Genomic DNA, 50,904 nt, shown 5'->3' with positions numbered 1-50,904 from the left:
TTATGGGAAGGTTTTTTTTAGATTCAAAGATGCAAAGGAACAAAGGTTCTTAACGCTCACAACTTTAAACTTGAAACTATTTTTGTTTTGGTTTCAAAACTAATTTTGTAGACGTTTTTATTATTTCGTCTTTATTCAGCTTCATTTTCCTGAACTTTCCTTCGTTGTACATTTCTGCTTGATCGCTGTAATGTTTACTAAATGGATTTCCTGATTGTCCTGTTGGCAAAATACTCCAGCTGTTTTCAATATCCGAAAAATCAACAATTCGTCTCGTTGATGGACCGCCTTTTACATAATATTTCCCTTCATTGTTTAAACCAAAAAATAAGTTATTAATTACTTCATTTGATCCCGGAGATCCAAAAGGACCAACATTAAATAAACCTCGAAGTGCAGCAATTTTACCAAGCGGATGTTCGTGTTCAACCGTATGTACTTTCTCCCATTGCCAATCGGCAACAGTATTTCCTAATTGCTTTTGAAGCGCGGCAACAGTCTCATGAAATGATTTTGCAACAATATCCTTTCTGGTTTCTTTTACATTTTTAGTTTTGACATTATCCCACCAAACTGAATTTTCATTTTTAATTTGATTGGCAATAACTTGTTTCCCTATCGAGATTCCTAAAAACAAATTAAAGTTATCCTCTCCCATTTCATCCTCAAAAGTATTCTTCAAGTATAAATACACCCATTTATTATAAATCGTTGGCGCAGTATCTTCAAGATTTGTTGTTCCTTTCCAAGACTTTAAAACATTGACAGCTTCTTTTTCTTCATTCGAAATCGTATTAAGATCGATATTCGAAATTAGATTTTTAACCGTTTCAACCGCAACATCAGAAGTATTGTCATAAATCATTTTACTGATTGCTTCTTTGTCCCAATCCGATTTTGCATCCATTAATCCAGAAATTCTTTTGGCACGGTCTTCTGGCAGATAATATCCTGGATACAAATAACCATCAATTGCTTCAGGCTGATTATTGGCCGAATAAACATATCCCCATTTTGGATTTTCGGCAGATGGATTCTTTGAAAAATCCAAATACTCAACAATATCCTCTTTTCCTGTTGAACCATCTAAAATTAAATGCGTATTTACACCTTTATTATGCTTATACAATTTTCCCGTTGCCCACCAAGCAACATTTCCTTTAGCATCACCATACATGACATTTAATCCCGGTGCTGCCACTAATTGAGTCGCTTTTCTAAACTCCTCTTTATTCTTTGCATGCGAAAGTCCATAAACAGCATCAAGAATCTGAATTGGCTGCTGCGTATACGTCCACAACATTGCAATTGGATTCTTCTTATCCAAATGATCCAGTAAATCATTCATAACTGGTCCATGTCGGCTTGATTTTATTGTTAAAACAACATCCGAAGTATCTTTTACTTTAATCGTCTTTTTTCTAACTTCATAAGCTGCAAAACCTGTTGGCGTTTGATATTGATTTAAATCTCCTGTTTTGTTCTTTTCTTGATAAAAATCGATATCATCATTTTCAAACATAGTCAAACCATAAGCATAATCACGATTGTGTGCCAATAACGGAAAAGGAGTTCCTGCCAAATAACAGCCGTAAAGTTCATGTTTTGGCGTCACAATATGTGCTTCATACCAAGTTGCAGGCTGTGAAAACCCAATATGCGGATCATTCGCAAAAATTACTTTTCCACTTTTCGTTTTATGCGGACCAGCAACCCAGCTGTTACTTCCTACAAATGGCGGAATTGGCGATTTGTCTAATAAAGCTGTTATAGATTTTGAAATCTCTGTATATTCTTCAATATTCTCTTTTGAACTCTTGATCTGCGTTGTATTGAATTCCCCTTCAATTCCTAAATCCTTCAAATAAGCGGCACCATATCTATTGCGAATATCTGTCAATAATGGATCTGTTTTTTGAGCCATTGCAAAACTAAAAGACATATATCCAAAAATATTATACACATCATTTATAGTGAATTTTTGCTTTTTAACACCAACAAGAGTAAATTCAATTGGTGTAGTTCCTTCCTCCAAGTATTGATTAATTCCGTCTAAGTAAGCCTGCGTTAGTTTATAACTCGCACTATTCTTGTCTAATTTTGAAATGGCTTTCGCCGAAGCTTCTTCAATACCAATTCCAGCGAAAAACTTATCATTTTTGAGTGTAACAGTTCCGAAGATTTCTGATAACCTGCCCGGAGCAATTCTGCGAAGCAATTCCATCTGCCACAATCTTTCCTGTGCATGAACATATCCAAGAGCAGTCATTGCATCTTCTTCAGAATCGGCATAAATATGAGGAACGCCGTATTCGTCAAAATAAACAGTCGTTTCCTTTTGAAGGTTTTTCAATTGCAATTCACCTTCATATTTGGGTTTTAAATGAAAAATATAGGCACATAAACCTATTCCAATTACAACAACAAGTACTAATAAAACCAACAGAAATTTTTTAAATCTTCTCATATTTCGTAAAAAGTATAAATAAATAAGGTTTATAAAATGATGTAACCAAAAAGCAGAATAATGTAAAATTCATTCCCTTTAAAAGTCTAAATTTATGTATTTAAAATCAATACTATAAATGTCTGTCTATAAAAAAATAACTATTGGAGTAATTTCTCTTTTTGTACTTGTAATTCTGACCAACATTAGTCTTAATTACTGGATCAAAAAACAGCTTCCAATTATTATTCACGAAAAGAACAAAACAGCTTACAACATCAATTACGAAAAAATTGAAGTTTCACTTTTTTCCCGTAATATCTATGCCCAAACATTATTAGTAAGTCCGAAAAACGAACCAAAAGATAGTAAAAATGGGCTTTTTTCTAAAATTGAATCAGTTACAATTAAACATTTTAATATTTGGGATCTGGCTTTTAGAGATATTATTCAGGCCGAAAGTATAATTATCAATAAACCGCGTGTTATTTTATACAAAAAAGGCGAAAAACTTTTAAACGACAACAAAAGTATCAAAACCCAAATCATTGAACCTTTTCGAAAAATAATTGCTGTTTCAAACATTTATCTTAATGACGGAACGGTGGATGTTGTTTCTTTAGATACTGAAAAACCAATTTTAAGCATCAAAAAAATCATCCTAAAATTAGAAGGAATTCTGTTGACAGATGCTACTTTAAAACAAAAAATCCCGCTGCAATATAAAACGTATGCGCTGGTTATTGATAGTTTGTTTTACAGACCAAATGCTTTTTATCATATCAATATTGGTAAAATAAGCACCGAGAAGAACTTTTTAAAAATCAACAACTTCTCTCACCTTCCTCAATTCAATCGACGAGAATTTATTAAACGATTAGATCAAGAAAAGGACATTTATACCTTAAAATTCGATTCGGCACAAGTACAAAAAATGAATTGGGGTTTTAAAAACGATCGCTTTTTCTTCAGAGCAAATTCAGTTGTGATCAATCATTTTGACGCCAATATCTATCGCGGAAAAATGCCAAAAGATGATCTGAGTAAAAAATATCTTTACAATCATTTATTGCGAAATATTAAATTCCCACTCCAAATTGACACTTTACAAGTTCTGAAATCGAAATTGGTTTACGAAGAAGAAATTGATTTCGCCAAAGGCCCTGGAGTTTTAAATTTCGACAAATTCAATTTGCAGGCAGTCAATTTAAAAAGTGGTTTTGGATGGAAAAAAACCGATGATGTCAAAATTAAAGTGAAATGCCTTTTCATGAAAAACTCTCCGCTGGATGTTGATTGGAGTTTTAATGTTTTAGATAAAAAAGATAGTTTTCATATTCAAGGCGTTATTTCAAACTTTGATGTTTCTGCCATGGGACAATTCAGCAAACCCTATATGAACGCTTCCTTTACAGGAAATTTTAATAAATATCGCTTTGATTTCTACGGAAATGACAACATCTCAAAAGGAAATGCATCTCTAGATTATGATGACTTAAAAGTGAAATTATATAAAAAGGAAAAGCCTGAAAAAGAAGCCAAACTCAAATCAGCTATTGCCAATTTACTGGTAAAAAATGACTCAAAAGACAAAACAAAAACCGCTGATATTGAAATTGAAAGAATTCAGGAAAAGTCATTTTACAATTTTTTATGGCGAAGTATTGCAGAGTCTTTGAAGAAGATTTTGATTTAGTTTTGTTTAAACTCAAGGTATTTACCACAATTTTGTCATTCCGAGGAACGAGGAATCTTTGTAAGAAGCTCTACAAAGTATTTCATATTAGTAAATCAATAATCTTAAGAAAAATATGATTCAAAAAATCTAAGTCTGGATTAATTGTTTTAATCAATTCTATTTTCTTATCTCTAGTCCAGCCTTTTATCTCCTTTTCTCGAATAATTGCCTCTTGAATCCACGTAAATTTTTCGTAGTACAATAAAAATTCAACTTTATATTTTGAAGTAAAAGTTTTATTTTCTCCAGTGACATTTTCTTTATGCTGACATAAACGAACCCTTAAATTGTTTGTTACCCCGGTGTAAAATAAGGTTTTAAACTTATTTGTTATAATGTAGATGTAATAAGTGTGATAGCCTTGTAATGATTCCATTTAATCAAATTAATTATTTGTTCCAATCCTAGAAACAAAAACAAAAAGATTATTCTTACTTTTTATGTATAAAAATAAATAAACAATTGTGAATTTGCATGCGGAGTTACTTACGAAGATTCCTCGTTCCTCGGAATGACAAAATTGAGAGCGACCTAATGGCGGAAAAACTTTCTCAACAATCTACAAACCTGATAATTATCAGGTTTTTAAAAATTATTTTTTTTTTCATTTGCTTTTATTTTAATCTGAAAACAAATGACAAAAACACCTTTGCATACTTTCCATATTCCGGTAATGGGACTTGCCTATACGATAGACAGCCCAATAAGAGTGGCTCAATACGGGATTTCGTCTGTGGTTTCAATCGCTGATGACGATCTAATTGAAAAGATGCGTAATTTCTACAGCACTAAATTCAACATTCCATACGAAGAAATAAGTCAGAAATTTCACGATTATCGCGCTGAAAGAATTACTTCTTACTTAAATTTAGTCGACAAAATTGTAAAAGAAAAATTCGAAACTTTTAAAACCGAATTAACAGAAAGCAAAACGGCTCTTGAACATTTCATGTCGATGCTGCCTAATACTTCTGATATTAAAAAAGGTTTCCAGAATTTATTGGATGATGGTATTTCTTTTAAAGAAAACATTCAAAGTTATATTGAATCACATCTTTTTCCAGGAGAAATTGACGTTAACATTATGACAAAACTGGACAAAGATAATTTTATAAAAAATGAACAGCTTCCAATTGAATTTAATGATGCTCACGCGGCTTTAAGAGGTTTTGCAAATAGTAATTTAGAATCGTCTGTTGTACTTTCTGCTGGAATGAATCCGAGATTGTACAGCTACTTTGAAAACTTCAAAGATTTTTTTCCAAATGAAAAGAACGAACTAAAAAAGAAAATTATTCTAAAAGTAAGTGATTTTCGATCGGCTATGATTCAAGGTAATTTCCTTGCTAAAAAAGGACTTTGGGTTTCTGAATATCGAATTGAATCCGGATTAAACTGCGGCGGTCACGCTTTTGCAACTGACGGACTCTTATTAGGGACGATTTTAGAAGAATTCAAGCAGAAAAAAGAGCAATTGGTACAATCTGCTCACGATTTAATGATTAAGGCTCTACAGCTAAAAAATCAAGCTTTTCCAGAAAATCCTTTAGACCTAAAAATTACGGTTCAAGGCGGTGTTGGAACTGCTGAGGAGCATGAATTTTTATTAGACCAATACAAAGTTGATTCTGTGGGCTGGGGAACTCCATTTTTATTAGTTCCAGAAGCTACTTCTGTTGATCAGGAAACCCGAAATTTATTAATGAAAGCCAAAGAAAATGATTTGTATTTAAGTCATATTTCGCCTTTGGGAGTTCCTTTTAATACTTTGCGCGGCACTTCAAACGAAGTCTTAAAACAAAAACGTATTCACGAAAATAAGGCAGGAAGTTCGTGCCCGAAGAAATTTTTAGCATTAAGCAAAGAATATGATCCTCACGGAATTTGTACGGCTTCAAAAAAATATCAGGATATAAAACTAGCAGAACTAGAAAGCGTAAAAAATACTTTATCTGCTGATGCATTTGAAAAAAGTAAAATGAAAATCACTGAAAAATCATGTTTATGTGTTGGTTTAGCAAATGCTTCATATCTTGAAAATGATATAAAAATAAAAGGTCAAGCGCAAGGCGTTGTAATTTGTCCAGGACCAAATATGGCTTATTTTGATCAGGAAGTTTCACTGAAAGAAATGGTACAGCATATTTATCAAGGCAAAACAATTATAAGAACTAATGACCGCCCCAATTTATTTGTGAAAGAATTAAAAATGTATGTTGATTATTTTAGAAATGAGATCGAAACAATCTCTGGCGAAGTAAGCACAAATCAGCTTAAAAAATGGAATTCTTTTAAAACAAATATTTTAGATGGAATTGAATATTATCAAAATCTATTTTCATCTACTTTCTATTTTAAAGATGAGGAAGAAAAAATCAAAAAGCAATTCGATTTTTATAAATCAGAATTAAACGCAATTTCAATACCAACTTTACAATTAGCTTAAAACAAAACCCCGATCAAGATATCTTAATCGGGGTTATTTATTTAAACAGAAAAAGCAGTTACTCCTTTTTCTTTTTACTATCAATAATTGCACCTGTTCCGGCTCCAACTCCTGCTCCGGCTAATCCGCCTATAATTGCACCTTGTCCTTTTTTCTTACTGACAATTGCTCCAGTTGCGGCTCCTACTCCTGCACCAATTACCGCGCCTTTAGCTGCAGAACTCCAACCTTTCTTTTTAGCTGGTGCTGGTGCTGCTGTTGTCGCTGCAGCAGTTCCATTTGCTTGCTGATGCACAACAACAACTTTTTCTTTTTCAGATTCAATTTTTTGTTCTTCTTTAATCTTAGCCATTTCAGTCTTCATTGAATCGATAACTCGCTGCTTGTTAATCTCAACTTTCATTGAATCAATACTGGCTTGTTTGGCTTTATTTATATCTTCTTTATTTTGATTCTGACAAGAAGTTAAAAGTATTACCGCTAATAAAATAAATAAGCCTTTCATGATTGTAGTTTTTAATAATTATACACTACAAAATAAAGGATATCTGCTATAATGCTTATTACAGAATTTTTTGGAAAGTTTATATGATTTGAAGATTATGGATTCATTGACAATTTTATCTCATTTCGAAGAACAACGAATATTACTTTCCTAAAATTCCTTTTTTCAAAATTTGCCCAAAGTCATACATGTCCTCATAAGAGCAATACAAAGGAACTGGCGCCAGACGAATTACGTTTGGTTCACGCCAATCTGTAATAACTCCATTTTTCATTAAATAATCGAACAAGCTTCTTCCTTCTCCATGTAGAAAAACAGACAATTGTGAAGCTCTTTCTTCAGGATTCGCTGGCGTAATGATTTCAAAAGTACTATCAACTTCCTTATCAATTTCGTGCAGAATAAATTCTAAATAAGACGTAATATGATCCCGTTTTGCAATTAAAGCATCCATTCCAACCTCAGCAAACATCTCTACAGAAGCTAAATAGGGTGCTAATGACAACACTGGAAGGTTACTAATCTGCCATCCTCCTGCTCCTTGAACAGGATCAAAGTTTGGTTCCATTTTAAAACGACGTTCTTTATTGTGTCCCCACCAACCTGCAAATCGTGGTAAATCTAGATCGCTGTGATGTCTTTCATGAACAAAAACTCCTGAAGCATTTCCAGGTCCTGAATTCATATATTTATAACTGCACCAAGCGGCAAAATCTACATTCCAATCGTGAAGTTCTAATTTGATGTTTCCAGCTGCATGTGCCAAATCCCAGCCTACTTTCGCTCCTGCTTTTTGCCCAGCTGCAGTTATGGTTTTAATATCGAAAACTTGTCCCGTATAATAATTTACACCTCCAATTAAAACTAAAGCCAATTCGTCGCCAACTTCTTCGATTTTTGCTAAAACATCTTCAAGACGAATATTGTGCTCGCCTTCGCGTCGTTTAACTTCTACAATGGCATCTTCTGGTTTATATCCATGAAAATGAACCTGACTCTGGAACATATATTGATCTGATGGAAATGCTTTTTCTTCGCAGATAATTTTATAACGCTTTCCTTTTGGCTGATAAAAAGAAACCATCAATAAATGAAGATTTACGGTTAAAGTATTCATAACGGTAACTTCTGACGGAAGTGCTCCCACAATTTTACTCAATGGTTCAGCGAATCTTTCCTGATAATCCCACCAAGGTTTCTCTGCATAAAAATGACCTTCAACAGCTAATTCTGCCCAGTCATTCATTACCTCGTCTATATAAGCTTTTGTACGTTTTGGTTGCAATCCTAAAGAGTTTCCAGTGAAATAAATTACTCGTTTATCATTTACTTTTGGGAAAATAAATTGATCTTGATAGTGATTCAATGAATCTTGAGCATCTAATTGTTTCGCGAATTCGCGTGTATTTTGAAAAGTCATTGTGTTTTTGTTTTGGATGCTAAAATAACAAAAATTGTTTATTTTGTTTCAAGTTTAAGGTTTCAAGTTGATATGCTTCGTGGTATTTAACTGCAAAGTTCGCAAGGTTTTTTGTTCCGTTTGTGTTTACCAAATGCATAAGAACACAAAGCTTTGCGAACTTTTCGGTTAAATCGCATAACGAACATCAAACTTGAAACCTGAAACTTGAAACCATTAAAAACAGAAAACCCGACAGATTCTAAAAAAACTGTCGGGTTCTTATTTTGAAAATAAATTCTAATTAAAGAATTAACATCGCATCTCCGTAAGAATAGAATTTGTATCCTTCTTTGATCGCTTCGTCGTATGCTTTTTTCATTAAGTCATGACCACAGAAAGCAGAAATCATCATTAATAATGTTGATTTTGGTGTGTGGAAATTAGTAATCATACAGTTTGCAATACTAAAATCGTGAGGAGGGAAAATAAATTTATTTGTCCATCCTTCATAAGGATTTAAAGTATTTGCAGAAGAAACAGAACTTTCAATTGCACGCATAGAAGTTGTTCCTACAGCACAAATACGTTTTTTCTTTGCTTTTGCTTCATTTACAATGTCGCAAGCCTCTTGTCTGATGATTAATTCTTCAGAGTCCATTTTGTGTTTAGATAAATCTTCAACCTCAACTGGATTAAAAGTTCCTAAACCTACGTGAAGTGTAACTTCAGCAAAGTTTACTCCTTTAATTTCTAATTTTTTCAAAAGGTGTTTTGAGAAGTGTAAACCAGCAGTTGGTGCCGCTACAGCTCCTTCTTCTTTTGCATAAATTGTTTGGTATCTTTCAGCATCTTCGGCAGTAACCTCTCTGCTGATATATTTAGGAATTGGAGTTTCTCCAAGTTCTGTCAATTTGTTTCTAAACTCTTCGTAAGAACCGTCATATAAAAAACGTAATGTTCTACCACGAGAAGTTGTATTATCAATTACTTCGGCAACTAATGAATCGTCATCGCCAAAATAAAGTTTATTACCAATACGGATTTTTCTAGCTGGATCAACTAAAACATCCCATAAACGCTGCTCAGAATTTAATTCTCTTAATAAGAAAACCTCAATTCTTGCACCAGTTTTTTCTTTGTTTCCGTACAAACGTGCAGGGAAAACTTTTGTATTGTTAAGAATTAAAACGTCTCCGTCATCAAAATAATTGATAACATCTTTAAACATTTTGTGCTCTATTGTTTGTTTTTGACGGTCAATTACCATTAAACGAGATTCATCTCTATTTTCTGCCGGAAATTCAGCCAAAAGTTCTTTCGGTAAATTGAAATTGAAGTGTGATAATTTCATATTTGAAGTTAGATTTTAAAATATCAATCTTAGACTTTTTTATCTAAAATTTTAAATCGCTTGCAAATATACGATTGTGAGATAGGCGTTGTCAAGTGTTTTGATGTTTATTTTCAAAAGTCCCTGATTTAGTGGAGTTTTCAGAACCATTAAAAATGTTTTTTTTACCATATAAGTTAGATAAGTTCATTTAATTTGGATTTCTTAAACAAAAAAACCTCTGGTTGAAACCAGAGGTTATATTATTAATCTTTATTAAGTCCTTTATTTAAATGAACTTATATAGTACAATTTGATTACAATTCTGAAACTTGAAAGTTTAAAGCCTTTAAATCATTCCAAAAATCTGGATATGATTTTGAAACTACTTCGGCATCATCAATAATAATTGGCACTTTTATAGCAAGCGGTGCAAATGCCATTGCCATACGGTGATCGTTGTAAGTTGCAATATGAACATCTTGATTAATTTCTCCAGATCGCAATAAAGTCAAACTATCATTAGTTACAGAAATATTGGCTCCTAATTTTGTAAGCTCAATTCTTAAAGCTTCAAGTCTATCTGTTTCCTTAATTTTCAGTGTATGAAGACCTGTTAAATGGCATCCAATTCCTAAACCTAAACAAGTTACTACAATTGTTTGCGCAATATCTGGTGTATTATTCAATTCAAAATTTACATCTTCATATGCAAAACCAACTTGTTTTTCCAATGTCATTTGATTATTTTGGAAAGTAGTTTTTACACCCATTTTTTCATAAAGAGAAACTAATTCAGAATCTCCTTGCAAGCTGTTTTCTTTATAACTGCTTAAAGTTATTTTTGCAGCATCAGCCAAAGCCACAAGGCTAAAGAAATACGACGCAGAACTCCAATCAGATTCTACAACCATTTCTTTTGATTCAACAGATTCTTTAGGATAAACTTTTATTACATTTCCTTCAAAACTAGTTTGAATATCTAAATCTTTTAGCAAAGCCAAAGTCATTTTGATATACGGAATCGAAGTTATTTCTCCTTCTAAAGTTAACTCTAAACCATTTTCTAATTTTGCCGCTACTAACAAAAGTGCAGATATATACTGACTGCTTACATTTGCCGCTAAAGTAACTTTTGAAGCGGTTACTTTTTTTCCTTTGATTCGAATTGGCGGATAACCAACTTCTTTTTCATATGAAATTTCAACGCCTAATTGTGCCAAAGCTTCAACTAAAATTTTAATCGGGCGCTCCTGCATTCTGCTTGAGCCTGTCATTACCACTTCTCTGCCTTCATTTACTGCAAAATATGCTGTTAAAAATCGCATTGCCGTTCCAGCATGGTGAATGTCAACAATTTCGTCATTTCCTGCCAGCGCTTTCTGCATTACTTCGCTGTCATCAGAGTTTGAAGTATTGGCTAATGTGATATTTGGAAATAATGCTTTTAGTAATAATAAGCGATTTGTTTCGCTTTTAGAACCCGTAATATTTAGTTGCGAATTATCAATCGTAAATTGTGAATTCGTGCTTAATTTTAAATTCATGATTTTAGTTATGAGTTGCGAATTGTGAGTGACATAATTCGAGTGCGCAATTTACCACTCCTCGCTCGTAAATCAAAATCTGCGCTAAAATTTCACAATTATTTCAATTTATCGTTGTTTTTGTGACGATCTTTATCTCTAACTGATTTTAAGTCCATTTTTTTATCAAAAGCAGCTTGTAAATCAATTCCTGTTTGGTTCGCCAGACATAGAACAACAAAAACAACATCGGCCAATTCTTCCCCTAAATCTTTATTTTTATCACTTTCTTTCTCAGATTGTTCTCCATAACGACGAGCAATAATTCTAGCCACTTCGCCTACTTCTTCTGTAAGCTGAGCCATATTTGTTAATTCGTTAAAATATCGAACACCGTGTTCTTTTATCCAAGTATCAACATCTAGTTGTGCATTTTTCAAATCCATCTTTAAGCTTTTTTTAGAACAATTTTTTCATTTTGACTAGCAATCATTTTTTGAAACATAGTTTTCAATGCATTGTAATCTTCAGCTGCAAAAATACTATTGTTAATGTCTTTTGAAAAGCTAAATTGGATTTTGTTTCCCTCGTTTAAAATATTTAATGATAAACTTATAGACTTATCTTCGAGAGAAAGTCTAGTTGATTTTGGCAGCATTTCTACAATATAACCTTGCGGAATTTCTAAAATTGCAAAAACTTTCTCTTGTGTAGGATATCCAAAATAAACCCCCATTTGTCTATCGTCCTGTACAAAAGGATTTTTTGACTGCGTATAAAACAACATGGGACTTATATATAATTTTCCTCCTATCATTTCTACAAAATTATCAGTTTCAAAACTGAAGGCTTCTATAAGCGGATCAGAAATATTGGAGATTTTATTAGTTACTAAATAATCTGAAATCTTCAGATTGCCAAGCTGTTGCTCCAATTTTTCAAGATAATTCTCCTGATTTTGTTTTCCGTTTTCAATTCTAAATTTATAAGCTTTATAATCTGTTCTTTGAATTCTAATTTTTCCATCAATTTTTCCATTTTCATTAAGCCTAAAGCTTATATTGACACTTTCTTTTGAAGGTTTTGCAGGAACTAAATCAATTTCTTTTGACGTTCCGTCGCTCTTAATTAATCTTCCTTTCCAGTTTAAAACATTTAAAGGAAGTATATCTGGTACTGTGAATTTTCTAGATGCATCTAATAAAATTTGCTTTCCATCAATTTCAACTGCTGCAATTACATAATTAAATCCAGTCCTTGTAGGATAAATTGGGATTCCATTTTCAATTGTGCTCACCAAAACAGGATTTGCTTCTATTCCTGCCCATTTCAACATATTTAAGAGTATAAAATTGATTTCTGCAATATTTCCGGTTTGATCTTTATATGCTTTTTCAATTCCTTTATCTGTATATAAGCTATTAATTTCATTCCAGTTCATTTTATTCTGAACGAACTGAAAAATAGCATTCATTCTGTCATTTTGAGAAGAAACATTTGTAACTACTTTTTTTACGTCTTCAATCAAAAAACTATTATTACTGAGTTCTTTTCCAAAACGATCTTCTTTAAAAATAGTAGTAGCTACACCTTCCCATGTTATTGTATAATCCTTTACAGGCTCATCCGGCATTCGGACACGTTCTAATTCATGTTTGACACAGCCTCGGTAGTTCTCTATATTATTGACATAGGGTTCTTCTTTTAGCGCAGGTATGTTTTTTCCAGAATAAACCGCATTAATCTGCTTGTAAGTCATCACACGACTTTGGTCGTATTTATCTGTAAAATTCTGACTTCCCATTACAATTTTAGAATCGCTTTCTAAGACATGATTACCAACTAAAAGACTTTTATAGATATAAAATTCTGGAAACTCTGTTTTATATTCAAAATAATTTAAAGGAATACTATATTGAAAATCAAAATCAGGAAATTGAACAATGTTTTCAGACTTTAAAACGTATTTATATTCTATTACAGATCCAACTTTTACATTTGGGAATGTAATTGATTTTTCATTCCAATATTCGTTAATTGTCTTCTTGAACAACGCTTGATTACCAAGCTTTGTTTTTTCAATTTTTCCATCTTCAAGATTGTATGTGACTGCATTTGAAAATGTTAATAATTCTTCATTTAAATTCTGATAGCCAACATAATAACGCACTTTCTGATTTGCCCATTTGAGGCCTTCTTTTTTGTATATTTTGATTTTAAATTCATAAGTATGAATTGCAGAAAAACCTGTTTTCCCATTATAGTTAAAAACTGTTTTCCCTTTTTTAAATAAAATCGCTGCTGGAGCAGAAGAATCTGCAGGGTGCATTTTTTCCTGTAATTCGTCAATAGTGACTTTTCCAAGCTCATATCTTTGCGCCTGGATATCAAAACTATTCCACAAGAATGCTGTACAAATCAGAAGAAATCGCAACATACTAAATACGTTTTAAAACTATTTTTTCTGTTTCTTTTGCAACCATCGCTTTATAATAATCTTTCAACATATCATAGTTTTCAGCAGACACAATTGCTTCATTGATTTGATGTGCAATTGTTAACTGAAGAAAATTTCCGTTTGCTGCTATATTGTATTTAAAAGTCCCTAAATCACCTTCCATACTTACAACACTTTGAGCTGGTATTGTTTCAACTGTAAATCCTTCTGGAATTTTAATGGTAATATTATATTTTTCTAAAAACGGAAAACTAAAATCTACCGGATATTCACGAGCTTCTTGTTTGAACGGATTTTTATCATTGGTAAAAAACAACATTGGGCTAACGTATATTTTATCTCCAATTAATTCACATAAATTTGATCCTGTAAATGAGTAAGACTCAATAGCCGGCAACAAAATTTCTTTCTCATTTGTTCTTTTATATTCGCTTATTTCAATTTTGCCATTTTGATTTTCCAATTTCTCAAGATAATCTTCTTGTTTTACACTATAAGAATTCTCTCTTTTAACCATTGCATTATAATCTGTAGATTGTCTTCTTGCTTTTCCTGAAATTTTACCATCGGCTTCAATGGTATAACTTAGAGAAACAGCATCACTTGATGTTTTACTCGGCATTAAGTCAATCTCCTCAGAAGTTCCGTCTTTTCTAATTAATCTTCCAGACCAGTTTAGAGCTCTTAAAGGCAAAACATTTGGTGTAGAATATTTATCTGTGGCATCTATTAAAATATTTCCATTTGGTGTTTCTACAGCTGCAATTACATAATTGAATGCTGATCTATTAGGAAACAATGCAATTCCGTTAGATCTTGTACTTACTAAAACTGGATGCGCTTTTAATCCAGAATGACGCAGCATTGCAGTAAGCATTAAATTAATATCGGCTATATTTCCTGTTTTTTCTTTGTATGCTTTTTTAACTCCATTTTCACAGCCATAACCTGTATAACCATTCCATTTTACATTCGATTTCACATGATTAAAAATTGCCCAAATTCGTTCTTCAGGTGTATTTAATCCAGCTAACAGCTTTGTTAAATCCTCTTCAAAATAGCCTGTTTTATTTAGCTCAGGACCAAAATCATCATATTCATAAATTGTTTTCACAACTGAACTCCAATTTGTAGAATATTCTTTCATTGGTGAATTTGGAAATTTTGTGGCCGATAACTCATACTGAATACTTGATGTATAATTATCAATATTATTAACATAATCTTCTTCTTTCATCGCAGGAAAATCAACTGCCACATAAGTAGTTTCAGTTTCCAAATAATCTACTTTATCTCTCGAAAACTCAGTCACAGTAGCTGTACCAGAATTTCCTCCAGATCTTTCTTTAGTAGTAAATGTTACCGATTTTGAATTCTTAAGAGTCGTTACTTTAGGAAAAACATATCCTTTTTGTCTTGAATTAAAAACATAATATTCAGGAATATGTACTGAAAACTCAGAATAATTTACTGGGATACTGGTTTGAAAATCCCATTCTCTTATCAATCGATCACTTGGACATTTGATTGTATATCTAAATTCGATTACTGAGCCTTCTTTTACATTTGGCATTGTAATTTTCTTTTGTCCTTTGTATTTAGTAATCACTTCATCAAAAGTACCATCGCTTTTAAGTTTTGTTTTTTCAATTTTACCATCAACTAAATTATAAGTAACGGCATCTGTAAAAAATACGCGTTCTTTTAGGTTAGTAGTATTCCAATACCAGACTGCTTGATTTGCCCAGCTGTAACCTTCTTTTTTATAAATTTTAATTCTCGTTTCTACATCCGTTAAGGTAACAAAACCATTGCTGGGATCATATTCAATTCTGGCTTCTCCTTTTGTGTACAAAACAGCAGCTACTGCCGATGAATCTTTGGGATGTACCTTTTGTTGTAATTCTGCAATTGATACTTTCCCTAATTTAAAATCCTGTGCGCTTATTTTTGAAACAAACAACAACAGAATTGATAAACATAAAGGTTTACTAAATTTCATTTTGGTTAGTTTTTGGTTAGTTTTTGGTTAATATAATTTTAGCATTATCATTACGTGACACTTGCTCCATAAAAAGTCTATACTCATCATATTCTTTACTAGAGTATTTTCCGCGATTTAGAAACATAGACCTTTTATAGGTTAGCTTATTATTTTCTTTTTTAATTATCTCTGTTTTATATTCTCCGAATTTTCCTTTAAGCTCATAATTTTGAGGAAGGAATTCGATACTGAAACCGGCAGGAAGATTTATTTCAATTTCATCTGTATCTAAGTAACCGCGTTGAATTTGAAATGGATTTTTACGGTTTCTTATTCGCTTTACATTTTCAGAATTTTGATTGAAGGCATCAACAGCAAAAATCATTTTATTTCCTGTTACAGCACCATAATTAGTTGCGGTTAACTGTACATCTTCAGAGAAACGAATATTTTCTTTATCGTTTTCAAATGCTATTTTACCTAATTTGATGTTGTTTATGTTGTCCCAGTACTTTTTATAATGCGCTTCTTTTTCTGTAGGCTGCAGTTTTTCAATTTGTTGTTTAATTCCGTATTGAGAACCTTCAGAAACAATATTTACTTTACCTGAAAAAATGCCATTTTCATCTAAAGAATAGTTTCCTTTACTGAATTGAGTATTATCTTTTGATTCATAAATTTTTGTTCTGATTATTTCGCCTCCGTCAGGTTTAATTACGATAACTTTTCTATTGTCTGTAAAATTTGCCTGATATCCAAAAGGATCCTGTTGACTCGTACATTCTAAAAAAACATGTTTATCGTTATTTGGTATACATAAAACTACATGATTTCCTTCTATCGAAAAGAAATCCTCATCTATATCTCTTAAATCACGATCACCATATAATTCAGTATAATATGATGGAACTCCTACAACATCTAAAAGTGCCCTTGTATAATTTGATAATGCTTTACAATCTCCATAACCTAAACGATCAACATCTGTTGCCAGCATAGGTTTGAATCCTCCAATACCTAATTGAATACTCACATATCTGGATTTCTCCTGCACATATTGATAAATAATTTTTGCTTTTTTTATAGGATCTGATTCATTTCCCGCAAGTGACTTTATCTTGGTTTTGGTTTCCTCAGGCAATACTATTGTTTCTGCTAATATTTTTTCTGAAAACCACTTTCCATACTCCTTCCAGTCTTTTGCATTTCCATCAATTCCTTCTAGATTAAAGTATTCAAGACTCATAACCACTTTTGGATACAATTCATTAAATGCAGGACTATAATCCTCAGGTCTTTGAGCTGTAATGTTTTTTGCGGTATATGAAAGTTGGCTTTCTGTATCATCTGTTTTTTTTATATCAAAAACCGACAATAGACTTTCCTTCTTTCTAAAGCCAAGATTATTAGGATATTTTACATTTAAAATAGATTTTTCTACACTTACAAAATATTGATCTAAAGGATACCAACGCGGAAGAAAAGCCGTATTTGAAGTTTCAGTTTCACTGGTATAGACTATTGTAAAAGGATATGAGGTTGGAGTATAATCTAAATAAATATATCTAGCATCTGAAGCAAGTGTAACTCCATCTACTGCACTGACATCTTTAAAATCTTTACGTTTGATTTTTTTAACCTCACTGCCAAAGGCATCATAGACAGTTGCTTCAATATTTTTGACAGAGCTTCTTTTATTATAATTTTCAGAAGCACTTACAGCTCTTATGCCTTTTTCATTTAATACTGTAACAGCTCTCAGTGTTTTAATATTCATACTTCGCTGTGAAACAATAGTAATATCCGTTTGATCTAAACGAACAACGGCATTGGCATTCTCTTTTAAACTGTCTGCAATGGTTAAAACAGAATATTCACCCTTTTGAGCAAAAGAAATGGTGGCAAATGAGAAAAAAAATAACGCAATAAAAGCGGTTTTCATTAGTAAGTAATTTCGTCAAATATATATTATTTTTAGAAATTCTTAACATTTGTCTAATGATTTTTTAATCTCTGTTTTTACTGTCTATTAAAATAGTTACAGGACCGTCATTTATAAGACTTACCTTCATATCTGCACCAAAAATTCCAGTTTGCACTTTTTTATTAAACTCTTTTTCTAAAGATTTTACAAAGTTCTCATACATCGGAATCGCAAATTCAGGTTTTGCAGCTTTTATATAAGATGGTCGGTTTCCTTTTTTTGTAGAGGCGTGAAGTGTAAATTGGCTAACAACAATTATGTCGCCGTCGATATCCTGAACTGAGCAGTTCATAACATCATTTTCATCACCAAAAATTCTCATTTTAATGATTTTTCCCGAAAGCCAGTCAATATCTTCCTGAGTATCGGCATCTTCAATTCCAACTAAAACCAATAATCCTTTTTTAATGTCGGCTGTTTTTTCTCCGTCAACAGTAACGGAAGCTTCTGAAACTCTTTGAAGAACAATTTTCATGAATTAAAATATTATTTTGGTAGTAGAATGACCTTTTTAAAGTGTAAAATGCTGGTTATGAAATGTAAATGGCTATTTTCTTGTTTCATCACTTGCTGCACGATCATCACCATAAATATCAGTTCGGTAATGTTCTTCATCTCCTTCCAATATTTTAAGATAACTATTGTAACGCGACCAAGCAATTTCGTCTTTTTCTAAAGCTGCTTTTATAGCACAATGCGGTTCTTCTTTATGTAAACAGTTGTTGAACTTACATTGATCTTTAAGCTTAAAAAATTCTGGAAAATAACCGCTGATTTCTGTTGGTTCCATATCGACAATCCCAAAACCTTTAATTCCAGGTGTATCGATAATTCTAGCATCAAATGACAAATCATACATTTCAGCAAAAGTTGTAGTGTGCTGTCCTTGCTTGCTTTGTTCTGAAATTACTGTAGTTTTTAAATGAAGACTTGGTTCCATCGCATTCACCAGAGTTGATTTCCCAACTCCAGAATGTCCAGAAAACATGCTGACTTTACCTATCATCATTTCTTTCAGTTTATCAACGCCTTTATTTTCTGTTGAAGAAATTCTGAGGCATTTATATCCTATTTCGGTGTAAATATGCTGTAAATAAAGCTGATCGTCTAATGTCTGTTCATTGAGCGTATCAATTTTATTAAAAATTAGAACAGCTTCAATTCCGTATGCTTCGGCAGTAACCAAAAAACGATCAATAAAGCTTGTCGTTGTTGGCGGATTATCAATTGTAACCAACAAAAAAACTTGATCTATATTAGAAGCAATAATATGAATCTGCTTAGACAAGTTAACCGATTTACGAACGATATAATTTTTTCTTTCGTGAATTTTATGAATTGTTCCTGTTAAGGTATCTGAAGTTTCTTCTAATTCATAATCGACAATATCGCCTACAGCAATAGGATTAGTACTTTTAATCCCTTTCATTCTAAACTTCCCTTTCATGCGGCATTCGATAAAATCGCCTTTTTCAGATTTTACGGTATACCAACTTCCTGTAGATTTATAAACGGTTCCTGTCATTCTATAATTTTAGATATCAGATTTTAGTCCCGAAAGCTATCGAGAAAAAGGCAAAATTACGTTTTTAGAATGGAACAACGTAATTTCGCCTTTTAAATTTGAAAGACATCCTTTTAATTTGCAGACTTTACCAGATAATTTCGGCTAAAGCTTGATTCTCTTTTATTTTCCCTAACTGAATTGTTTTTAAAGTTCTGGAAGTTTTTCCTGCTCTCGTAATATAAATTTCGACCATTAATGTTGCCGGACCATTTTCTGTTAATTCAGTTTCTCCAAAATAATTGGTTTTAATTTGATATTTCCCTTTTACCGCATTTCTGATTATATATTGTTCCGGGCCATAACCCTCGGTAAAATCTTTAGAAAATCTTCCTCCAATTTGTGTAGAAGTATGGCTGTAGTAACATTCTTCATTTGTTGGTTCAATTACATGCAAATCCAAATCAACATCCATTTGGTTCCAATTCATAATGACTCTGATATCAACTGGCATTTTAGCAAGGTACTTTTTATCAAGCTTACCCGTTTTTATGCTAGAATGTGCTGTTATCATACGGTTAACATCCATTAAAATAATATCTTCTACACCTTCATACTGACCGCTCATTTCTCCATAATAATTCACTTCAAGTGCTTTAATTAATTCATCAAATGCTTCTTGATATTTTCCAGCATCTTCTAGTGTTAAAGCATAATCTCTAAAACTCTGCGGTTCATGTTCTCTCCATTTTACGACTTGTTTTGCGGTAAAAACTGCATCATTATAATCTTTCCACTGACGCAAAGTATAAGTCAAAGTTTTATAAAGCTGATGATTCTCTAAGCCTAAATCGGCAATATTGCTAATGATCAGCAATGCTTTTTTAAAATCGCCCTGATTGTAAAAAAAGTGAGCTACATCAAAATAAAAACTTGGGTTTCTTTCCTGCGATTTTCTCAATTCAAAATACAAATCGTATTGTTTTTCTTTTGGCACTTTTGCTAAAGCTTTCAAATACAATCGATCTGGATTCCAACTTTTTGTTTGTACAATTCCACTATTTGAAGATTTCTTTTTCGTTGTTATGATAATAACTCCATTTGCCCCTCTGCTGCCATAAGAAGCAATTCTAGACGCATCTTTCAAAACATCTACTGTATCAATATCATCTGACTTTAAATCGGTCAATTCACCCTCATAAAACTGACCATCAACTATAATTAAAGGCTTTTTTGAATCTCCAGCTAAATAACCTCTACTGAAATTTAAATCTTGTGAAAGGTCTTTGTTTTTTGAAGCATTTTCTGGGAGATAACCTGCCACAACTGTTTCTTGTAATTTAGCGGCATTCGTCTCTCTTTGTATTTCTTCACTGCCAACTTTTTTATCTTTTAATTCGGTAATTTTTGGCACATCCTCAGTAACCTCTTGTGCTTTTGCAACCACAGGCGCAACAAATTTTACCTGATCAGTCTTTGGCGGAGTAGATGTATTATACACAGCATTATCTTCCACAATAACAGTTGAAACTGATCCTGCTCCAACAGGTTCGTCTATTGTTACAGCAGCATCAGGATCTCCTTTTATAGTTTCAGTTCCAACTATAGCCTCAGTTCCAATTCTTATATCCCCATTTCTGCCTTCAGCACTTGGCGGCGGCGGCGGCCCTGGAACTTGTCTATTGTGTTTATACTTAGATGCTATTTTTTGTCCATTATACTTAAGATTCTTTTTCCACCAAACATTTAATCCATTAAAATAACTTTCTATATTGTCCCAATTACTTTTTTGCTGAGCCACATTAGTATCATGTTCCTGTTTTTTAATTCTGTCAAATTCAGAACGTAATTCTGCTGGCGGAATAATATCGTACATAATATAATCTCTCACATTTTCCAGAACAATCAGTGAAGTATTTTTGGTTACAATGCCGAATTTCTTTCCAAGAAACTCGATTTCATCTGCGTTTTTAGCATATTGCAATTCAAAATTCGCAATTTTTTTTTGCGCCCAAAGTTTTTCAATATTTACATCAGCAGAACTTTGAACAGCTGCATCAAGCGTAATTTTCTTTTCTAAAACAGCTTCATTATTATAGCCGAATAATAAAGTAATTTCATTTTTCGGATTCAAAGAAATTCCTGAAAAACTAAAATTCCCTGAAACCGGAGTTCCTTCCATTGGAAATAAATCAGTTGTAGTTAAATTTTCTTTTATTCCTAAAAATTTCAAACTCGCATTCGTTAATTTATCCAGAGCAGTTTCAGCACTTATCTGATTTAAATTGATAAAGTTCCCTCCCGTTTTCATTGCCGAATAATTCAGAAAAGAAAAATCAGCAGATACAGAAGAAGTAATAGTATAAACCTGCTTTTTAGTTTTTGGCAGAAGGTTTTCACTTAAAGAAGATAATCCATCAGAGAAAAATAAAAACTCATCCTGATTTTCAAAACTAATTTGTGAATAACGCGTTCCACCATCGTATTTTGTATTTTCTAAAACGGTTTTTAATTCAGTCCAATTTCCGTTAGAAATCACAAATTCTTTTTGCTTTTCGAAAGTGTAATTTAAAAAGTACAAAGTCACTTTTGTATTTTTATTTTTTTGGAAATAAGCATCAAGCAAATCCAATTCTTTCTTTAAATCTCGGTTTTTACAGCTCAATGAATTATCCCAAATCAAACCAATTGAAGCCGGATTTTTTTTAGCAATTTTATTTCCCTCTATAAAAGTATTTCCATAAAAATAATATTGACCGCCAGCATCCTGCATCATAACACTTGGGATATTTTGCTGAATTGGAATTTTAATAACTATTTTTTCTGCAGGCTCATAATTTTCTTTTTTTACGGATGCCTGGAAAGATTGGTTCCATTTTGAAAACGAGATTTCTTTCTCTGAGCTCTCAGTAACAATTGGCGCAGTCGAAGTTCCCAAAACAGTAACATTAATTTCAAACTGATCTAATTTCTTTGGAAATCGACTTACCAATTGATACGCCAGATTATCTTTATCAAAAGCCGAAAGTTCTTCTTCATAACCAATAACAACTGTTCGTTCTCCATTTGGCATCAACGGATAAATTCTTGTTTTAAAATTATTTCCATCTACTTTTTCTAATAATCCCGGATCAACACGACGATGTTCGATAGCTTCAAAAACTTGTTTCCCTTTATTTTTATTTACCGGAACTGCTTCACGTAGTTTGCCATTGATGTCTATCGCATATCTTGAAACCGAAACGTTTTCAGGCAGTGGAAAAATAAGTTCTGCTTCCATTTGACGAGTTCCCGAGTTAAAAAAATGCATTTCAGCAGTCGTATAAGCAATGTTTCCTACCACTTTTACATTCACAAAAAGTTTACTCATTCTCACTTTTTCAGCTTCTTCTCCTTTAACGGTAAGTTCAGGACTTTGTGCGAAAGTTTTCGTTCCAATAAAAAACAGAAAGAAAAGCAAAACATTCAAATTCATTTGAAAACTGCCAGGCGCAGACGAAAACAATTTTAATTTCATGACACAAAAATTAAGGTTTATATTGTTATAGAGAACAAAAGACATTAAAAGGTTGGGAAGATAATTATTTTATTTTTATCTGTTTGGTCTGCAAAATCTGCGAGCGAATATTTTTTCTCGCAGATTTTCCTGATTAGCAGTTTTATTTCCTTTTTAGTCTTCCCTTAAAAAGCCTCTTTTTGAATTTCGATTAAAATAATCGTTTTATTTTTAGGCAAAAAGTTGAATAAAAAATGTAAGCAAAAAAAATCTTCTTCGTTTTTTATTAAAAGAAACTATGTCAAAACTTTTGAAGGTTTTAAAACAAAAATATCGGAAAAAACAAGAGCTTTAACCGAATTCAATATATCAATAAATTTATCTTTACATACCTTTCGAATCATATCAAAAATCAAATTATTTAATTATATTCAACAAGTAAATGATGGATTTAAAAATCTGCATCATTTTTCTATTACATCTCAAAAAAAGAATAAAATGATATTGAAAACAAAATATGCTGTAGCAGCTTTATTGACAACCTTTCTTGTTTCTAACGGATTGAAAGCACAGACAAAAGCAATTAATATAGAAAGCAGTTATATTACAGATCCACCCGTGACGACAACCAGCCACGCATCAACTTTAGTGGAATACAAGCCAAATGAGATTTTAGCTGCTTGGTTTGGAGGAAAATATGAAGGATCAAAAGATGTCGGAATTTATATTTCAGCTTATAAAGATAAAAAATGGTCGGCACCAAAAGAATTGATTCAGCCTTTAATAAAAGGTACTGATACACTCCCTTGCTGGAATCCGGTTCTTTTTAAAGCTAAAAGCCAGAACTTGTATTTGTTTTACAAAACAGGAAAAAATCCAAGAGAATGGTTTGGTGCTATGATTGTTTCCAAAGATAACGGAACAACTTGGGGAGAACCAAAATACCTTCCAGATGGAATTTACGGACCAATTCGTAATAAACCAATTGAAACTATTCCAGGAATAATTTTATGTGGGAGCAGTACAGAAAGTGTTAATACTGACGAATGGAGAATCCATGTTGAAGAATATACAGAAGCGACTGATTCTTGGAAGAAAATAGCGGTAGAAAACCGTCAGAACTTTAATGTCATTCAGCCAGCATTTTTAATTCATAGTGCTACAGATATTCAGATGTTATCCCGAAGCAAACACAATAAAATAGTTTCAAGCTGGTCTGGAGATAACGGGAAAAGCTGGATAAGAACCAATACAATCAATGTGATCAATTCTAATTCAGGAATAGATGCTTTAACCATAAATAAAAACCTTTTTTTATTGGTAAACAATCCATTACCGAAAGGAAAAGACTGGTTTAACGGAAGAAATATTTTGGATGTAGAATATTCAAAAGATGGTCTGAACTGGAAAAAATTATTTGATCTGGAAAAACAGGAAAAAGGTGAATTCAGCTATCCGGCAATCATCCAGACTACTGATAAAAAAGTACATGTTTTATATACTTATGATAGAAAGTACATCAAACATACCGCATTCGATTTGAATTAATCAGTATAATATGTGAGATCTTAAATCGTATTCATCACTTATACTGAACTATACTGTTTTCGATAATTTAACTGCTCTTTTCCTTATTTTTAAAACCAAGTTCTCGACAAGTAAACAATTGTTTCTTTTTAAGGAGTAATTAATTATTTTATCTGCTTTATTTTCTATTTAAAATTAGGACAAAAAAAAATCCCCAAAGTCCGAAAACAATGGAGATTTAATATAAAAAAACAATCTATTTTTAAAATCGTGCTATAAGAAATTTCAAATTAACTTATAGCACTTATATGGTTTAGAAAAAATTATGCGTTGAAAATTTTCTCTTGGTGACCAATACTTTCTTGGTGAATTGCTTTGAACATTCTTAAAACAAACTCTTCAGTAAGACCTTTTTTCTCACCTTCAAGAATCATTTTTCCTAAGATTTCGTTCCAACGATTGTTTTGAAGAATCGCAACGTTCGCATCTTTTTTAACCTGACCAATTTCGTCAGCCACTTTCATACGTTTTCCTAACAATTCTAATAAGTTAGCATCAAGAACGTCGATGTTAGCTCTTAGTTTAGTCATTTTTTGGCTGTACTCATCTGTAGTATCATCTGTTTTTCTGATAGTCAAATCTTTAATGATTTGTTTCAAAACATCTGGAGTAACTTGCTGCGCAGCATCAGACCAAGCGTTGTCTGGATCGATGTGTGTTTCGATAATCATACCATCGTAGTTCAAATCTAAAGCCTCTTGAGTTACTTCAAAAATCATTTTACGATCTCCAGTAATGTGAGATGGATCGATGATTAATGGTAAATCAGGGAATTTATTTTGCAATTCGATAGCAATCTGCCATTCTGGAATGTTTCTGTATTTTGTTTTTTCGTAAGTAGAGAAACCTCTGTGAATAACACCTAATTTCTCGATTCCAGCCATGTGTAAACGCTCAACACCACCTAACCATAAAGCTAAATCTGGGTTTACTGGATTTTTAACCAAAACGATTTTATCAGTTCCTTTCAAAGTATCAGCAATTTCCTGAACCGCAAAAGGGTTTGCAGTTGTACGAGCACCAACCCATAAAACATCAATATCATGTTCTAAAGCTAGTTTACAGTGCGCTGCAGTTGCAACTTCAGTACCCATCAATAAACCAGTTTCAGCTTTAGCTTTTTGTAACCATTTTAAACCAATTTCTCCAACACCTTCAAATCCTCCTGGACGCGTTCTTGGTTTCCAAATTCCTGCTCTGAATACGCTAACTTTTGAATCTTTCAATTCGTGAGCAATTTTCAATACTTGATCTTCCGTTTCTGCACTACATGGTCCAGCTATCACAAGTGGGTGATTTAAATTGAAATCTTCTAACCACTTTCTCATTTCTTTCTTATTTTCCATCTTAATTCTAATTTACTTTTTAGTTGTTGTTAATCCGTTTAGTATTTCTTTTATTTTATTTGTGCTTTCCATTTCTTCAAAAATGGCTTTGTAATCTTCTTCTTTTAGCAAATCCCTAAACCGACTGAGATTTGAAATATATTCTTCTAATGTTTCCAGAACGTGCTCTTTATTTTGCTTAAAAATTGGTGTCCACATCGCTGGCGAACTTTTTGCTAAACGAACCGTACTTTCAAATCCACTACCCGCCATATCAAAAATATCCTGTTCGTCTTTTTCTTTATTCATTACCGTTTTTCCCAACATAAACGAACTAATGTGCGACAAATGTGAAACGTAAGCAATGTGTTTGTCGTGCGAAGTTGGATCCATATATCGAATCCTCATTCCAATTTCGCTGAAAAGCTTTAACGCCTTTTCCTGCAATTTAAAAGTGGTTTTTTCCACTTCGCAAATAATGTTTGTTTTCCCTTTAAACAAACCTTTTATCGCCGCCGAAGGCCCTGAAAACTCCGTTCCCGCTATCGGATGCGTGGCAATAAAATTTCTTCTTTTCGGATGACTTGCTACTGCTTCACAAATTGGCTTTTTCGTCGAACCAACCTCAAAAACAATCGTTTTATCTCCAACTTGATCCAGAACTTTTGGCAAAACCGTCAGCGCCACATCCACTGGAACCGAAACGATCACAAAATCAGCTTCAGCCAAATCTTCAAAACTTCCCGCTTCGTCGATAACTCCTAAATTAATGGCTTCCTGCAAATGTTTTTCGTTGCTGTCAATCCCAAAAATCGTCGAATCAGGATGTTGGTCTTTGATGTCCAGCACCATCGAACCGCCTATTAACCCTATTCCTATTACGTATACTTTCATATTTCTTTTTATTAGAAGCTGCTTCCTGCTATCCGTTTCAATCTTTTCCACCTCCCGAAGCCTCGGGACCGTCGCAAAAGGATTTCCACTTCTATCAGGGCTAGGGCTTCTCGTTTTTTCAAGACCTTTTATTTTTTCTGTCACCCTGAGCGAAGTCGAAGGGCGCTCCAATTGTAACGCGGGCTTCGACTTCGCTCAGCCTGACAATCTGGATAAAAATCTTAATACTTAATTCTAAAGTCTTAATACTTAAAACCTATCAATCGCTTCTTGTACTTTTTCTTCTTTCACACACAATGAGAATCTGATATACCCTTCGCCGTTACTTCCAAAAATGGTTCCCGGTGTAATGAAAATATGTTTCTCATATAATATTTCGTCAATGAACTTCTCTGCTGATTCAATTCCTTCCGGAAGTTTTGCCCAAACAAAAAGTCCAACTCCTTCTTTATAAACTTTACAATTTAACTTTTCAGCTAATTTCTCTGTCAATTCTCTACGGCGTCTGTAAATTTTATTTTGATCTTCGAACCAAGATTTATCACAATTTAAAGCTGCAACGGCACCTTTCTGAATTCCGTAGAACATTCCGCTGTCCATGTTGCTTTTTACTTTTAGAACTGCATCGATAATTTCAGGATTTCCTAAAACCATTCCAACTCTCCAGCCAGCCATGTTGAAAGTTTTACTAAGTGAATTCAATTCTAAAGCCACTTCTTTTGCACCTTCAACTTGCAATAAACTCATCGGATTATCATTCAAAACAAAACTATACGGATTGTCGTTAATCAATAATATGTTGTGTTTTTTAGCAAAAGCAACCAATTTTTCAAATAACGCGAAACTTCCTCTCGCTCCTGTTGGCATGTGAGGATATCCCAGCCACATGATTTTTACTTTCTCCAGATCTAATTTTTCTAAAGCTTCAAAATCTGGTTCCCAAGCATTTGCTTCTTTCAGATCATAATAAACTGGAACCGCTCCAACTAAATTAGTTACCGAAGTATACGTTGGATAACCTGGATTCGGAATTAAAACATGATCGCCTTCATTTAAAAATGCTAACGAAATGTGCATAATTCCTTCTTTTGAACCCATCAAAGGTAAAATCTCATTATTCGGATTTAATTCAACACCAAATTGATTCTGATAAAAATCGGCCATCCCTTTTCTCAATTCTGGTAATCCCTGATAGCTTTGATAACCATGCCCGTTTTCGTCTTGAATTGCCGTAGCGACTGCTTCAATTACTGCTTTTGACGGACTCAAATCAGGGCTTCCAATTCCCATATTGATGATCGATTTTCCTTCAGACATCAATTGACGAACTTCTCTCAATTTTGATGAGAAGTAGTATTCTTCAACTGTGTCTAATCTTTTTGCTGTTGTAATCATTTCTGTTTTTTATTAAAAAATGCTTTAGGCTTTAGGCCGTAAGCTATATGCTTTTCTCTTTGGACTTTCGACTTTATGACTCAGCCAGAGGCTTTGTATTCTTATATTCTCCCAAAACTTTAAAATATTCTGCCATTATATTTAATAACGCTTTGGCTTTTGCAAAATCTTCGTATTTCTCAAACGTCACATCTACGAAAAATGAATATTTCCAAGGTGTTTCAATTTTTGGAAGCGACTGGATTTTTGTCAAATTCAGTTTGCAGTCACTCATTACATTCAAAACCGCTGCTAAACTTCCTCTTTTATGATCTAATTCAAATTTTACAGAAGCTCTGTTGATTTCGTTTTCTGGCAAAAATGAATTCTGCTTTTTGATGATTACGAAACGCGTCATATTATTTTTAATCGTTTGAATCGATGACGCAATAATATCTAAATCATACATTTCAGAAGCTGTTACACTTGCAATTGCTGCAATTCCAGTTAATTGTTTTTCCTGAATTCTTCTTGCTGTTTCGGCTGTATCTTTATCCTCAACCAATTTGATATTTGGATATTGTTTCAAGAAATCCATGCATTGCAAAAGTGCCATTGGGTGCGAATGAACTTCTTTTATGTCCTCAATTTTCTGACCTTTTAAAGCCATTAAATTTTGCTGAATGTTTAAATAATGCTCTCCAATAATGTGCAAATTATTCTTATCAATCAAAGCATAATTCGGAATAATTGGTCCTGCAATCGAATTTTCAATTGCCATAACTGCCTGATTCGATTTTCCTGAAAGCAGGCTGTCAATCAATTCTTCAAAAGACAAACACTCATCAATTTCCACATTTTCAGAGAAATACTCCTTTACAACCTGATGATGAAAAGAACCTTTGATACCTTGTATTGCAATTTTCGTTGTCATATATTCAAAAAAAAATCCTGATTTTCATCAGGATTGTATATTAGTTTTATTTGTCTTAAAATTTTCTCAAATAACCATAGCACAATCCTCACTTCTACTAAAGAAGAAATAAAAAGAGTTGCTAAAATAAAAACGGTTACTTGCCATTTTGTTTGTGTTTTTAAATAAATTCTCTGCGAATGTATAAATTATTTTTACTGCACCAAAAAAAAGATTGCATTTTATGAAACAAAAAGGGATTTCTTAACAAATTTATGATGTTTTGTATGATAATATAAAAATATCGACTTAAAATGAGATATATACAATGGGGTTTTGGAAGATTCTAAGATTCTGAGATCCTATTCCGAGGCTTCGGGACTAAGTTTTTTTAGAACTTAAACTATCGATATAATAATATTTTACACCATTTTTGTCATTTCGATCCCGAAGCCTCGGGATCGAAATGACAAGATTGCGATTAACCAAACAACCCAGAAACAGGCTTATTCCTAATCCCAATTTTAGAATAATCGAAATTCATTTTTTGTTGTAATAATGAAGCATACACACTTCTAAAATCAATCTCGTATTTTAAATCCCCATTATCCAAATTAGATAAATCGGGATTATTCCCTAAAACTGTTCCTTTATTATTACCTCCAATTATAAACATTGGCGCAGCAGTTCCGTGATCTGTTCCGTTTCCGTTATCTTTTACTCGTCGTCCAAATTCTGAGAAAACTACGATTGTAACATTTTGTAATAACTGCGCTTGTTTCAAATCCTGATAAAAACTATACAAAGCGTCATTTAAATCGGTTAATTTTTTCTCATGAATAGCGAGTTGATTATCGTGTGTGTCAAATCCGCCAAGCGAAGTATAATATACTTTTGAATTCAAATTCCCTTTTATTAATCGTCCAATCCATTCCAGATTTTTGGATAATTCTGTTTTTGGATAACTAATTTCAGATTTTGATTTTGCCAAAGCTTTCTGAATTTCATCTGATCCTTCGGTAACAGAATTGGCAATTTTTCGAACAAAATCCAATTGCGGATTATCAGACAAGGTTACATTTTCTTCTTTATCTGATTTTACTTTAAATCGGTTTGGATCTTTTACCGTTATCGAATTAGGCTCCATTCCTTTCAAAGCCAGATTATCAATCGAATCCAAATTTATTCCCGCAGTTGCTTGATGTCCGTTACACTGCAAATCGAGATAACGGCCTAACCAGCCTTCATTAATATATTTATTCGAGTCCGCTGCGGTTTGCCAAATCTCCTGACTGCGAAAATGAGAACGAATAGGCTCAGGATATCCAACATTTTGAATAACCGTTAAATCTCCGTTTTGCTGCATTTGAGCAAAATCTTTTAAAGATGGATGAAATGCCATTCCTTTATTTTTACCAATAACAGCATCTTTACTTAAAGCTATTTTTGTTCTCAAATCATAATACAACGGATTATCGTAAGGAATAAAAGTATTCAATCCGTCATTCCCGCCATTTAATTGCACAAACACAATGCACTGCTCACCGATTACCAAATTATTCTGCGAACCAAAAGCATGTAAAAAATCAGGAAGCACCAGCATTCCGCCAGTAAAAGTTCCTGTAAGCGTTAGAAAATTTCTTCTGTTCATAACTGCAGTTTTCTAAATTAATTGATATTCGGGTAGTTTTGTAATGTAATCAAAGAGTCTTATTACAGCGAAACTGGCGTGCGTTTCTTTTGGATCAAAATCATATTTCAGCAAACTCTCCATATCTTTTTGCGTGGCATCGTTTACATTAAACAACAATCTGTTCGACAACTCAGCAATAATCGTTTTGTTATTTCCATTAGAATCAAAATCTATTTTTATGTTGAGCTTTTCAAATTCTGATTTTGGTTTCTCTGCATCAGAACTCATTGTATTTAATACTTTTCTAGTAATACTTCTTCCACTGCAAAGTAAATCGGATGTATTGTTGCGTTGCAAATAAATTTGAGAAGTCAGCCAGGAATTTCCGCCGTCCCATCCTTTTACATTTACTTGATTGTATAAATCCATTCCTTGCTGCTTGAGAAAAAATAGAATCATAGCATCGTCCAGATCATCGATATGTAATTCATCCAAAAGCTGCAGAATATAAACCAGTGGATCCTTAATCTTTGTTCCTGAATTTTCCTTTTTATATTCTTCGGTAAAAATTTTAGTTAACAAAGGCTGAATTTCAAACTTTACTTTTCTAAAGTAATCGCCATAATAAGTCACCAAATCTTCTGACGGATTATCATAAATAAACCATTCTAGTATTTTTCGAGTAATGAGATACGGTATATTTTTCTGCTCAAAAATAATATCAACCAGATCATCTGCTTTCCAGTTTCCGGTTTTTCCAAAGTAAGTTTTATCAGTATCATCTTCAGCAAAACGCCTGTAGACTGAACCATCATCTCCATAATTTAATCCTGCTAAAGCTCTTGCTCCATTTTTAATGTCGCTTTCGGTATAATTTCCAATTCCGATCGTGAATAATTCAAGTAATTCACGACTTAGATTTTCATTATATTTTCCTTTTTTATTATCGACATTATCTAGGTATTTTACCATTGCATTCGATTTTATGATTTGCTTGGTCATTTCTTTGAAATTCCCGAAAGCATGTTCGCGTAAAATCATATTGTGTTGGTAAATCCAGTAATTGACTTTTACTTTTTGAGAAGTGGAAACAAAATGATTGTGCCAAAAACAAACCATATTTTCGCGCAGTGGAAATTCGTCGTTGCGCATTTTACCAATCCACCATTTTTTTAGTTCAACGGCAGAGTAGATTTCTTTTTTAAGAGCTTTCTTTTTTTCTTCAGAATCAGCGGTTTTTATAGATTCCCGAAGTTCTTTGAGCTCTAGTAGTGTTTTGGGATCATCGTTTAAAAAAGCAGGAAGTTGTGTCTCGAATTTTGAATCATAGGAATGTTTTAGAAATTTTTCTAATCCTAATTTTTCTATTGCATCGGATTCTTTTCCAGAAAAACCCAACCGTAACGACCAAAGATTGCTTTTTTTCATAACACAAGAATTTGTTTAGAAATAAGACTCAACTTTCTCTTAAAGGTTTAAAGAGAAGGTTCTGAGTTTCTTAGTTACTAAGGGACTAAGTTTTAAAATCTTTGGTAATAATTAGAACGGGGAATTTTTAGGGATATTGTGATGGCTAAGATTATCGATTTTTATCGTGTAGAATGGATTAAAATCATTAATATCTCAATTCTTTATTTTTCTCCAATAATATTTTGACTGATCTACATTATCAAACAAAAAAGTAATTTTCTTATCACTTAGAATTATATATCTACTTTCTCTCTTATTCTGATCTTCGATAAGCTTTAATGTATCCTTGATAATAGTCCAATTTCCATATTCTTTTGAAGTTCTTAATGGAACATTTTTTCTCGCCATTTTTCTTGATGAAAATTTTTGATTTATTAAGCAATATCTCGAATCTTCTTGTAACATCATAACATTAATATCATAAGAATAACCAACTGCCGGATAAGAATCATAAGCAATTCTATAAATAATATCCTTTTTTTGAGCATAAAGAGAGCCAACCATCAAAAGCAAACATAACACAGTCTTCTTCATTCGAAACTATATCTTTATTGCATCAAAATCTTTTTTTGTCATGATCTTTTTATCAAGCATGAGTTTTAACCAATCTTCAATTGGTTTCTTAGAAACTTTGTCTAGCTTGCTAATATCAATTTTTGAGGAATCAGAATAATCTACATTGTCTTTCTCGTACAATGCTTGAAGATAATCATAATATCCTCTTTCATAATTGTGTTGCAAAGCCATGATTTTGGCATAAACCATTACACTATCTGTGCGCACTTCTATAGCACTTTCTTTAAAATCATAAAAAAGCTCTAAGTAAGCATCTTCATCGCCCTTCTTTTTAACTCTATTAACCAAGGCATCATAATTGGTCCTTATAGCATTCATCGTAACAACCTCATCCTGATCAACATCCCTAGAATCGCTTTCCTGCTTTGCAATCTTGACTTCTTTTATATCTTTAGTTTCTTTCTTTTTGCATGAAAGAAAAAAGAGTACTACCAATAAATAAATGATTTTTCTTTTCATAAATTTATATTGAATGATAATTAGCCCCGATTGAAGTGGAAATCCTTTTTATTTTTTTTCTTTAAAAAATAAAAAGATTGTAACGAAAAGCGGGAAATAGCTCCTAAAAAAAGCAGCTATCATTACAATAACTGCTTTCTATAAATTAAAGATATAAATCTTTCTTCTTTATTCTATATCTCTTTCCTCTAAAAAAAAAATTAAGACCCACACATTTCACAATCTTCAGGATCTCCAGCTTGTGCTTTTAGCAACATTGCTTTATAATCCTCAACACTGATAGCTTCAGTTTCTACAACTGCCGCAGTTGGAGTTTCTTCTTTTTTATCGTTGTTTAGAGTAAACTTAATTGCATCTACTGCCGATTTTGTTCTTAGGTAATACATTCCTGTTTTTAAACCTGACTGCCAAGCATAGAAGTGCATTGACGTAAGTTTAGAATAGTTTGCATCTTGCATGAACAAGTTCAATGATTGCGATTGGTCAATGAAATATCCTCTTTGACGTGACATATCGATAATATCTTTCATCGAAATTTCCCAAACTGTTTTATAAAGATCTTTTAAGTCTTGCGGAATAATATCAATGTTTTGAACAGATCCGTTATGACGCATAATTTCTTGTTTCAAGTCTTCGTTCCATAAACCTAGTTTCACTAAGTCTTCTAGTAAATGTTTGTTTACTACGATGAACTCTCCCGACAATACACGACGTGTGTAAATGTTTGATGTATACGGTTCGAAAGCTTCGTTGTTTCCAAGAATTTGAGAAGTCGAAGCTGTTGGCATTGGCGCAACCAATAATGAATTACGAACTCCATGCTCTACTACTTCTTTTCTTAATGAAGCCCAGTCCCAACGACCAGATAATTCTTCATCTTTCATTCCCCACATATTGTGTTGGAATTCTCCTTGTGACATTGGTGAACCTTCAAAAGTTGAATATGGTCCTTCTTCTTTTGCCATTTCCATAGAAGCGGTTACGGCTGCGAAGTATAATGTTTCGAAAATTTCTTGATTTAGAACTTTTGCTTCATCACTTGTAAATGGCATACGAAGCATAATAAAAGCATCTGCTAAACCTTGCACTCCTAATCCTACTGGACGGTGACGCATGTTTGAGTTTTCAGCTTCTTTTACAGGATAGTAATTTCTGTCAATTACTTTATTTAAGTTACGAGTTACACGTTTTGTAACGTTGTAAAGTGCTTCGTGATCGAATTTTCCGTTCTCGATAAACATTGGCAACGAAATAGAAGCTAGATTACAAACTGCAATTTCATCTTTAGAAGTGTACTCCATAATCTCTGTACACAAGTTTGAAGAACGAATTGTTCCTAAATTCTTGTGATTTGATTTACGGTTTGCTGCATCTTTGTACAACATATATGGCGTTCCAGTTTCGATTTGTGACTCAAGGATTTTTTCCCATAATTCACGTGCACGAATGGTTTTTCTACCTTTTCCTCTAAATTCATAATCCGTATACATTGCTTCGAATTCTTCTCCGTAAACATCGTATAATCCTGGACATTCGTTAGGACACATTAACGTCCAAGTTGTATCTTCCTGAACACGTTTCATGAACAAATCTGAAGTCCACATTGCGAAGAATAAATCTCTTGCACGCATTTCTTCTTTTCCAGTATTTTTCTTTAAATCTAAAAATTCAAAGATATCAGCATGCCAAGTTTCGATATAAATTGCAAAACTTCCTTTACGTTTTCCGCCTCCTTGATCTACGTAACGCGCAGTATCATTGAAAACTCTCAACATTGGAACAATTCCATTTGAAGTTCCGTTTGTACCGCGAATGTAAGATCCTGTAGCACGAACGTTATGAATAGAAAGCCCAATTCCTCCTGCTGATTGTGAGATTTTTGCTGTTTGTTTTAATGTGTCGTAAATACCATCAATACTATCATCTTGCATCGCCAAAAGGAAACAAGAAGACATTTGCGGCTTTGGAGTTCCTGCATTAAACAACGTTGGCGTTGCGTGTGTAAAGAACTTTTTAGACATTAAATCGTAAGTTTCAATTACCGATTTTAAATCGTCTAAGTGAATACCAACAGAAACACGCATTAACATGTGCTGCGGACGCTCAACGATTTTTCCGTTTATTTTAAGAAGATAAGAACGCTCTAAAGTTTTAAAACCAAAGTAGTCGTAATTAAAATCTCTAGTGTAAATGATATGCGAATCAAGGAAAGCAGAGTTTTCCTGAATTACTTTAAATACTTCATCCGAAAGCAATGGTGCATCTTGACCATTTCTTGGATTTACGTAATTGTACATATCTTTCATCGTTTCAGAGAACGATTTTTTTGTATTTGAATGCAGGTTTGAAATTGCCACACGAGCTGCTAATTGTGCATAATCCGGGTGTGCAATAGTCATAGACGCAGCAGTTTCTGCCGCAAGATTATCCAATTCTGAAGTCGAAACTCCATCATACAATCCTTCGATAACTCTCATCGCTACCTTTACGGGATCTACAAGCTCATTTAAGCCGTAGCACAATTTTTTGATTCTTTCTGTAATCTTATCAAACATTACCGGCTCTCTGTGACCATCTCTTTTTACTACATACATAAGCTTACTATTTTAGTTATTGAAAAAATGAAAGACACTGGAAAGCAAATTCCAGCACTTAAACATTGTGTGTTTTAAAAATTATCTTTTTTTTTGAGAATTGTAGGATTCTCAATAGTTATCTGTTTCCAGTCTGAAAAACAAACCGAAAAGGCATTAAAAAATGTCATTGAATCTTCGATTGGGGAAAGAGATTCAATCTAAAAAAATACTTGTAAAAGTTTTATTCTTTTCAGTGTTTAAAATTGCACTGAAATTATTTTTGTTGTCTAAAAATCTGCATCAAATGAAATTTTCTGAGCATCGCTGTCTGTGTTCATCACACCTGATTTTTGATACTCTGCAACACGTTTTTCAAAGAAATTGGTTTTTCCTTGAAGAGAGATCATGTCCATGAAATCAAACGGATTCGCTGATCCATAAACACGCTCGCAGCCTAATTCTACTAATAATCTGTCAGCAACAAATTCTAGATATTGCGTCATTAAAGTCGCGTTCATTCCAATTAAACTTACCGGAAGAGATTCTGTTACAAATTCTCTTTCAATATTTAAAGCATCAACGATGATTTCTTTAATTCTGTCTTTTGGAACTTTATTCACCAAGTGATGATTGTGCAGGTGAACTGCAAAATCACAATGTACGCCTTCGTCACGAGAAATCAATTCATTAGAAAAAGTTAAACCTGGCATTAAACCACGTTTTTTCAACCAATAAATAGAACAGAAAGCACCAGAGAAGAAAATACCTTCAACAGCAGCAAAAGCGATAAGTCTTTCAGCAAATGAATCAGATTCGATCCATTTTAAAGCCCATTCTGCTTTTTTACCAATTGCAGGAAAAACCTCCAAAGCATTAAACAATTCTGCTTTTTCTGCTTCGTCTTTCACGTAAGTGTCAATTAATAAAGAATAAGTTTCACTATGAATATTTTCCATCATGATTTGAAAACCATAGAAAAACTTAGCCTCAGCATATTGAACTTCGTTTACAAAATTCTCAGCAAGATTCTCATTTACGATTCCGTCAGAAGCAGCAAAGAATGCCAAAATATGTTTGATGAAATATCTTTCATCATCACTTAATTTATTATTCCAATCCGTCAAGTCTTGGTGCAAATCGATTTCTTCTGCAGTCCAAAAACTAGCCTCCATTTTCTTATACCATTCCCAAATATCATGATGTTTGATAGGAAAAATAACGAAACGATTTTTATTTTCTTGTAGTATTGGTTCGACTTGTGACATGACAATTTTTTTAATAATTTTTACTGAATTTTTTCTAATTCAATACACTACAAAGATTGTTAATTGCTGCCAAAAATAAAAGCCAAACTTATTCACAATCGGGCGTAGTTTTTAACAACGATGAAAAATTGAAATGTTTTTCATACAACAATCAATTCTCTGTAAATGAATGATTTAAATACTGAATATACATCTTGAAGCCCTGTAAAATATAGACTTTTTGAAATAAAAAGCAAGGAATTCTAAAATGTTTTTTAAGTTTTTTTTTGAGGCTCGGCTTTCCTTTTTCTGAGTAAAAGCGAATCACTTTTCAACAACGATAAGCCTTGCCGAATTTTTACGAATTTTTAAGTTCTTCGGCTACTTTTTCAAGCTCCAAATACCAATCTTCTCCAAAGCGGCGAATCAATGCTTCTTTGACAAATTTATACACGGGAACTTCTAATTCTTTACCCAAAGAACAAGCATCATCACAAATATCCCACTTATCATAATTGACAGCAGCAAACTCCGTGAAGTCTTTTACACGAATTGGGTATAAATGACAAGAAACTGGTTTTTTCCAATCTACGATTCCTTGATTATAAGCTTGCTCAATTCCACAAAGCGCAGTTTTCCCGTCAAAAATAACGTAAGCACAATCCTTATTATCAATCAAAGTCGTTTCCAAATCTCCGTCAGTTCCTTTTACCCAAGTTCCTTGCGCTTCGATGGCGTCAATTCCTTCTTTTCTTAAAAAAGGTTTTACTTTAGGATAGATTTCTTCTAAAATCTTAGTTTCAGCTTCACTTAAAGGTGCACCTGCATCGCCGTCGACGCAGCAAGCCCCTTTGCATGCTGATAAATTACAAACAAATTCTTTTTCGAGTATATCCTCTGATACGATGGTTTTTCCTAGTTGAAACATTTTGCAAAGGTAACTAAAGATTCAGGAAATAAAAATCACTCCCTCACTTATGTTCTTAAACCAAACTAATTTAGAATGTTACTATTTTGTCCGCCTGTTTGACGTAACTATTCTAACACATAGAAACATAGATTTAACCCTCTAAAAAAGACGTTTCACTTATTTAAAACAAACATAACCGGCTATGTGAGAGAAACCCGTTTCTTTTTTTACTCTTAAAAAATAAAATCCATATTTCTATATATTTAAAAAAGCGTCAATTACGCCGAACGGGCTATTTTCGCTACATAAATTTGTAATCAGCCTTATTAAATACATAAGCACTTTTTTCTAAACTCACACATTTCATTGTCGTCACTTTTCCTTTATTCTTCAAATCCTTCATCGTCATATCCATCAATAAGGTTTTATCTTCCGGCTTAAAGTAGTTCGTTAAAGCATCTGGCATTTTCCAGCCTTTTTGATTTTTGAACATATCTCCAAAACTCACTTTGGCTTCGCTTGTATAATAACAAATAATATCATGTTCATCATTCGTCATTTCAATTCCTTTACAATTGTATCCTAGAATAGTTTTATTAGGTAATGTCTTGATGGTAAATTTAGCCTTCTCACTTTCTTTTTTTGCCATTTCTGTATAATCCGGCATTTTAGACGCCGAAGCCATTTTCTCTTTGCCGTTACCAAAACCTGTCACCGTTATATTATTCTTAGAATCCATAATCATCAACATACTCTGTCCTTTTCCCTGATCGATATTCATTGCAAAATAAGCCGCATTAGGTTCCAAAAAATAATCAGCATTCATCGCCTTTCCTTCACCAGTTTTAATTTCCATGACATATTTCCAGCTAAAATTATAGGAGTTTGGCACAACTGACGGATCTACTTTATTTTTTCCATAACTTAAAATCGCATCATTCATATTTACATTTTGATCAGCAGCTTTACCACTGTCACTTTGGCCTTTTTTACCAGCCTTATCTTCTGCAGCTTTTTTAATTTGCTGCCAAATTTGAGCTTGCGAACTATTGAATGAAAACAACAGAACCAAGAGTACTACAACCAACCGCATTCTTTCCATGATCAATAAACTTAAAATTACAAACAAATTTACTAATTGATTTTCAGTAAGTTATAATTTTTAACTTTTGATTTCGCAAGCTTTTTTCAAAACAAGCAAGAAAAAAATTAAGTTGAAAAATAATCCGTCTCTTTTTCTCTAAATCAACAATTGAAACATTATATTGTTATAAATATCACATTTTACACGTATAATATGTGTTTTTATAACAAAAATACAACGTAACAAAAAATCACCTAACTTTATTACCTACTTTTGCAGCAAATTATTAATCCCTTAAAATCAGAACTATATGCTAGAAATCGACTTTAGAGAAATTATTACAGTTGGAATGGTACTTTTTGCGGTAATCGATATTGTAGGTTCTATCCCAATTATTGTCAATTTAAGAGCAAAAGTTGGTCACATTGAATCTGAAAAAGCTTCTATTGTAGCCGGCGCCATTATGATTGTTTTTCTATTTGTCGGTGAAGGCTTCTTAAGCCTTATTGGTATTGATGTACACTCGTTTGCCGTTGCAGGTTCATTTGTATTATTCTTTCTTGCTTTAGAAATGATCTTAGGAATTAGAATTTATCGCGATGAAGAACCAGGATCAGCATCAATTGTTCCGCTTGCCTTTCCATTAATAGCCGGAGCAGGTACAATGACTACTTTACTCTCACTTCGATCTCAATTTCACACCGTTAATATTATCATTGCAATTATATTAAATATCATCTTAGTTTATATTGTTTTGAAATCATCTAAAAAGATCGAAAATTTATTAGGAGAAAACGGACTTGGCGTGGTTCGCAAGACATTTGGAGTCATACTTTTAGCAATTGCTGTTAAATTATTTGCTGCGAATGTTAAAGGTTTGTTTGTCTAAGATTTATTTTTATACTTTTACCTCATAAAATTTCTAAAACAGAACTTTAAGACTTTTTTTAACTTAAAGCTCCTTTTGATTATTTTAGACAAATAAATAAGCATATGAAAATCTTTACTTCAATCTTAGTGCTTTTAGCATTAGCTCTAATTGTTTTTAATATTACGTTATTAGACTTTAAAAATCCTTTTCAAGGTGATAGTATGGTAGCTTTTATTGGAATCGCAGCTTCCTTTTGCGCGGTATTGATTCTTTTGATTTTTAGAATTTCAAAAAGAATTGAAGAAAAAACAAACGGTCGATAATATATGTTTGACGTTTTAATTGTCGGTGGAGGAGTCTCAGGGATTTCTTGTGCCCTTGTTTTGGGTTCTGCCAAAAACAAAGTTTTTGTTACCGATAAAAAAATTGGAATCTTTACACATCAAAAAAATTCTTCTTTACAAGAGGCTATTTTTTATAATGCTTATGGTATTTCGCCTGGAAAATTAGGTTCTGAATTACTAACGGAAAGCACACAAGATTTAGCAGCTTCTTATCCACATATTACTCAAATTGCAAATGAAAAAGTAATTAAAGTAGAGGGAACTTATCCTGAGTTTACTGTAATTACGAACAAAAATTCTTATCAAACAAAAAACATTGTTGTTGGAATTGGTTCTGCAAATACTTTTGATATCGAAGGTTTGATGCAGTATATTGAACCTCATAAAAAAGCACTTCCCGAAAAACAACGTATTCAGCTTAAAAACGACGATCATAAAGTTGCCGACGGTATTTATGTAATTGGAACTTTGGCAGGCTGGAGAAGTCAATTAGCCATTGCTGCAGGAAGCGGTGCGGCTGTTGCAACAGATATCCTGACTTTATGGAATAACGGTGTACAGACTCACGCACACGATAGTATTCGATAAAATCTTATAAAATTTTAAACCATATAAGTGATATAAGTACATATATGCGTTACGCATAGATTAAACGAACTTATATCACTTATATGGTTTATTTATTTTAATCCGTTGCTGTTATTTTACTGAAACGATCTCTTTTACTTTGATATGTTTCTCAGTATCAGTTTTCCAGATTTCTCCTTTTAACGAGACCTCATCACCTTCTTTTAATTTTTTGTAATTTTCTGGCCCGCCAACATTTACAATACTGATTGTGGCAAAATAAACTTCGTTTTTAGCAGTACTGATTTTAGCTGTATAACCATCCTTTCCAAATTCAATAGACTGAACTTTTCCTGAAATTGTATTTTTATCTTTCATACTTGCACAAGAAATTGCAAAAGCCATTAGAAGTAAAAGAAAACTTATCTTTTTTAAATTTTTCATATTTTGTGATTTAACCGTAATCTCTAGAACTAAGAATTACGAAAAGCAAGCAAAGTCTTATTTTGAAAATTTACGCTAATTGTGTGCAACTTCCAGCGATCACTTTTAAATCTTCGCCAAACTGTTTCCAAACTCGAATGTATCTCAAAACACCATCAATTGGATTGTTATCAAATTTTCCTTTTAATGAAACTGTAACAACAACGACAGCTGAATCTCCAATTATATTAATAATTTGATCGGAAGCCTCAATCATATCAATTTTCATTTTACCCGAACGATAAGAATCGAGATCAAACTGTTTTGTAATTGTATTACCATCAGGCAAATTGAACAACAAATCGTCATGAAGCATTCTTTCTAATACTAAAACATCCGCATTTTTAACAGCAGTCAGAAGTTCGATTTCGGCATTTACAACAGTTACTACTTCCATATTAAAAAGGTTTATGGTTACTTTTTCGGGTTTAAGATTGTTTTTATCATGGCGTCATCTTTCAAAATAACATCATAATAATACATTTCTCCATACAATTGTCTGGCAAATTCTGCAGTGATATATCTGTTTACCAAAGCTTTTGTTTTATCTAGCTTTAAATCTAAACCGGTCAACGAAATGTATTTTTTAAACTTCTTAAAGTAGTCGTCAGAATTTTTCATCTGTACCAGAAACTCATTAAAATGAGCGTCTTTAAAAGCATTTCGGTTTTTGTCTAATTCTTCAAAAACAAAATGCCCTACTATTCCTGTTTGAAGCAAATAAGCCACATTTTCATTTCCGTGCTCTGCTTCCATCGGCACAAAAACATCCGGGACAATTCCGCCGCCGCCGTACACGATTTTACCTTTTGGCGTTTTAAATTTTAAAGAATCTGCTACTTTTATACTGTCTTTTGCATACAATTCGCCTGTTGTAACACGCGACTCTGATTCTTTAAAATACGCTTCATTTCCTTTTTTATACGGTTTTTGAATTGATCTTCCGGTTGGCGTATAATATCTTGCCACGGTAAGACGAACTGCCGATCCGTCGTTGAAATCCATTTCACGCTGTACCAAACCTTTTCCAAAAGAACGACGCCCAACGATAGTTCCGCGATCATTATCCTGAATTGCTCCTGCTAGAATTTCGCTTGCCGAAGCACTGTTTTCATTGATTAACACGTATACTTTTCCAGCTTCAAAACTTCCTGCTTTCGTAGCATACGTTTTTTCTGTTGTTCCGTTTTTATTTTTAGTAAAAACAATCAATTGCTTGTCTTTTAAGAATTCATCTGCAATTGCAATCGCTTCTTCCATATAACCGCCTCCGTTATCACGAAGATCGATTACGAGCGACTGAATTCCTTTTTCTTTTAATCGCGTTAAACCCGTTTTAAACTCATTAAAAGTAGTTTCGGCAAAACGATTTATTTTGATGTAACCTACATTATTCCCAATCAACAAAGAAGCATCGACACTTTTAATTGGAATAATATCTCTTTTGATTTTAAATTTCAGCTTCTTTTGTTCTGATTTTCTAAAAACGGTCAATTCTATTTCAGAACCTTTAATTCCTTTTAATTTAGAGAATAAACTGTCTGAAGGTAATTTTCGCCCGTATAATTTAGTTTTTCCTGCAAATAAAATTCGGTCGCCAGATTTTAATCCTGCTTTTGCAGAAGGTCCGTTTTCGACAGGTTTTATAATGGCAACAGAATCTTTATACATATAAAAATTGATGCCGATTCCAACAAAATCGCCTTTCATACTTTCGGCTACTTCCGCCTGTTCGCTTGGCGGAATATAAACGGAATGCGGGTCTAATTTTGAGAGTATATTATCGACGGTAAGATTAACAATTGAATCGGTGTTGATGCTGTCAACATATTCATTATTGATAAAATCGATAAGTTTGTTGAGTTTAGTTTTGGAGTAATTTTTAGCCAAAAACTGGTCATCTGCAGAAGTGTGCATTAAACTTCCGAGTACTGTTCCTAGAGCAAAGGCAGCTCCAATAACAATTGGCAGATATTTGGGATTAAATTTCATTATTCTTCTAAAACAGGAATATGTTCTACTTCGACACCCGCTTTTATTAAAAATTGAATTCCAGAGTCATCACGATATCCATTATGATATACAACTCTTTTTATGCCTGATTGATGTATTAATTTACTGCATTCTTTACAAGGCGAAAGCGTGATATACAAAGTTGCACCTTCACATGATTGTGTTGATCGCGCTACTTTTAAGATTGCATTTGCTTCGGCATGTAAAACATCCCAGCGTGTTAATCCATCTTCGTCTTCACAGCAATTTTCAAATCCTGAAGGCGTTCCATTATAACCGTCAGAAATAATCATTCTGTCTTTTACAATGATAGCGCCAACTTGTTTACGCTTGCAATAAGAGAGTAAACTCCATTCTTTAGCAATTCTCAAATAGGCTTTATCGTATTTATTCCGTTTTTTTACTTCCATTTATTTTATCTGTTCCAAATTGGGCTTTCGATAATCATCGGAATTACTACACCAATAATAAAAGCCGACATCACAAGTGCCCAGTCGCGTTTTGAAAAACGAAATACCGTCTGTACAATATATGAGATTACCAAAACTACAAAAACCACTACTAACTGCGCTGCTTCAATACCTAAAGCAAATTCTCCTAAAGGTAATAATTTTGAACTTGGCGAACCTCCTAAAATAGTTTTAAAATAATTCGAAAATCCAAGTCCGTGTATAATTCCAAAAAACAGCGTTACAAAAAATATTAAATTTATGCCGTCATTTTTAGTTGCTTTTCCTGCGGTAAAAAGATGATATAAGGCTGTGATCAAAATCGTTATCGGAATTAAAAACTCCACAAGATTGACTTTTACTGTAATTATTCCAAAAACAGAAAGTACTAACGCTACGGTATGACCGATTGTAAATAAAGAAACTAAAAGCAAAATGCGTTTCCAGTCTTTAAAAGTATACGGAACTGTTAATGCTATTAAAAAAAGAACGTGATCGTAAGCGTTGATATCTAAAACATGCTTTAAACCTATTTGAAAGTAAATCCAAAATTCTGACATAAGAACTAATAATATTTTAATGATTAGGGGTTGTAAACTTACGATTTATTTTGAAAATTCAATAAATACCGTTCTTAAAACAATGAATAAAAATAAGTTAAATTTATGAGGAATTTAAAATTGTTAAATTAAAATAAGATTTATCTTTGCGAAATAAAACCCTTTTTAATTATGCCATTTTCAGAATTATTTGATAACGAATTCAAACAAAGAAACAGAGGTCATTTCTCTGCAATTGTGCGTGTAGCATTTGCTGACGGTAAAGTAAGTCCTGAGGAGAAAGACTTTTTGGACAAATTAGCTTCAAGATTAGAAATCTCTGAAGAAGAATACGGTGAAATCTTAATTGATCCTTGGAAACATCCAATAAACCCGCCTTATTTATATGCACAACGTTTAGAGCGTTTGTTTGATTTGGCGAGAATGGTTCATGTTGATCATCATTTAGGAGATCAACAAGAAGTTATGTTAACTCGTATGGGATTAGCTTTAGGATTTACTCCTGGAAACGTAAATTACATTATTTCAAAAGCATTGTCTTTGATCGACAAAAAAGTAGATTTAGATACTTTCGTTTTTGAAATGGAAAATATGAATAAATAATATTTAAGTATTCAGATTTTAGCGTTCCGTTTATATGCGGACTTAAAATTGAAACTTAAATAAAACTCAAAAATAAACCCGACTGATTTTTAAATCTAGTCGGGTTTATTATTTATGTTCAAAACGGTTCTTTAAATTATTTTGACTGTAAAACTCTTATCTGCTCAAAACGATTGCCTGCTTGTAAAGTAACATAAAGTACTCTTTCGGCATTTGTTTTATTTGGATTAAACGTAATTATTATGTTTGTTCCGTCTTTTCTTTCCACTTGAAATTCTGAATTTATCACCTTGAAGTTTTCAGAAAGCATATCTTCTTTTTTCACATCAATACGATCACTGTTTAAACCTATTCCGCTCAACCACCATGCTTTCGATTGTGTTGTAATGGTAATTGAATTTGAGGCAGAACTAAAATTAACCTCATTTTGAGACAGTTTTATTGTATGTGTTGTTCGTCCAGCAATCTAATCTTCGGTATTTTCATCATTACTGCAAGAAGTAAAAACAAATGAAAACAATCCAAATAGCGCAATCAATACTTTTTTCTTCATAATAATCTTAGTTAAGATTTTTGGTTTTCTTAGTTGGTTAAAAATAAATTAATCAATATTTTCTCATAAGATTAATTTATTATAAGATGTTAAAAATGAGAACGGTTGCGTCTAAATTTAAATAGCCTAACAGATTTAAAAAAATCTGTTAGGCTATTTGTGACTGAATACTAAAAACGGATTACTGAGTACTTACTCAGCTGCCATAAATTCCTCTGCTTTTTCTACCATTTTATAGCTTCCGCAGAAAAACGGAACTCTTTGATGAAGTTCTGTTGGCTGGATTTCCATAATTCTTCCAAAACCATCAGTTGCTTTACCTCCGGCTTGTTCTGCAATAAACGCCATTGGATTACATTCATACAATAAACGCAATTTCCCTTTTGGTGCTTTTGAACTTGTTGGATAAATATAAATCCCGCCTTTAATCATATTTCGATGAAAATCTGAAACTAAACTTCCAATATATCTTGACGTATAAGGTCTGTCTTCTTCTTCACGCTGACAATATTTGATGTAGTTTTTTACACCTTGCGGAAAATGAACATAATTCCCCTCGTTTACCGAATAGATATTTCCGCTTTCTGGAAATTTCATATTTGGATGCGAAAGGTAAAATGTACCAATTGCCGGGTTTAATGTAAATCCGTTTACACCATGTCCTGTTGTATACACTAACATAGTCGAAGTTCCATAAATTACATATCCTGCTGCAACTTGATTGATTCCCGGTTGTAAAAAATCCTCGCTTGTTACCGGAGTTCCTATTGGTGTAACTCTTCTAAAAACAGAAAAGATAGTTCCTAAAGAAACATTTACATCAATGTTCGATGATCCGTCAAGCGGATCCATCAAGATCACGTACTTATTATTATGACTGTTGTCGCTCCCCTGAACAGTTATAAAATCGTCGTTTTCTTCTGAAGCAATACCACAGACAATCTCACGGTTTATTAACGTCTGGATAAATACTTCGTTTGCATAGACATCTAATTTTTGCTGGTCTTCTCCTTGAATATTTTGTTCGCCTGCAGCGCCAATAATATCCACTAAACCTGCTTTGTTTACTTTATAGTTTACGACTTTCGCCGCCAAACGTATAGAGTTGATAATTCGGGAAAGCTCTCCCGACGAATACTGAAATGCTTTTTGGTTCTCAATAATAAACTCTCCCAGTGTTTTATTGCGTTCTTCCATTGCTATATCGTTATAGTTTTTAATTTTAAGTCACAAATATCGCTTATTTTGTGAGAATGATTTAAAAATTATTTTGTTAGTTTACTACTATTGTATATTTGCTAATTAATAGCTGAAAGCTGCATATAAAAAAACGCTTTTTTAGCTAATAAACGGTTAATAATAAGAATATATGAAATTGATCTTAACAAAGACACAATATCATATAGAAGCAGTAAAAGAATAAAATTCGGATAGTTATGAATATTAGAAAAGGCAATCCTGAAGACATGAAATTTGTCTTGGGATTAATACAAGAACTGGCAATATTCGAAAAAGAACCTGACGCAGTTATTATAACTGAACAGGATTTAATACGTGACGGATTTGGAGAAAAACCGCTTTTTCATGTATTTGTAGCTGAGATTATAAATGATTTAAATGAAAAGGAAATTGTTGGAATTGCATTGTACTATTACCGTTATTCGACTTGGAAGGGAAAAACAATCCATTTAGAAGATTTAATTGTAAAAGAAAAAATGCGAGGCACTGGTCTTGGTTCTGCATTGTATGCCGAAATAATGAGACAGGGAAAAAGAGACAATGTTCGAAGAGTTGAATGGAATGTTCTCGATTGGAATACTCCAGCTGTAAAATTTTACGAGAATTCAGGCGCAAAAATTCTCGACGGCTGGCAGGTTGTTCAAATGGATGAAAAAGGAATTAACACGTTCTTAGAGAAATTATAAAATAATGTTTGCCACAAATCAGCACGAATTAAATTAGTTGAAATTAGTGATAAACTTACACAAGATTGTAAAATCATTTTAATCCTATAATCTGTGGCAAAAGAATATAAAAAAATACCAGATTTCGTAATCTGAAATCTAAAATTAAAAATCTAAAATTAAAAATGAGAGTATTTAAATTTGGTGGTGCATCGGTAAAAGATGCAGAAGGAATAAAAAACGTATACGACGTTTTACAAAAAGTGGGTTACGAAGATGTGATTTTAGTCGTTTCGGCAATGGGAAAAACCACAAATGCTCTTGAGGTTGTTATCAAGAACTATTTTGATAAATCGGCAGAGCTTAATTCATCTGTACAAGAAATAAAAAAATACCACAACCAAATCTTATTGGATTTGTTTGAAGATGAAAAACATGAAGTTTTTGCAGCTGTGAATGCGCAATTCTCAGAATTAGAATATTTCTTAGCACATAATAAATCTCCAAATTATAATTTTGTTTACGATCAAATTGTAAGTTTTGGAGAATTAATCTCGACTACTATTTTAAGTCATTTTATGAATTTCATGGGCATTCAAACGCAATGGCTTGATGTTCGTAATTTTATTAAAACAAATGCAAACTACAGAGATGCTGAAGTAGATTGGGAAGCAACGCAGCAGCTTATCAGTAAAAATGTACCTAGAAAAATCTTAAACATAACACAAGGATTTTTAGGTGCCGATGAAAATAATTTCACTACTACTCTAGGTCGTGAGGGTTCTGATTATACTGCAGGAATTTTTGCTTATTGCTTAAACGCCGAAAGTGTAACGATCTGGAAAGATGTACCAGGAGTTATGAATGCTGACCCGCGTTATTTTGAAAATGCAAGTTTGCTGAACCAAATTTCATATCGCGAGGCAATCGAATTGGCTTTTTACGGCGCAACTGTAATTCACCCTAAAACATTACAGCCGTTACAGAAAAAAGAAATTCCGTTGTACGTAAAATCATTTATCAATCCTTTATTAAAAGGAACGTGTGTTTCTAAAGGTGTTGATCTTGAACCGCAATATCCTTGTTTTATCGTAAAAAGAGAACAGCTTTTAATTTCTCTTTCTTCGATTGATTTCTCTTTCATTATGGAAGAAAATATCAGTGAGATTTTTGGGTTATTCCATGAATTTAAAATCAAAGTAAACTTAATTCAGAATTCTGCTATTAGTTTCTCTGTTTGTGTGGAAGATAAATTTGGAAATTTCAGTGATTTGAACGCTATTCTTTCGAAAAAATTCAAAGTAGATTACAGCGAAAACGTGACTCTATATACTATCCGTCACTTTACAGAAGATGCTGCGCAGACTGTTGAAACAAACAAAGAAGTTTTACTAAAACAAGTCAGCCGCGAAACCATGCAGATTGTAACTAAAGAACTTAATTAATACTTTGTAAAAGGTAATTATTTCAATTCAAATATATTTTAGAAAGGCTTCACTTAATTGTGAAGCCTTTTTAGTTTTCTGTATCATTCACTATTTCTTTTTTAACCAATTCTTCTGGTGCTATTTCAAAAAGCTCACAAATTTTAGTAAAATGACTTGCCCAAGAAGTGCTTTCTCCACGCTCCATCCTCGCATAGGCTGATTGCGAAATGTTTAAAAAATCTGCAACTTGCTCCTGTGACATATTTTTATCCTTACGTAGATTTTTAAGCTTATTTCCTATAACCATATTCATAATCAATCATTTTACAAACATAAAAATAAGAAATATTTTATATTTTCCTATATTTAGGTTTTAAATAACCGATTATCGACTAAGATTATTTTTCAATTAATCATATATTTGGAACAATAATAACTCATAAACCTTACATGATTATGAAAAAACTAGAATTACAAAAAATGGAGAACTTATTTGGTGGTCCATACACTAACACTCTTGATCAAGAAGCACCAGGTCCAGATGAGGGCGGCGGTGGTTGTAGTGGAGCAAATGTAATGGGGTGTTGGGTTGATGTATACCCAAATCACCATTTGGGATCACTTGTGGCAGGTTTGACAACAGCATTTATCCCACAAACTGCAGTAGCACTTGCAATACTTGCGCTGCAAAAAATGGATGCTAAATTCTTATACTAATATTTTAAATATTCCAAAATGAAAAATTTAGCCATCTATTATTTTCAAATTTTAATACCAACTCCATTATTATATTTTAGCGCAAAAGAAAAAGATTATATTTTGTTCTGCACACTAATGGTTTTCTATTATATCTACCGAATTTTTACCGATTATTATAGATTATCAAAAAAAAATGTCCTTAAGAAAAATGACTATTTACTTTTTATATTTCCGTTATGGAATATAAAATATTTTAAGGAATTATACTTTGAAAAGTAAAGCTCAATATCGACAATTATAACAACTTATTTCCTCTTTCAATCGCATTTATTCATGGTCTTGTAAGCTTTATGTTTACAATGATTGGAGCATTATTTTTGTATTTCATTCCAAAAAACACCACTATTAAACTAAAAATATGGAAATTATAACTCTGATACTTAAAAACCCTGTAATTCTCATTTCATTAATTGTAATAGTTTTATTTAAATTATTTCCTCCAAAAAAAATAAACTCTTTTTATGGATACAGAACAACGAATTCTATAAAAAACAAATCAAACTGGGATTTCGCGCAAAAATACAGCGCACATCTTTTAATAATTTTATTGACTCCGTTACTTTTATTCCAAGTCTTGTTATATTTTATTTATGGAAGTACTACAATAATAGATTTATCCATAGTTTTTTGTTTACTGATAAGTTTTGGAATTGTTATATACAAAACGGAAAAGAAACTAACCACAATATCAAATTAAAGCAACTATCTTTTAATTTTTTTAAACAATTAAAAGTCAAATAATGAAATTAAAAATTCAAAAAGCAGTTGCTTTTTTCGACAAGTATCTTTATAGTCCTACAGTTCTATTAGGAATGTTTTGGATATTTTTCTTTAAAGGAGAACGATTTTCCATTCAAAAAATAATTGATGCTCGATATGAACCAGAACTCTACGGCGCAGCAATAATGGCAGTAGTTTTTTTGACAATTTTCAAACACAACAAAAAAATCCGACTAATAAAAAATAGTGAATAATACATGTTGTACAAGAAACAAACATATTATAAAAAGTAAATTATCATGGTAGAAATTTTTAGAGGCTCTTATATTGAAGCAATGAATATTAAAAATTTATTGGAGAATAATGCTATTTTCGTTTCTACGGCTAACGAATATATGTCAAGTATTCAGCCGTGGTCTGTCTCTGCTGGAGGTAATGCTCCCGCAATTCTAAACATTCGAGAAGAAGATTTAGAAAATGCTTCGAAAATAATACAGGATTATAACAATGGAGAATATAATTTGGAGGTATAAAAAATACACTACAAGGCATGTCAAGTAAATGCTACCTCGCTCTATTATTCTCTGTCTGCTCAATTTCAGTTTTCTTATAAGTTGTTTTTTTGGAGTTCCCGAAACTATAGGTCGCAATTAGTTTAAAATAATTTGTGGTGTACGTTCTATGATAATAAATTTGAGTTTTCCCTACTTCATAATCACCGGAAACCATAAACTTATGAAAGATATCATTTGCTGTAAAATTTAGTCTTAGCGCCTCTTTAAAAAAG

The 50,904-nt window shown here is 32.6% G+C and carries 47 protein-coding genes (1 of these 47 cut by a window edge); 13 read left to right on the top strand and 34 right to left on the bottom strand.

What is annotated here, in order from left to right; all coding sequences use genetic code 11:
• Nucleotides 1–76 precede the first annotated feature (76 nt).
• On the bottom strand, nucleotides 77–2,467 hold the full coding sequence (locus B0A81_RS13290; protein WP_089058481.1) for a penicillin acylase family protein: 2,391 nt from the start codon (nucleotides 2,465–2,467) through the stop codon (nucleotides 77–79).
• A gap of 118 nt (nucleotides 2,468–2,585) precedes the next feature.
• Here B0A81_RS13290 and B0A81_RS13285 point away from each other — a divergent pair, with 118 nt between their 5' ends.
• Entirely contained in the window at nucleotides 2,586–4,142 is a 1,557-nt protein-coding gene (locus B0A81_RS13285; RefSeq protein WP_089058480.1) for a hypothetical protein, read from the top strand.
• 82 nt (nucleotides 4,143–4,224) lie between these two features.
• Here B0A81_RS13285 and B0A81_RS13280 read toward each other — a convergent pair whose 3' ends face one another.
• On the bottom strand, nucleotides 4,225–4,560 hold the full coding sequence (locus B0A81_RS13280) for a GIY-YIG nuclease family protein (protein WP_089058479.1): 336 nt from the start codon (nucleotides 4,558–4,560) through the stop codon (nucleotides 4,225–4,227).
• A 258-nt stretch (nucleotides 4,561–4,818) separates the two neighbouring features.
• Between B0A81_RS13280 and B0A81_RS13275 the strand changes: the two genes are divergently transcribed.
• A complete protein-coding gene (locus B0A81_RS13275) occupies nucleotides 4,819–6,630 on the top strand; it encodes a hypothetical protein (RefSeq protein ID WP_089058478.1) in 1,812 nt (603 codons plus the stop codon).
• A 58-nt stretch (nucleotides 6,631–6,688) separates the two neighbouring features.
• Here B0A81_RS13275 and B0A81_RS13270 read toward each other — a convergent pair whose 3' ends face one another.
• The 11 genes from B0A81_RS13270 to B0A81_RS13220 all read right to left on the bottom strand — a co-directional run bounded on the left by B0A81_RS13270 (nucleotide 6,689) and on the right by B0A81_RS13220 (nucleotide 22,840).
• Nucleotides 6,689–7,135, bottom strand: a complete 447-nt coding sequence (locus tag B0A81_RS13270; RefSeq protein WP_089058477.1) for a YMGG-like glycine zipper-containing protein — start codon at nucleotides 7,133–7,135, stop codon at nucleotides 6,689–6,691.
• A gap of 142 nt (nucleotides 7,136–7,277) precedes the next feature.
• Entirely contained in the window at nucleotides 7,278–8,555 is a 1,278-nt protein-coding gene (gene kynU, locus B0A81_RS13265; protein ID WP_089058476.1) for a kynureninase, read from the bottom strand.
• Between the two features lie 283 nt (nucleotides 8,556–8,838).
• Nucleotides 8,839–9,888: a tRNA preQ1(34) S-adenosylmethionine ribosyltransferase-isomerase QueA gene (gene queA, locus B0A81_RS13260; RefSeq protein ID WP_089054258.1), complete on the bottom strand. Its 1,050-nt coding sequence runs from the start codon at nucleotides 9,886–9,888 to the stop codon at nucleotides 8,839–8,841.
• Between the two features lie 296 nt (nucleotides 9,889–10,184).
• Nucleotides 10,185–11,414: a 3-phosphoshikimate 1-carboxyvinyltransferase gene (locus tag B0A81_RS13255; protein ID WP_089058475.1), complete on the bottom strand. Its 1,230-nt coding sequence runs from the start codon at nucleotides 11,412–11,414 to the stop codon at nucleotides 10,185–10,187.
• 98 nt (nucleotides 11,415–11,512) lie between these two features.
• A complete protein-coding gene (locus B0A81_RS13250; protein ID WP_012022600.1) occupies nucleotides 11,513–11,839 on the bottom strand; it encodes a nucleotide pyrophosphohydrolase in 327 nt (108 codons plus the stop codon).
• Between the two features lie 2 nt (nucleotides 11,840–11,841).
• Nucleotides 11,842–13,830, bottom strand: coding sequence for a DUF3857 domain-containing protein (locus tag B0A81_RS13245; RefSeq protein ID WP_089058474.1), 1,989 nt, complete (start codon nucleotides 13,828–13,830; stop codon nucleotides 11,842–11,844).
• Between the two features lies 1 nt (nucleotide 13,831).
• Nucleotides 13,832–15,853 carry a DUF3857 domain-containing protein gene (locus B0A81_RS13240; RefSeq protein WP_089058473.1) on the bottom strand — a complete coding sequence of 674 codons (2,022 nt, stop codon included), beginning with the start codon at nucleotides 15,851–15,853 and terminating at the stop codon, nucleotides 13,832–13,834.
• A 16-nt stretch (nucleotides 15,854–15,869) separates the two neighbouring features.
• Nucleotides 15,870–17,777 (bottom strand): DUF3857 domain-containing protein, encoded by a 1,908-nt coding sequence (locus B0A81_RS13235; RefSeq protein ID WP_089058472.1) that lies wholly within the window; start codon nucleotides 17,775–17,777, stop codon nucleotides 15,870–15,872.
• 64 nt (nucleotides 17,778–17,841) lie between these two features.
• On the bottom strand, nucleotides 17,842–18,294 hold the full coding sequence (dtd, locus tag B0A81_RS13230) for a D-aminoacyl-tRNA deacylase (protein ID WP_089058471.1): 453 nt from the start codon (nucleotides 18,292–18,294) through the stop codon (nucleotides 17,842–17,844).
• Between the two features lie 72 nt (nucleotides 18,295–18,366).
• Complete coding sequence (gene rsgA / locus B0A81_RS13225; protein WP_089058470.1) at nucleotides 18,367–19,344, bottom strand: ribosome small subunit-dependent GTPase A; 978 nt, start codon at nucleotides 19,342–19,344, stop codon at nucleotides 18,367–18,369.
• A gap of 127 nt (nucleotides 19,345–19,471) precedes the next feature.
• Complete coding sequence (locus B0A81_RS13220) at nucleotides 19,472–22,840, bottom strand: VIT domain-containing protein (RefSeq protein WP_244281420.1); 3,369 nt, start codon at nucleotides 22,838–22,840, stop codon at nucleotides 19,472–19,474.
• Nucleotides 22,841–23,317: 477 nt separating this feature from the next.
• Here B0A81_RS13220 and B0A81_RS13215 point away from each other — a divergent pair, with 477 nt between their 5' ends.
• Nucleotides 23,318–24,367 carry a sialidase family protein gene (locus B0A81_RS13215; protein ID WP_089058502.1) on the top strand — a complete coding sequence of 350 codons (1,050 nt, stop codon included), beginning with the start codon at nucleotides 23,318–23,320 and terminating at the stop codon, nucleotides 24,365–24,367.
• A 302-nt stretch (nucleotides 24,368–24,669) separates the two neighbouring features.
• Here B0A81_RS13215 and B0A81_RS13210 read toward each other — a convergent pair whose 3' ends face one another.
• The 12 genes from B0A81_RS13210 to B0A81_RS13155 all read right to left on the bottom strand — a co-directional run bounded on the left by B0A81_RS13210 (nucleotide 24,670) and on the right by B0A81_RS13155 (nucleotide 38,882).
• Complete coding sequence (locus B0A81_RS13210; protein ID WP_089054266.1) at nucleotides 24,670–25,752, bottom strand: bifunctional 3-deoxy-7-phosphoheptulonate synthase/chorismate mutase type II; 1,083 nt, start codon at nucleotides 25,750–25,752, stop codon at nucleotides 24,670–24,672.
• A 12-nt stretch (nucleotides 25,753–25,764) separates the two neighbouring features.
• Nucleotides 25,765–26,625, bottom strand: coding sequence for a prephenate dehydrogenase (locus B0A81_RS13205; protein ID WP_089058501.1), 861 nt, complete (start codon nucleotides 26,623–26,625; stop codon nucleotides 25,765–25,767).
• 249 nt (nucleotides 26,626–26,874) lie between these two features.
• Entirely contained in the window at nucleotides 26,875–28,020 is a 1,146-nt protein-coding gene (locus B0A81_RS13200) for a pyridoxal phosphate-dependent aminotransferase (RefSeq protein ID WP_089058469.1), read from the bottom strand.
• 73 nt (nucleotides 28,021–28,093) lie between these two features.
• The gene (locus B0A81_RS13195) at nucleotides 28,094–28,933 is read right to left on the bottom strand and encodes a prephenate dehydratase (RefSeq protein ID WP_089058468.1); all 840 of its coding nucleotides are present in this window, start codon (nucleotides 28,931–28,933) and stop codon (nucleotides 28,094–28,096) included.
• Nucleotides 28,934–29,393: 460 nt separating this feature from the next.
• Nucleotides 29,394–30,563 carry a DUF1501 domain-containing protein gene (locus B0A81_RS13190; protein WP_089058467.1) on the bottom strand — a complete coding sequence of 390 codons (1,170 nt, stop codon included), beginning with the start codon at nucleotides 30,561–30,563 and terminating at the stop codon, nucleotides 29,394–29,396.
• 12 nt (nucleotides 30,564–30,575) lie between these two features.
• On the bottom strand, nucleotides 30,576–31,973 hold the full coding sequence (locus B0A81_RS13185; protein ID WP_089058466.1) for a DUF1800 domain-containing protein: 1,398 nt from the start codon (nucleotides 31,971–31,973) through the stop codon (nucleotides 30,576–30,578).
• A 195-nt stretch (nucleotides 31,974–32,168) separates the two neighbouring features.
• On the bottom strand, nucleotides 32,169–32,549 hold the full coding sequence (locus B0A81_RS13180; protein ID WP_123922183.1) for a hypothetical protein: 381 nt from the start codon (nucleotides 32,547–32,549) through the stop codon (nucleotides 32,169–32,171).
• Nucleotides 32,550–32,555: 6 nt separating this feature from the next.
• Entirely contained in the window at nucleotides 32,556–33,050 is a 495-nt protein-coding gene (locus B0A81_RS13175; RefSeq protein ID WP_089058464.1) for a hypothetical protein, read from the bottom strand.
• 200 nt (nucleotides 33,051–33,250) lie between these two features.
• A complete protein-coding gene (locus tag B0A81_RS13170; protein ID WP_089058463.1) occupies nucleotides 33,251–35,644 on the bottom strand; it encodes a ribonucleoside-diphosphate reductase subunit alpha in 2,394 nt (797 codons plus the stop codon).
• A gap of 269 nt (nucleotides 35,645–35,913) precedes the next feature.
• Complete coding sequence (locus tag B0A81_RS13165) at nucleotides 35,914–36,891, bottom strand: ribonucleotide-diphosphate reductase subunit beta (protein ID WP_089054274.1); 978 nt, start codon at nucleotides 36,889–36,891, stop codon at nucleotides 35,914–35,916.
• Between the two features lie 337 nt (nucleotides 36,892–37,228).
• Nucleotides 37,229–37,798, bottom strand: a complete 570-nt coding sequence (locus B0A81_RS13160) for a DUF3109 family protein (protein WP_089054275.1) — start codon at nucleotides 37,796–37,798, stop codon at nucleotides 37,229–37,231.
• Between the two features lie 283 nt (nucleotides 37,799–38,081).
• Nucleotides 38,082–38,882, bottom strand: coding sequence for a DUF4412 domain-containing protein (locus B0A81_RS13155; protein WP_089058462.1), 801 nt, complete (start codon nucleotides 38,880–38,882; stop codon nucleotides 38,082–38,084).
• Between the two features lie 292 nt (nucleotides 38,883–39,174).
• Between B0A81_RS13155 and B0A81_RS13150 the strand changes: the two genes are divergently transcribed.
• The 3 genes from B0A81_RS13150 (at nucleotide 39,175) to B0A81_RS13140 (ending at nucleotide 40,667) form a co-directional block, all read left to right on the top strand.
• Nucleotides 39,175–39,753, top strand: coding sequence for a MarC family protein (locus B0A81_RS13150; protein ID WP_089058461.1), 579 nt, complete (start codon nucleotides 39,175–39,177; stop codon nucleotides 39,751–39,753).
• A gap of 104 nt (nucleotides 39,754–39,857) precedes the next feature.
• The gene (locus tag B0A81_RS13145; RefSeq protein WP_026728410.1) at nucleotides 39,858–40,058 is read left to right on the top strand and encodes a hypothetical protein; all 201 of its coding nucleotides are present in this window, start codon (nucleotides 39,858–39,860) and stop codon (nucleotides 40,056–40,058) included.
• Between the two features lie 3 nt (nucleotides 40,059–40,061).
• Nucleotides 40,062–40,667: an FAD-dependent oxidoreductase gene (locus B0A81_RS13140; protein WP_089058460.1), complete on the top strand. Its 606-nt coding sequence runs from the start codon at nucleotides 40,062–40,064 to the stop codon at nucleotides 40,665–40,667.
• A 111-nt stretch (nucleotides 40,668–40,778) separates the two neighbouring features.
• Here the strand turns inward: B0A81_RS13140 and B0A81_RS13135 are convergent, their stop codons facing one another.
• The 5 genes from B0A81_RS13135 to B0A81_RS13115 form a co-directional block, all read right to left on the bottom strand.
• Nucleotides 40,779–41,090 carry a hypothetical protein gene (locus B0A81_RS13135; protein ID WP_089058459.1) on the bottom strand — a complete coding sequence of 104 codons (312 nt, stop codon included), beginning with the start codon at nucleotides 41,088–41,090 and terminating at the stop codon, nucleotides 40,779–40,781.
• 70 nt (nucleotides 41,091–41,160) lie between these two features.
• Complete coding sequence (locus B0A81_RS13130; protein ID WP_089058458.1) at nucleotides 41,161–41,526, bottom strand: nuclear transport factor 2 family protein; 366 nt, start codon at nucleotides 41,524–41,526, stop codon at nucleotides 41,161–41,163.
• A gap of 17 nt (nucleotides 41,527–41,543) precedes the next feature.
• Nucleotides 41,544–43,121, bottom strand: a complete 1,578-nt coding sequence (locus B0A81_RS13125) for a S41 family peptidase (protein ID WP_089058457.1) — start codon at nucleotides 43,119–43,121, stop codon at nucleotides 41,544–41,546.
• The gene (locus tag B0A81_RS13120) at nucleotides 43,121–43,552 is read right to left on the bottom strand and encodes a deoxycytidylate deaminase (protein ID WP_089058456.1); all 432 of its coding nucleotides are present in this window, start codon (nucleotides 43,550–43,552) and stop codon (nucleotides 43,121–43,123) included. Before B0A81_RS13120 ends, B0A81_RS13125 begins: the two co-directional genes overlap by 1 nt.
• A 5-nt stretch (nucleotides 43,553–43,557) precedes the next feature.
• Nucleotides 43,558–44,151 (bottom strand): HupE/UreJ family protein, encoded by a 594-nt coding sequence (locus B0A81_RS13115; protein ID WP_089058455.1) that lies wholly within the window; start codon nucleotides 44,149–44,151, stop codon nucleotides 43,558–43,560.
• A gap of 171 nt (nucleotides 44,152–44,322) precedes the next feature.
• Between B0A81_RS13115 and B0A81_RS13110 the strand changes: the two genes are divergently transcribed.
• On the top strand, nucleotides 44,323–44,754 hold the full coding sequence (locus B0A81_RS13110) for a tellurite resistance TerB family protein (RefSeq protein WP_089058454.1): 432 nt from the start codon (nucleotides 44,323–44,325) through the stop codon (nucleotides 44,752–44,754).
• A gap of 136 nt (nucleotides 44,755–44,890) precedes the next feature.
• Here the strand turns inward: B0A81_RS13110 and B0A81_RS13105 are convergent, their stop codons facing one another.
• Entirely contained in the window at nucleotides 44,891–45,115 is a 225-nt protein-coding gene (locus B0A81_RS13105; protein WP_089058453.1) for a hypothetical protein, read from the bottom strand.
• A 384-nt stretch (nucleotides 45,116–45,499) separates the two neighbouring features.
• On the bottom strand, nucleotides 45,500–46,504 hold the full coding sequence (gene fbp, locus B0A81_RS13100) for a class 1 fructose-bisphosphatase (RefSeq protein ID WP_089058452.1): 1,005 nt from the start codon (nucleotides 46,502–46,504) through the stop codon (nucleotides 45,500–45,502).
• Between the two features lie 239 nt (nucleotides 46,505–46,743).
• On the opposite strand from fbp, the gene B0A81_RS13095 reads away from it, so the two are divergent.
• Both B0A81_RS13095 and B0A81_RS13090 read left to right on the top strand, forming a co-directional pair.
• Nucleotides 46,744–47,232 carry a GNAT family N-acetyltransferase gene (locus B0A81_RS13095; RefSeq protein WP_089058451.1) on the top strand — a complete coding sequence of 163 codons (489 nt, stop codon included), beginning with the start codon at nucleotides 46,744–46,746 and terminating at the stop codon, nucleotides 47,230–47,232.
• Between the two features lie 164 nt (nucleotides 47,233–47,396).
• On the top strand, nucleotides 47,397–48,656 hold the full coding sequence (locus tag B0A81_RS13090; RefSeq protein WP_089058450.1) for an aspartate kinase: 1,260 nt from the start codon (nucleotides 47,397–47,399) through the stop codon (nucleotides 48,654–48,656).
• Nucleotides 48,657–48,726: 70 nt separating this feature from the next.
• On the opposite strand, the gene B0A81_RS13085 is transcribed toward B0A81_RS13090, so the two are convergent.
• Entirely contained in the window at nucleotides 48,727–48,951 is a 225-nt protein-coding gene (locus B0A81_RS13085; RefSeq protein WP_199170223.1) for a helix-turn-helix domain-containing protein, read from the bottom strand.
• Nucleotides 48,952–49,118: 167 nt separating this feature from the next.
• Between B0A81_RS13085 and B0A81_RS13080 the strand changes: the two genes are divergently transcribed.
• The 4 genes from B0A81_RS13080 to B0A81_RS13065 all read left to right on the top strand — a co-directional run bounded on the left by B0A81_RS13080 (nucleotide 49,119) and on the right by B0A81_RS13065 (nucleotide 50,650).
• A complete protein-coding gene (locus B0A81_RS13080) occupies nucleotides 49,119–49,355 on the top strand; it encodes a hypothetical protein (RefSeq protein WP_123922182.1) in 237 nt (78 codons plus the stop codon).
• Between the two features lie 400 nt (nucleotides 49,356–49,755).
• The gene (locus tag B0A81_RS13075) at nucleotides 49,756–50,094 is read left to right on the top strand and encodes an SdpI family protein (protein ID WP_123922181.1); all 339 of its coding nucleotides are present in this window, start codon (nucleotides 49,756–49,758) and stop codon (nucleotides 50,092–50,094) included.
• Between the two features lie 43 nt (nucleotides 50,095–50,137).
• Entirely contained in the window at nucleotides 50,138–50,371 is a 234-nt protein-coding gene (locus B0A81_RS13070; RefSeq protein WP_089058448.1) for a hypothetical protein, read from the top strand.
• Between the two features lie 45 nt (nucleotides 50,372–50,416).
• Nucleotides 50,417–50,650 carry a putative signal transducing protein gene (locus B0A81_RS13065; RefSeq protein ID WP_089058447.1) on the top strand — a complete coding sequence of 78 codons (234 nt, stop codon included), beginning with the start codon at nucleotides 50,417–50,419 and terminating at the stop codon, nucleotides 50,648–50,650.
• 31 nt (nucleotides 50,651–50,681) lie between these two features.
• On the opposite strand, the gene B0A81_RS13060 is transcribed toward B0A81_RS13065, so the two are convergent.
• Nucleotides 50,682–50,904 carry the end of a TonB-dependent receptor domain-containing protein gene (locus B0A81_RS13060; protein WP_244281419.1) on the bottom strand. It continues 2,171 nt past the right edge of the window, so the window shows 223 of its 2,394 coding nt (coding positions 2,172–2,394); its start codon lies beyond the right edge, outside the window — the gene reads right to left on this strand; the stop codon is at nucleotides 50,682–50,684.

The sequence above is a fragment of the Flavobacterium plurextorum genome (assembly GCF_002217395.1).
Classification (GTDB): Bacteria; Bacteroidota; Bacteroidia; order Flavobacteriales; family Flavobacteriaceae; genus Flavobacterium; species Flavobacterium plurextorum.
This window is presented reverse-complemented; position numbering and strand designations above follow the sequence as displayed.

Excerpts from the sequence above, each read along its gene's own strand:
- B0A81_RS13170 (WP_089058463.1), bottom strand. The coding sequence starts at position 35,644 with ATGTATGTAGTAAAAAGAGATGGTCACAGAGAGCCGGTAATGTTTGAT.
- B0A81_RS13210 (WP_089054266.1), bottom strand. The coding sequence starts at position 25,752 with ATGGAAAATAAGAAAGAAATGAGAAAGTGGTTAGAAGATTTCAATTTA.
- B0A81_RS13075 (WP_123922181.1), top strand. The coding sequence starts at position 49,756 with ATGGAAATTATAACTCTGATACTTAAAAACCCTGTAATTCTCATTTCA.
- B0A81_RS13145 (WP_026728410.1), top strand. The coding sequence starts at position 39,858 with ATGAAAATCTTTACTTCAATCTTAGTGCTTTTAGCATTAGCTCTAATT.
- B0A81_RS13245 (WP_089058474.1), bottom strand. The coding sequence starts at position 13,830 with ATGTTGCGATTTCTTCTGATTTGTACAGCATTCTTGTGGAATAGTTTT.
- B0A81_RS13215 (WP_089058502.1), top strand. The coding sequence starts at position 23,318 with ATGATATTGAAAACAAAATATGCTGTAGCAGCTTTATTGACAACCTTT.
- B0A81_RS13205 (WP_089058501.1), bottom strand. The coding sequence starts at position 26,625 with ATGAAAGTATACGTAATAGGAATAGGGTTAATAGGCGGTTCGATGGTG.
- kynU (WP_089058476.1), bottom strand. The coding sequence starts at position 8,555 with ATGACTTTTCAAAATACACGCGAATTCGCGAAACAATTAGATGCTCAA.
- B0A81_RS13190 (WP_089058467.1), bottom strand. The coding sequence starts at position 30,563 with ATGAACAGAAGAAATTTTCTAACGCTTACAGGAACTTTTACTGGCGGA.
- B0A81_RS13175 (WP_089058464.1), bottom strand. The coding sequence starts at position 33,050 with ATGAAAAGAAAAATCATTTATTTATTGGTAGTACTCTTTTTTCTTTCA.
- B0A81_RS13290 (WP_089058481.1), bottom strand. The coding sequence starts at position 2,467 with ATGAGAAGATTTAAAAAATTTCTGTTGGTTTTATTAGTACTTGTTGTT.
- B0A81_RS13130 (WP_089058458.1), bottom strand. The coding sequence starts at position 41,526 with ATGGAAGTAGTAACTGTTGTAAATGCCGAAATCGAACTTCTGACTGCT.
- B0A81_RS13135 (WP_089058459.1), bottom strand. The coding sequence starts at position 41,090 with ATGAAAAATTTAAAAAAGATAAGTTTTCTTTTACTTCTAATGGCTTTT.
- B0A81_RS13250 (WP_012022600.1), bottom strand. The coding sequence starts at position 11,839 with ATGGATTTGAAAAATGCACAACTAGATGTTGATACTTGGATAAAAGAA.
- B0A81_RS13110 (WP_089058454.1), top strand. The coding sequence starts at position 44,323 with ATGCCATTTTCAGAATTATTTGATAACGAATTCAAACAAAGAAACAGA.
- B0A81_RS13255 (WP_089058475.1), bottom strand. The coding sequence starts at position 11,414 with ATGAATTTAAAATTAAGCACGAATTCACAATTTACGATTGATAATTCG.
- queA (WP_089054258.1), bottom strand. The coding sequence starts at position 9,888 with ATGAAATTATCACACTTCAATTTCAATTTACCGAAAGAACTTTTGGCT.
- B0A81_RS13275 (WP_089058478.1), top strand. The coding sequence starts at position 4,819 with ATGACAAAAACACCTTTGCATACTTTCCATATTCCGGTAATGGGACTT.
- rsgA (WP_089058470.1), bottom strand. The coding sequence starts at position 19,344 with ATGACAGGAACCGTTTATAAATCTACAGGAAGTTGGTATACCGTAAAA.
- B0A81_RS13070 (WP_089058448.1), top strand. The coding sequence starts at position 50,138 with ATGAAATTAAAAATTCAAAAAGCAGTTGCTTTTTTCGACAAGTATCTT.
- B0A81_RS13280 (WP_089058479.1), bottom strand. The coding sequence starts at position 4,560 with ATGGAATCATTACAAGGCTATCACACTTATTACATCTACATTATAACA.
- B0A81_RS13125 (WP_089058457.1), bottom strand. The coding sequence starts at position 43,121 with ATGAAATTTAATCCCAAATATCTGCCAATTGTTATTGGAGCTGCCTTT.
- B0A81_RS13285 (WP_089058480.1), top strand. The coding sequence starts at position 2,586 with ATGTCTGTCTATAAAAAAATAACTATTGGAGTAATTTCTCTTTTTGTA.
- B0A81_RS13080 (WP_123922182.1), top strand. The coding sequence starts at position 49,119 with ATGGAGAACTTATTTGGTGGTCCATACACTAACACTCTTGATCAAGAA.
- B0A81_RS13065 (WP_089058447.1), top strand. The coding sequence starts at position 50,417 with ATGGTAGAAATTTTTAGAGGCTCTTATATTGAAGCAATGAATATTAAA.
- B0A81_RS13155 (WP_089058462.1), bottom strand. The coding sequence starts at position 38,882 with ATGGAAAGAATGCGGTTGGTTGTAGTACTCTTGGTTCTGTTGTTTTCA.
- B0A81_RS13120 (WP_089058456.1), bottom strand. The coding sequence starts at position 43,552 with ATGGAAGTAAAAAAACGGAATAAATACGATAAAGCCTATTTGAGAATT.
- B0A81_RS13160 (WP_089054275.1), bottom strand. The coding sequence starts at position 37,798 with ATGTTTCAACTAGGAAAAACCATCGTATCAGAGGATATACTCGAAAAA.
- B0A81_RS13140 (WP_089058460.1), top strand. The coding sequence starts at position 40,062 with ATGTTTGACGTTTTAATTGTCGGTGGAGGAGTCTCAGGGATTTCTTGT.
- B0A81_RS13200 (WP_089058469.1), bottom strand. The coding sequence starts at position 28,020 with ATGATTACAACAGCAAAAAGATTAGACACAGTTGAAGAATACTACTTC.
- dtd (WP_089058471.1), bottom strand. The coding sequence starts at position 18,294 with ATGAAAATTGTTCTTCAAAGAGTTTCAGAAGCTTCCGTTACTGTTGAC.
- B0A81_RS13150 (WP_089058461.1), top strand. The coding sequence starts at position 39,175 with ATGCTAGAAATCGACTTTAGAGAAATTATTACAGTTGGAATGGTACTT.
- B0A81_RS13235 (WP_089058472.1), bottom strand. The coding sequence starts at position 17,777 with ATGAAAACCGCTTTTATTGCGTTATTTTTTTTCTCATTTGCCACCATT.
- B0A81_RS13185 (WP_089058466.1), bottom strand. The coding sequence starts at position 31,973 with ATGAAAAAAAGCAATCTTTGGTCGTTACGGTTGGGTTTTTCTGGAAAA.
- B0A81_RS13240 (WP_089058473.1), bottom strand. The coding sequence starts at position 15,853 with ATGAAATTTAGTAAACCTTTATGTTTATCAATTCTGTTGTTGTTTGTT.
- B0A81_RS13095 (WP_089058451.1), top strand. The coding sequence starts at position 46,744 with ATGAATATTAGAAAAGGCAATCCTGAAGACATGAAATTTGTCTTGGGA.
- B0A81_RS13115 (WP_089058455.1), bottom strand. The coding sequence starts at position 44,151 with ATGTCAGAATTTTGGATTTACTTTCAAATAGGTTTAAAGCATGTTTTA.
- B0A81_RS13195 (WP_089058468.1), bottom strand. The coding sequence starts at position 28,933 with ATGACAACGAAAATTGCAATACAAGGTATCAAAGGTTCTTTTCATCAT.
- B0A81_RS13090 (WP_089058450.1), top strand. The coding sequence starts at position 47,397 with ATGAGAGTATTTAAATTTGGTGGTGCATCGGTAAAAGATGCAGAAGGA.
- B0A81_RS13165 (WP_089054274.1), bottom strand. The coding sequence starts at position 36,891 with ATGTCACAAGTCGAACCAATACTACAAGAAAATAAAAATCGTTTCGTT.
- B0A81_RS13270 (WP_089058477.1), bottom strand. The coding sequence starts at position 7,135 with ATGAAAGGCTTATTTATTTTATTAGCGGTAATACTTTTAACTTCTTGT.
- B0A81_RS13085 (WP_199170223.1), bottom strand. The coding sequence starts at position 48,951 with ATGAATATGGTTATAGGAAATAAGCTTAAAAATCTACGTAAGGATAAA.
- B0A81_RS13220 (WP_244281420.1), bottom strand. The coding sequence starts at position 22,840 with ATGAAATTAAAATTGTTTTCGTCTGCGCCTGGCAGTTTTCAAATGAAT.
- B0A81_RS13180 (WP_123922183.1), bottom strand. The coding sequence starts at position 32,549 with ATGAAGAAGACTGTGTTATGTTTGCTTTTGATGGTTGGCTCTCTTTAT.
- fbp (WP_089058452.1), bottom strand. The coding sequence starts at position 46,504 with ATGGAAGAACGCAATAAAACACTGGGAGAGTTTATTATTGAGAACCAA.